This is a genomic window from Burkholderia sp. CCA53 (genome assembly GCF_001685525.1).
GTDB classification, from domain to species: domain Bacteria; phylum Pseudomonadota; class Gammaproteobacteria; order Burkholderiales; family Burkholderiaceae; genus Burkholderia; species Burkholderia multivorans.
This window is the reverse complement of the sequence record NZ_BDDJ01000003.1, coordinates 56,285-113,955: the sequence shown is the minus strand read 5'-3', so window position 1 is coordinate 113,955 and position 57,671 is coordinate 56,285. Positions and strand designations below refer to the sequence as shown.

The 57,671-nt window shown below is 64.9% G+C and carries 44 protein-coding genes, 2 tRNA genes and 3 rRNA genes (2 of these 49 running past the window's edge); 17 read left to right on the top strand and 32 right to left on the bottom strand.

Annotated features, from left to right (window positions below):
• On the bottom strand, positions 1–412 hold the 5' portion of the coding sequence (locus BCR55_RS27255) for a response regulator transcription factor (RefSeq protein ID WP_006402891.1). Its footprint begins 308 nt before the window's first position; 412 of the gene's 720 nt are visible here — the first part of the coding sequence; its start codon is at positions 410–412; its stop codon lies beyond the left edge, outside the window.
• 218 nt (positions 413–630) lie between these two features.
• Between BCR55_RS27255 and msrB the strand changes: the two genes are divergently transcribed.
• The 4 genes from msrB (at position 631) to BCR55_RS27235 (ending at position 5,167) form a co-directional block, all read left to right on the top strand.
• Entirely contained in the window at positions 631–1,146 is a 516-nt protein-coding gene (gene msrB, locus BCR55_RS27250; protein WP_065496877.1) for a peptide-methionine (R)-S-oxide reductase MsrB, read from the top strand.
• Positions 1,147–1,183: 37 nt separating this feature from the next.
• A complete protein-coding gene (locus tag BCR55_RS27245) occupies positions 1,184–3,064 on the top strand; it encodes a cytochrome c biogenesis protein DipZ (RefSeq protein WP_065496875.1) in 1,881 nt (626 codons plus the stop codon).
• Positions 3,065–3,128: 64 nt separating this feature from the next.
• Positions 3,129–3,872 carry a peptide-methionine (S)-S-oxide reductase MsrA gene (msrA, locus tag BCR55_RS27240; RefSeq protein ID WP_035489667.1) on the top strand — a complete coding sequence of 248 codons (744 nt, stop codon included), beginning with the start codon at positions 3,129–3,131 and terminating at the stop codon, positions 3,870–3,872.
• Between the two features lie 182 nt (positions 3,873–4,054).
• A complete protein-coding gene (locus BCR55_RS27235) occupies positions 4,055–5,167 on the top strand; it encodes an aromatic ring-hydroxylating dioxygenase subunit alpha (RefSeq protein ID WP_065496873.1) in 1,113 nt (370 codons plus the stop codon).
• A 31-nt stretch (positions 5,168–5,198) separates the two neighbouring features.
• On the opposite strand, the gene hydA is transcribed toward BCR55_RS27235, so the two are convergent.
• The 5 genes from hydA to BCR55_RS27210 form a co-directional block, all read right to left on the bottom strand.
• Complete coding sequence (hydA, locus tag BCR55_RS27230; RefSeq protein WP_065496867.1) at positions 5,199–6,656, bottom strand: dihydropyrimidinase; 1,458 nt, start codon at positions 6,654–6,656, stop codon at positions 5,199–5,201.
• Between the two features lie 52 nt (positions 6,657–6,708).
• Positions 6,709–8,217: an NCS1 family nucleobase:cation symporter-1 gene (locus tag BCR55_RS27225; RefSeq protein WP_053298920.1), complete on the bottom strand. Its 1,509-nt coding sequence runs from the start codon at positions 8,215–8,217 to the stop codon at positions 6,709–6,711.
• A 99-nt stretch (positions 8,218–8,316) separates the two neighbouring features.
• Positions 8,317–9,624 carry an NAD-dependent dihydropyrimidine dehydrogenase subunit PreA gene (preA, locus tag BCR55_RS27220; RefSeq protein ID WP_006407312.1) on the bottom strand — a complete coding sequence of 436 codons (1,308 nt, stop codon included), beginning with the start codon at positions 9,622–9,624 and terminating at the stop codon, positions 8,317–8,319.
• A 58-nt stretch (positions 9,625–9,682) separates the two neighbouring features.
• On the bottom strand, positions 9,683–11,020 hold the full coding sequence (locus BCR55_RS27215) for an NAD(P)-dependent oxidoreductase (protein WP_065496864.1): 1,338 nt from the start codon (positions 11,018–11,020) through the stop codon (positions 9,683–9,685).
• Positions 11,021–11,148: 128 nt separating this feature from the next.
• Complete coding sequence (locus BCR55_RS27210; protein ID WP_065497189.1) at positions 11,149–12,429, bottom strand: Zn-dependent hydrolase; 1,281 nt, start codon at positions 12,427–12,429, stop codon at positions 11,149–11,151.
• Positions 12,430–12,793: 364 nt separating this feature from the next.
• Between BCR55_RS27210 and BCR55_RS27205 the strand changes: the two genes are divergently transcribed.
• Positions 12,794–13,486, top strand: a complete 693-nt coding sequence (locus BCR55_RS27205; protein ID WP_006402878.1) for a TetR/AcrR family transcriptional regulator — start codon at positions 12,794–12,796, stop codon at positions 13,484–13,486.
• Positions 13,487–13,595: 109 nt separating this feature from the next.
• Here BCR55_RS27205 and BCR55_RS27200 read toward each other — a convergent pair whose 3' ends face one another.
• From BCR55_RS27200 to BCR55_RS27190, 3 genes are read right to left on the bottom strand one after another with little or no spacing between them, the layout of a single operon-like run.
• A complete protein-coding gene (locus BCR55_RS27200) occupies positions 13,596–14,786 on the bottom strand; it encodes an acetyl-CoA C-acetyltransferase (protein WP_006407308.1) in 1,191 nt (396 codons plus the stop codon).
• Positions 14,787–14,804: 18 nt separating this feature from the next.
• Positions 14,805–15,572: a 3-hydroxyacyl-CoA dehydrogenase gene (locus tag BCR55_RS27195; RefSeq protein WP_006402876.1), complete on the bottom strand. Its 768-nt coding sequence runs from the start codon at positions 15,570–15,572 to the stop codon at positions 14,805–14,807.
• 22 nt (positions 15,573–15,594) lie between these two features.
• Positions 15,595–17,265, bottom strand: a complete 1,671-nt coding sequence (locus BCR55_RS27190) for an acyl-CoA synthetase (protein WP_065496862.1) — start codon at positions 17,263–17,265, stop codon at positions 15,595–15,597.
• Positions 17,266–17,409: 144 nt separating this feature from the next.
• Here BCR55_RS27190 and BCR55_RS27185 point away from each other — a divergent pair, with 144 nt between their 5' ends.
• Both BCR55_RS27185 and BCR55_RS27180 read left to right on the top strand, forming a co-directional pair.
• On the top strand, positions 17,410–18,417 hold the full coding sequence (locus tag BCR55_RS27185; RefSeq protein ID WP_053298917.1) for an AraC family transcriptional regulator: 1,008 nt from the start codon (positions 17,410–17,412) through the stop codon (positions 18,415–18,417).
• Between the two features lie 175 nt (positions 18,418–18,592).
• Entirely contained in the window at positions 18,593–19,210 is a 618-nt protein-coding gene (locus tag BCR55_RS27180) for a hypothetical protein (RefSeq protein ID WP_065496860.1), read from the top strand.
• Positions 19,211–19,882: 672 nt separating this feature from the next.
• On the opposite strand, the gene rrf is transcribed toward BCR55_RS27180, so the two are convergent.
• The 5 genes from rrf to BCR55_RS27145 all read right to left on the bottom strand — a co-directional run bounded on the left by rrf (position 19,883) and on the right by BCR55_RS27145 (position 25,166).
• Positions 19,883–19,995 (bottom strand): 5S ribosomal RNA (gene rrf, locus BCR55_RS27165).
• A 152-nt stretch (positions 19,996–20,147) separates the two neighbouring features.
• Positions 20,148–23,028: ribosomal RNA gene (locus BCR55_RS27160) — 23S ribosomal RNA — on the bottom strand.
• Positions 23,029–23,381: 353 nt separating this feature from the next.
• Positions 23,382–23,457, bottom strand: a tRNA-Ala gene (locus BCR55_RS27155).
• Positions 23,458–23,495: 38 nt separating this feature from the next.
• Positions 23,496–23,572: transfer RNA gene (locus tag BCR55_RS27150), tRNA-Ile, on the bottom strand.
• Positions 23,573–23,633: 61 nt separating this feature from the next.
• A 16S ribosomal RNA gene (locus tag BCR55_RS27145) occupies positions 23,634–25,166 on the bottom strand.
• The 16S, 23S and 5S rRNA genes sit together here with 2 tRNA genes alongside, the layout of an rRNA operon.
• Before the next feature lie 616 nt (positions 25,167–25,782).
• Between BCR55_RS27145 and BCR55_RS27140 the strand changes: the two genes are divergently transcribed.
• Positions 25,783–26,220 carry an ATPase gene (locus tag BCR55_RS27140; protein ID WP_170933621.1) on the top strand — a complete coding sequence of 146 codons (438 nt, stop codon included), beginning with the start codon at positions 25,783–25,785 and terminating at the stop codon, positions 26,218–26,220.
• 171 nt (positions 26,221–26,391) lie between these two features.
• Here BCR55_RS27140 and BCR55_RS27135 read toward each other — a convergent pair whose 3' ends face one another.
• From BCR55_RS27135 to BCR55_RS27110, 6 genes are all read right to left on the bottom strand, one after another.
• Positions 26,392–27,096, bottom strand: coding sequence for a DUF429 domain-containing protein (locus BCR55_RS27135; protein WP_065496854.1), 705 nt, complete (start codon positions 27,094–27,096; stop codon positions 26,392–26,394).
• A gap of 9 nt (positions 27,097–27,105) precedes the next feature.
• Positions 27,106–27,630, bottom strand: a complete 525-nt coding sequence (locus tag BCR55_RS27130) for an HD domain-containing protein (protein WP_006405539.1) — start codon at positions 27,628–27,630, stop codon at positions 27,106–27,108.
• Positions 27,631–27,748: 118 nt separating this feature from the next.
• Positions 27,749–31,219, bottom strand: a complete 3,471-nt coding sequence (locus BCR55_RS27125) for a YhaN family protein (protein ID WP_065496852.1) — start codon at positions 31,217–31,219, stop codon at positions 27,749–27,751.
• Positions 31,220–31,222: 3 nt separating this feature from the next.
• Positions 31,223–32,473, bottom strand: a complete 1,251-nt coding sequence (locus BCR55_RS27120) for a DNA repair exonuclease (RefSeq protein ID WP_053299157.1) — start codon at positions 32,471–32,473, stop codon at positions 31,223–31,225.
• 293 nt (positions 32,474–32,766) lie between these two features.
• Positions 32,767–33,297, bottom strand: coding sequence for a hypothetical protein (locus BCR55_RS27115; RefSeq protein WP_053299156.1), 531 nt, complete (start codon positions 33,295–33,297; stop codon positions 32,767–32,769).
• Positions 33,298–33,663: 366 nt separating this feature from the next.
• On the bottom strand, positions 33,664–35,646 hold the full coding sequence (locus BCR55_RS27110) for a gamma-glutamyltransferase family protein (protein WP_053299155.1): 1,983 nt from the start codon (positions 35,644–35,646) through the stop codon (positions 33,664–33,666).
• 203 nt (positions 35,647–35,849) lie between these two features.
• On the opposite strand from BCR55_RS27110, the gene BCR55_RS27105 reads away from it, so the two are divergent.
• Positions 35,850–36,791 carry a tyrosine-type recombinase/integrase gene (locus BCR55_RS27105; RefSeq protein WP_065496850.1) on the top strand — a complete coding sequence of 314 codons (942 nt, stop codon included), beginning with the start codon at positions 35,850–35,852 and terminating at the stop codon, positions 36,789–36,791.
• 33 nt (positions 36,792–36,824) lie between these two features.
• On the opposite strand, the gene BCR55_RS27100 is transcribed toward BCR55_RS27105, so the two are convergent.
• The 3 genes from BCR55_RS27100 to BCR55_RS27090 form a co-directional block, all read right to left on the bottom strand.
• Complete coding sequence (locus tag BCR55_RS27100; RefSeq protein WP_053299153.1) at positions 36,825–37,301, bottom strand: RES family NAD+ phosphorylase; 477 nt, start codon at positions 37,299–37,301, stop codon at positions 36,825–36,827.
• Positions 37,298–37,753, bottom strand: coding sequence for an antitoxin Xre/MbcA/ParS toxin-binding domain-containing protein (locus BCR55_RS27095; protein WP_006399363.1), 456 nt, complete (start codon positions 37,751–37,753; stop codon positions 37,298–37,300). Before BCR55_RS27095 ends, BCR55_RS27100 begins: the two co-directional genes overlap by 4 nt.
• 492 nt (positions 37,754–38,245) lie before the next feature.
• Positions 38,246–38,887, bottom strand: a complete 642-nt coding sequence (locus BCR55_RS27090) for an HD domain-containing protein (RefSeq protein WP_053299152.1) — start codon at positions 38,885–38,887, stop codon at positions 38,246–38,248.
• A gap of 212 nt (positions 38,888–39,099) precedes the next feature.
• On the opposite strand from BCR55_RS27090, the gene BCR55_RS27085 reads away from it, so the two are divergent.
• The 3 genes from BCR55_RS27085 (at position 39,100) to BCR55_RS27075 (ending at position 41,872) form a co-directional block, all read left to right on the top strand.
• Positions 39,100–40,065 (top strand): GlxA family transcriptional regulator, encoded by a 966-nt coding sequence (locus tag BCR55_RS27085; protein ID WP_035488515.1) that lies wholly within the window; start codon positions 39,100–39,102, stop codon positions 40,063–40,065.
• A 439-nt stretch (positions 40,066–40,504) separates the two neighbouring features.
• Entirely contained in the window at positions 40,505–40,816 is a 312-nt protein-coding gene (locus BCR55_RS27080; protein ID WP_006405526.1) for a DUF4148 domain-containing protein, read from the top strand.
• A gap of 342 nt (positions 40,817–41,158) precedes the next feature.
• A complete protein-coding gene (locus BCR55_RS27075) occupies positions 41,159–41,872 on the top strand; it encodes a dienelactone hydrolase family protein (protein WP_053299151.1) in 714 nt (237 codons plus the stop codon).
• A gap of 198 nt (positions 41,873–42,070) precedes the next feature.
• On the opposite strand, the gene BCR55_RS27070 is transcribed toward BCR55_RS27075, so the two are convergent.
• Positions 42,071–43,024 carry a LysR family transcriptional regulator gene (locus BCR55_RS27070; protein ID WP_006408597.1) on the bottom strand — a complete coding sequence of 318 codons (954 nt, stop codon included), beginning with the start codon at positions 43,022–43,024 and terminating at the stop codon, positions 42,071–42,073.
• Positions 43,025–43,282: 258 nt separating this feature from the next.
• The gene (locus tag BCR55_RS27065; RefSeq protein WP_065496846.1) at positions 43,283–44,581 is read right to left on the bottom strand and encodes an adenylosuccinate synthase; all 1,299 of its coding nucleotides are present in this window, start codon (positions 44,579–44,581) and stop codon (positions 43,283–43,285) included.
• 143 nt (positions 44,582–44,724) lie between these two features.
• On the opposite strand from BCR55_RS27065, the gene gcvA reads away from it, so the two are divergent.
• Positions 44,725–45,630, top strand: coding sequence for a transcriptional regulator GcvA (gene gcvA / locus BCR55_RS27060; protein WP_006405521.1), 906 nt, complete (start codon positions 44,725–44,727; stop codon positions 45,628–45,630).
• 178 nt (positions 45,631–45,808) lie between these two features.
• Here the strand turns inward: gcvA and BCR55_RS27055 are convergent, their stop codons facing one another.
• A complete protein-coding gene (locus BCR55_RS27055) occupies positions 45,809–46,117 on the bottom strand; it encodes a hypothetical protein (RefSeq protein WP_006405520.1) in 309 nt (102 codons plus the stop codon).
• Between the two features lie 1,652 nt (positions 46,118–47,769).
• Between BCR55_RS27055 and BCR55_RS27050 the strand changes: the two genes are divergently transcribed.
• Positions 47,770–49,086 (top strand): replication initiation protein, encoded by a 1,317-nt coding sequence (locus BCR55_RS27050; protein ID WP_006405519.1) that lies wholly within the window; start codon positions 47,770–47,772, stop codon positions 49,084–49,086.
• Between the two features lie 86 nt (positions 49,087–49,172).
• Here the strand turns inward: BCR55_RS27050 and BCR55_RS27045 are convergent, their stop codons facing one another.
• The 3 genes from BCR55_RS27045 to BCR55_RS27035 form a co-directional block, all read right to left on the bottom strand.
• Complete coding sequence (locus BCR55_RS27045; protein WP_065496844.1) at positions 49,173–50,198, bottom strand: ParB/RepB/Spo0J family partition protein; 1,026 nt, start codon at positions 50,196–50,198, stop codon at positions 49,173–49,175.
• Positions 50,191–50,886 (bottom strand): ParA family protein, encoded by a 696-nt coding sequence (locus tag BCR55_RS27040; protein WP_006399349.1) that lies wholly within the window; start codon positions 50,884–50,886, stop codon positions 50,191–50,193. The genes BCR55_RS27045 and BCR55_RS27040 overlap by 8 nt, the downstream gene beginning before the upstream one ends.
• 1,246 nt (positions 50,887–52,132) lie before the next feature.
• A complete protein-coding gene (locus BCR55_RS27035; protein WP_065496840.1) occupies positions 52,133–53,257 on the bottom strand; it encodes an MBL fold metallo-hydrolase in 1,125 nt (374 codons plus the stop codon).
• Between the two features lie 81 nt (positions 53,258–53,338).
• Between BCR55_RS27035 and BCR55_RS27030 the strand changes: the two genes are divergently transcribed.
• Positions 53,339–53,986, top strand: coding sequence for a TetR/AcrR family transcriptional regulator (locus tag BCR55_RS27030; protein ID WP_065496838.1), 648 nt, complete (start codon positions 53,339–53,341; stop codon positions 53,984–53,986).
• 117 nt (positions 53,987–54,103) lie between these two features.
• On the top strand, positions 54,104–54,595 hold the full coding sequence (locus tag BCR55_RS27025) for an NAD(P)H-dependent oxidoreductase (protein WP_053299145.1): 492 nt from the start codon (positions 54,104–54,106) through the stop codon (positions 54,593–54,595).
• Positions 54,596–54,626: 31 nt separating this feature from the next.
• Here BCR55_RS27025 and BCR55_RS27020 read toward each other — a convergent pair whose 3' ends face one another.
• Positions 54,627–55,211, bottom strand: coding sequence for a DUF2889 domain-containing protein (locus BCR55_RS27020; RefSeq protein ID WP_006405514.1), 585 nt, complete (start codon positions 55,209–55,211; stop codon positions 54,627–54,629).
• Between the two features lie 685 nt (positions 55,212–55,896).
• Between BCR55_RS27020 and BCR55_RS27015 the strand changes: the two genes are divergently transcribed.
• The gene (locus BCR55_RS27015) at positions 55,897–56,553 is read left to right on the top strand and encodes a ProQ/FinO family protein (protein WP_035947865.1); all 657 of its coding nucleotides are present in this window, start codon (positions 55,897–55,899) and stop codon (positions 56,551–56,553) included.
• 552 nt (positions 56,554–57,105) lie between these two features.
• Here the strand turns inward: BCR55_RS27015 and BCR55_RS27010 are convergent.
• Together BCR55_RS27010 and BCR55_RS27005 are read right to left on the bottom strand one after the other, a co-directional pair.
• Positions 57,106–57,471, bottom strand: coding sequence for a bleomycin resistance protein (locus BCR55_RS27010; protein WP_006411385.1), 366 nt, complete (start codon positions 57,469–57,471; stop codon positions 57,106–57,108).
• Between the two features lie 66 nt (positions 57,472–57,537).
• Positions 57,538–57,671, bottom strand: the 3' portion of a protein-coding gene (locus tag BCR55_RS27005; RefSeq protein ID WP_065496837.1) for a nitrogen fixation protein NifQ. Its footprint extends 475 nt past the window's final position; the window shows 134 of its 609 coding nt (coding positions 476–609); the start codon falls outside the window, past its right edge; it ends in the stop codon at positions 57,538–57,540.

Sequence of the window (57,671 nt, the reverse complement as noted above, 5' to 3'; positions counted from 1 at the left end):
CGAGCGTGCCCGCATCGATCCGCGAATCGCGCGCGAGCGCGTCGACGCGCCGCAGCAGCGCCTTCACGCGTGCCACCAGTTCGAGCACCGAAAACGGCTTCGCGAGATAGTCGTCCGCGCCGATTTCGAGACCGAGGATCCGGTGCACCTCGCTCGAACGCGCGCTCGTGATGATGATCGGCGTGTAGCGCGCCATCGCGCGCGCGCGCCGGCAGATTTCGAGGCCGTCGACGCCGGGCAGCATCAGATCGAGGATCAGCGCGTCCCAGCCGCCCTGTTCCAGCAGCCGCAGCCCTTGCGCGCCGTCCGCGCTGTGCACGACCTCGTAGCGTTCGTCGCGCAGATGCAGGCTCAGCACGTCGGCGATGTCGGCGTCGTCCTCGACGATCAGGATGCGTTTCGGATGGTCCATGGCGATGGCGCGGCGCGCCGGAGCGCGGTCGGGTTGCGGGGCGGATGCCGGATCGGACGGCGCCCGGCTCGAATGGCGGCGCGCGGCCGCTGCCGCCATTGTGCAAAATTTTCCGGCGGCAAGGGATCACAATTCATTTAACTTTCCGTGAGGACTTCGACACCGGCCGCTGCCTACCCTGTGCGCATGTTTTCAGGACCTGCCCTCAGGAGCCGATCATGCCCACCCGCAGACACTTTCTGTTCGCCGGCACTGCCGGCCTCGCCGCGCTGGCCGCGCTGTCGTCGGCCGGCCGCCGCGCGCTCGTCGGCCGCGCGTTCGCCGCGCCGCCGGCCGGTCGCTTCGAAGTCGCGCTGAGCGACGCCGAATGGCACCGCCGGCTCACGCCTGCGCAGTACACGGTGCTGCGCGACGCGGGCACCGAGCCGCCCTACAGCAGCCCGCTCAACGACGAACATCGGCGCGGCACGTTCGCGTGCGCCGGCTGCGATCTCGCGCTGTTCTCGTCGAGCGCCAAATTCGACAGCCACACCGGCTGGCCGAGCTTCTGGCAGCCGCTCGATCACGCGGTCGGCACCGGTGCCGACACCTCGTTCGGGATGACGCGCACCGAAGTGCATTGCCGCCGCTGCGGCGGCCATCTCGGCCACGTATTCGACGACGGCCCGCCGCCGACCGGCTTGCGCTACTGCATGAACGGTCTCGCGCTCGTCTTCCACCCGGCGGCCGCCTGATCCGGCCCCGATCCGCTGACTCTTCGGAGACGCTCCCATGCTGCTCATCGTCCTCGCCTATCTCGGCGGCGTACTCACGATCCTGAGCCCGTGCATCCTGCCGGTGCTGCCGTTCGTGTTCGCGCGCGCCGACCAGCCATTCGTGCGCACCGGCCTGCCGCTGCTCGTCGGGATGGCGCTCACGTTCGCCGTCGTCGCGACGCTCGCCGCCGTCGGCGGCGGCTGGGTCGCACAGGCCAATCAGGCCGGCCGCTGGGCCGCGATCGTGCTGCTCGCGATCTTCGGCCTGAGCCTGCTGATGCCGCGCGTCGCGGAACATCTGACGCGCCCGCTCGTCGCGGCCGGCAACCGGCTCACCGGGCTCGCGCAGCGCGACGGCCGCCCGGCCGGACCCGTGTCGTCGCTGCTGCTCGGCGTCGCGACCGGCCTGCTGTGGGCGCCCTGCGCCGGCCCGATCCTCGGCCTCGTGCTGACGGGCGCGGCACTGCACGGCGCGAACGTCGGCACCACGCTGCTGCTGATCGCGTACGCGGCAGGCGCGGCGACGTCGCTCGGCGTCGCGCTCGTGATCGGCGGCAAGGTGTTCGCCGCGATGAAGCGCTCGCTCGGCGCCGGCGAATGGATCCGCCGCGGCATCGGCGCGGCGCTCTTGGCCGGCGTCGGCGCGATCGCGCTCGGTGTCGACACCGGTGCGCTCGCGCAGTTGTCGACGATCGCGACGGGCGGCCTCGAAACGCGCCTCGTCGACCGGCTCGGCGGCCGCCCGGCGGGCATGCCGATTGCGATGGCGGCCGTCGACGGCGCGCCCGGTCGCATGCAGCGCGATGCCGGCCCGGGCCCCGCGATGATGGCGGCGGCCGATACCGCGGCAGCGGAGCGCAGCGCAGCGCCCGCCGGCGCGATGATGCGCGCGGCCGCGCCGATGGCCGCACCGGCCGCGCTGCCCGTCGAGGGCACGCTGCCGCCGCTCGACGGCGCGGTGCAGTGGCTGAACTCGCCGCCGCTGACGGCGGCCGCCCTGCGCGGCAAGGTCGTGCTCGTCGATTTCTGGACCTATTCGTGCATCAACTGCCTGCGCACGCTGCCGTACACGAATGCGTGGGCGCGCAAGTACGCACGCTACGGGCTCGTCGTGATCGGCGTGCACGCGCCGGAGTTCGCGTTCGAGCGCGACATCGGCAACGTGAAAAAGGCGGTCCACGATCTCGGCATCGACTATCCGGTTGCGATCGACAACCGCTATGCGATCTGGCGCGCGTTCAACAACGAATACTGGCCCGCGCACTACTTCGTCGATGCGCACGGCCGCATTCGCCGCCATCACTTCGGCGAAGGCGAATACGCGGAATCGGAGCGCGCGATCCAGTCGCTGCTCGCCGAAGCCGGGCACCCGGACGCACTGAACGTGCCGGTCGGCCTGGCGGGCAGCCCCGCCCAAGGCGCACTCGCCGCCGCCGACAGCGCGGACGTGCGCTCGCCCGAGACCTACGTCGGCTATGCGCGTGCGGAAGACTTCGCGTCGCCCGGCGGCGTCGTGCGCGATGCCGCGCATCGCTACGACGCGCCCGCGCATCCCGCGCTCAACGACTGGGGGCTGGCCGGCACATGGCAGGTCGGCGCCGAGCACGCGACGCTCGCGGCGCCGGCCGGCCGCATCGTCTACCGGTTCCATGCGCGCGATCTGCATCTCGTGCTCGGCCCGGGCGCGAACGGCAAGCCGGTGCGCTTTCGCGTGACGGTCGACGGCGCCGCGCCCGGCGACGCGCACGGCAGCGACGTCGATGCGCAGGGCTACGGCACCGTGACCGGGCAACGGCTGTATCAGCTCGTGCGGCAGCCGGGCGCGATCGCCGACCGCACGTTCTCGATCGAGTTTCTCGACGCCGGCGTCGACGCGTACGCGTTCACGTTCGGCTGACCGCGCCGGCGCGCACGTCGCGCGCCGCTCGCCCGTTTCGAACCGACTGCGAAGGAGTACCACGATGAACACGACATCCTCCCCACAACCGGCGCGCCGGCGGCGCACGGCGATGCTGCGGCGCATCGGCGCGCTCGCCGTCGCGGCCGCCGCCGTGATCGGCTATCAGCGCGCCGGCCAGTCCGCCGAGCCGACGCGCACGGCCCCCGCCCCGACGCTCGACGAGACGCCCGGCGCGTCGCACGACGAAACGGCCGTGCTCGCCGGCGGCTGCTTCTGGGGCGTGCAGGGCGTCTTCGAACACGTGAAGGGCGTGAAGCAGGTCACGGCCGGCTACGCGGGCGGCGCATCCGAAACCGCGCATTACGCGCTCGTCGGCACGGGCCTGACCGGCCATGCCGAATCGGTGCGCATCGTCTACGATCCCGCGCGGATCACGTACGGCCGGCTGCTGCAGATCTTCTTCTCGGTCGCGCACGACCCGACCGAGCTGAACCGGCAGGGCCCGGACGAAGGCACCCAGTATCGTTCGGCGATCTTCCCGACCAGCGCGCAGCAGCGCGCGATCGCGACCGCGTACGTCGCGCAGCTCGGTCGCGCGCATACGTTCGCCACGCCGATCGTCACGCGCGTCGAGCCGTTCAACGGCTTCTATCCGGCCGAGTCGTATCATCAGAACTACCTCGAACTGCATCCGGACGCGCCCTACATCGCGTTCAACGATCTGCCGAAGGTCGCCGCACTGCAGCAGCGGTTTCCGGCGCTCTACCGCGCCGATGCGGTCCTGTGGCGCGACGCGAGCCGCTGACCGGCGCGGCGGCGGCGGCGGCCGCGCAGGCCGCCGCTGCTTCGTCATATGAAATGTCCGACCGCAACAGCGGGACAAATGGACATCGATCGGGCTTGGCACGGCAACTTCGCGTAGACTCCTCCAGATCGCCGTCGCGTCACGCGACGATCACCATCTGGTCAAGCAAGGAGGCGTCACGCATGCGCGCAGTGCCTTTGCCCGACAGCAACACCCTCGAACCCGCCAGCGGCGCGCTCGTGCGCGATCTGCGCCGCGTGCCGATTCACCCCGATTACTGGTATCCGCTCGCGTGGTCGCGCGAGCTCAAGCGCGGCAAGACGCTCGGCGTGCGCTTCGCCGGCGAGCCGATCGTGCTCGTGCGCACCGAATCGGGCGCCGTCTACGCGCTCGAAGACCGTTGCGCGCACCGCCAGGTGCCGCTGCATGCGGGCGTCGTCGCCGGCGAAACGCTGCGCTGCTGCTATCACGGCTGGACCTACGACTGCAGCAGCGGCCGCTGCGTCGACGTGCCGTATCTCGGCCGCGAGCGGCTGCCGAACGGCGTGCGCGCGTATCCGTGCCGCGAAGCGCACGGGCTGATCTTCGTGTTCCCCGGCGACGCGACGCGCGCCGACGAACGGCCGTTCCCGCTGCTCGCCTCCGCGGACGACCGCGGCTACAAGACGCGCCGCTTCGGCCGCGAGGTCAAGTGCCACTACTCGTTCATGCACGAGAACCTGATGGACATGAACCATCAGTTCCTGCACCGCAAGCAGATGGGCCAGATGCGCGCACGCTGCGTCGGCCGCCGTCGCGGCGACGACTGGGTCGAGGTCGACTACACGTTCGCGCGCATGGAAGGCAAGCAGCCGGTCGGCGAGGCGCTCGTGTTCGGTTCGAGCAAGAAGCCGGGCGACCAGGCGAACAAGAGCGTGATGACGGTGCGCACCGGCTACCCGTATCAGACGCTGCAGATTCGCTCGAGCGAGGGCACGCTCGTGATGGACCTGTGGATCGTCTACGTGCCGCTCGATGCCGCGCAGCGCACCAACCGCACGTTCGGGCTGCTGTCGATCCGCAAGCCGGGCGTGCCGTTCGCGCTCGATCTCGCGTGGCCGCTGCTCGTCTGGTTTACCGAGCGCATCTTCGGCGAGGATCGCTGGATCGTCGAGCGCGAGCAGGAAGCGCACGACCGGCAGGGCGCCGACTGGAACCACGAGGTGTTTCCCGTCATCAACGAACTGCGCGACCTGCTGCGCCAGTGCGGCGCGCGCACGGTGATCCCGATCCGCGAAGTGGACGACGTGCGCTGACGCGCGCCGCCGCCCGCCCCGCGCCGCAGGCTCAGTGCGCGCGCTCGACCGGTTGCGGCTCGCGCAGCCGGTTCGCGATGCGCGCCGCCTCGTAGTAGCCGGCCACGGGCGGCCGCTTCAGGTAGCGGCCCGCGCCGCGCACCGCGCGCAGCTCGCCGTCGGCCCAGGCGAGCGCACCGCGCGTGAGCGTGTGCGTCGCGACGCCCTGCACGGTCATCCCCCCGAACACGTTGAAGTCGACCTGCTGGTGATGCGTGTTCACCGAGATCGTCTTCGTCGCGGCCGGATCCCAGACGACGAGATCCGCATCGGCGCCGACCTGCACCGCGCCCTTGCGCGGATACAGGTTGAAGATCTGCGCGGCATTCGTCGACGTGATCCGCACGAACTCGTTCGGCGTGATGCGGCCGTGGTTCACGCCGTGATGCCACAGCACCGACATTCGATCCTCGACGCCGCCGCAGCCGTTCGGAATCTTCGTGAAATCGTCGCGGCCCATCGCCTTCTGCGAGGCGCAGAACACGCAGTGATCGGTCGCCGTCGTGTGCAGCTGCCCGGCCTGCAGCCCGCGCCACAGCGCTTCGCGATGCTCGGCCGAGCGGAACGGCGGGCTCATCACGTGCGCGGCCGCGCGCGTCCAGTCGGGATCGCGATACACGGCCTCGTCGATCACCAGGTGGCCGGGCAGCACTTCGCCGAACACGCGCAGCCCTTCGCTGCGCGCGCGCGTGATCGCATCGACCGCGTCCTTCGCCGAGACGTGGACGATATACACCGGCACGCCGAGCACCTGCGCGATGCGGATCGCGCGGTTCGCCGCCTCGCCTTCGACTTCGGGCGGCCGCGACAGCGGATGCGCTTCGGGGCCCGTCATCCCGCGCGCGAGCAGCGCCTGCTGCAGCCGGAACACGAGTTCGCCGTTCTCCGCATGGACGGTCGGCAGCGCACCGAGCTCGAGCGAACGCGTGAAGCTGTTCACGAGGATCTCGTCGTCGGCCATGATCGCGTTCTTGTACGCCATGAAATGCTTGAAGCTCGACACGCCGTGCTCGCGCACGAGCGTGCCCATGTCGCGATGCACCGACTCGTCCCACCAGGTGACGGCGACATGGAAGCCGTAATCGGCCGCCGCCTTCTCGGCCCAGCCGCGCCATTCGCGAAACGCGTCCATCAGCGGCTGCTTCGGGCTCGGGATCACGAAATCGATGATGCTCGTCGTGCCGCCCGCGAGCCCCGCGGCCGTGCCCGAGTAGAAATCGTCGCTCGCCGTCGTGCCCATGAACGGCAGTTCCATGTGCGTATGCGGATCGATGCCGCCCGGCATCACGTACTGGTCGTGCGCGTCGACGATCGTCGCGCCGGCCGGCGCGTCGATCTTCTCGGCGATCTGCAGGATCGTGCCGCCGTCCTGCGGCTCGGCGCACAGCACGTCCGCGCGATAGGAGCGGTCCGCATCGATCACGGTGCCGCCGCGAATCAGGATTGCCATCTCGTTGCCTCCTCGTTGACTGTCGGGTGCCGCATGGCGCGCATGCCGCGCGTCATGCACTCGCGATCTGCGCGCGCTGCGCCGCGCGCCATCTCATCCACGTGCCGTACACGCACGACGCCAGCACGAGGCCGACGAACCACGCGTAGGTGTACAGCGTATTGAAGAACGCCGGCACGTTCGGGAACGACGCCGGAAACGCGGTATGCAGAAAGCCGGGCAAGTTCGGCAGCACGCCGATCGCGAGCGCGGCGAGCGCGGCCGGATTCCAGCCGCGCGCATAGCTGAAGCCGCCGCTTTCGTCGAACAGCGCGCGCGTGTCGAGCTGCGTGCCGCGAATCAGGAAGTAGTCGACCATCAGGATCCCGGCCACCGGGCCGAGCAGCGCCGAATAGCCGACGAGCCAGGTGAAGATGTAGCCGTCGGTCGTCGCGAGGATCTTCCACGGCATCATCACGATCGCGATCGTCGCGGTGATCAGCCCGCCCGTGCGGTACGAGATCCGTTTCGGCCAGAGGCTCGAGAAGTCGTACGCGGGGCCGACCAGATTCGCGGCGAGGTTGCAGCACATCGTGTCGAGCGTCAGGATCACGAGCGCGATGCCGACACCGATGCCCGTCATCCGGCTCGTCAGATCGATCGGATCCCAGATCGCGTTGCCGTAGATCACGACCGTCGCGGACGTCACGACCACCGACACGACCGACAGCAGCGCCATCGGCACCGGCAGCCCGAGCGACTGCCCGATCATCTGGTCCCGCTGCGAATGCGCGAAGCGCGTAAAGTCGGGAATGTTCAGCGCGAGCGTCGCCCAGAAGCCGACCATCGCGGTGAGGCCCGGCCAGAAGGTCGCCCAGAACAGCCCGGCCTTCTTGCCGCCGGCCGCGAACTGCGACGGCGCGGACAGCATCGAGCCGACGCCGCCCGCCTTCGAGGTCGCCCACCAGACGAGCGCGATGCACATCACGACCTTGATCGGCGCCGACCAGCTTTCGAGCCAGCGGATCGAATCGGTGCCGTGCACGATGAAATACAGCTGCAGCGCCCAGAACACCAGAAAGCACGCGAGCTGCCCGAACGAGATGCCGACGAGCGGCAGCGCCGCGCCGTGCAGCGCGTTGCCGGTCAGGATGTTCAGCAGCGTGTAGATCGCGCTGCCGCCGAGCCAGGTCTGAATCCCGTACCAGCCGCACGCGACGATCGCGCGCAGCAGCGCCGGCAGTTTCGCGCCTTGCGTACCGAACGACGCGCGCACGAGCACCGCATACGGAATCCCGTGCTTCGCGCCTGCGTGGCCGATCAGCAGCATCGGCACGAGCACGATCAGATTGCCGAGCAGCACGGTCAGCACCGCCTGCCACGGCGACATGCCTTCCTGGATCAGGCCGGCCGCCAGCATGTACGACGCGATGTTCATCACCATCCCGACCCACAGCGCCGCGAAGTGATACCACTTCCAGGTGCGTTGCGCCGGCGTCGTCGGCGCCAGATCGTCGTTGTACAGGCTGCCGCCCGGCATCGCCATGCCGTCGGGTTCGGCACCGTTCGCTGTCGCTTTCATCGGATGCGCTCCACGGAAACGTCCGCGCCGGCATCGCTCGATGCCGGCCGACGGAATCGAAAACGGCGGCCCGGCTCGCACCGCGCCGCCGGCTACCGCTCAGGCCGCCTTCGCATGCTTCTCGGGCGGCGCGGCGCCCGCGCCTGCGTCCGCGCGTGCCGGGTTGTTCGGATGCGTGGTCCAGTTCGCGTAGCCGCCCGCATCGACGCGCTCCATCGTGATGCACTGTTCGACCGGACACACGTGCATGCAGAGGTTGCAGCCGACGCAGTCCGCATCGACGACTTCGAAGTGCCGCACGCCGTCCTTCTCGCGCGTGATCGCCTGATGCGAGGTGTCCTCGCAGGCGATGTGGCACAGCCCGCACTGGATGCAGCGGTCCTGGTCGATGCGCGCCTTGATGTCGTACTGCAGGTTCAGGTACTTCCAGTCGGTGACGTTCGGCACCGCGCGGCCGCGCACGTCGTCGAGCGTCGCATAGCCCTTGTCGTCCATCCAGTTCGACAGCCCGTCCACGAGGTCCGACACGATCCGGAATCCGTAATGCATCGCGGCCGTGCAGACCTGCACGCTGCCCGCGCCGAGCACGATGAATTCGGCGGCGTCGCGCCATGTCGAAATGCCGCCGATGCCGGAGATCGGCAGGTTCGGCGTTTCCGGATCGCGCGCGATCTCCGCGACCATGTTCAGCGCGATCGGCTTGACCGCCGGCCCGCAGTAGCCGCCGTGCGTGCCCTTGCCGTCGACGGTCGGGATCGGCGCCATCTGGTCGAGATCGACCGCGACGATCGAATTGATCGTGTTGATCAGCGACACGCCGTCCGCGCCGCCCTTGTAGGCGGCGCGCGAACCCATCCGGATGTCGCTGATATTCGGCGTGAGCTTCACGAGACACGGCAGCTTCGTGCCTTCCTTGACCCAGCGCGTGACCATCTCGACGTATTCGGGCACCTGCCCGACGGCCGCGCCCATGCCGCGCTCGCTCATGCCGTGCGGACAGCCGAAGTTCAGTTCGACCGCATCGGCGCCGGTGTCCTCGACGAGCGGCAGGATCCATTTCCAGTCGCGCTCGTTGCACGGCACCATCAGCGACACGATCAGCGCGCGGTCGGGCCAGTCGCGCTTCACCTGCGCGATTTCGCGCAGGTTCACGTCGAGCGGACGATCGGTGATCAGCTCGATGTTGTTCAGCCCCGCGATCCGCTGGCCGTTCCACTGCACGGCGCCGTAGCGCGAGCTGACGTTGACGACGTGCGGATCGAGTCCGAGCGTCTTCCAGACGACGCCGCCCCAGCCCGCCTCGAACGCGCGGTTGACGTTGTAGGCCTTGTCGGTCGGCGGCGCGGAGGCCAGCCAGAACGGATTCGGAGAAGTGATGCCCGCAATGGTGCAGCGAAGATCGGCCATGTTCGGCTCCGTGAAGGTGGGGTCGTTGTCGTCGATACGAGGACGCGCGATGCACCGCTCACGCGGCGCGCACACTGCGTTGCGCGAGCGCGGCGTCGATCGACGCGGCTGCGCGCTTGCCGTCCTGCACCGCCTGTACCGTCAGATCGATGCCGCCCGTCGCGGCGCAGTCGCCGCCCGCCCATACGTCGGGCCATGCGGTGCGGCCGTCCGCGTCGACGGCGATGCGCGCGCCGTCGGGCGTCAGCAGCGCGGGGGCGACGCCGTCCGGCACGAGCGTCTGGCCGATCGCCTTCAGCACCATGTCCGCGTCGATCGTCAGGCGCTCGCCGGACGCCGTGTCGAATTCGACGCCCGTCACCTGACCGCCTGCACCGATCATCCGCACCGGGCGCGCATGCGTGACGAGCGTCACGCCGTTCTTCTGCGCGAACTCGCGTTCGGCCCAGGTCGCACTCATCGCTTCGACGCCGCGTCGATACACCATCGTCACGCGCTCCGCGCCGAGCTTGCGGCTCTGCACGGCCGCATCGACCGCCGTGTTGCCGCCGCCGATCACGACCACGCGGCGCCCGACCGGCACGTTCTCGAGCGCATCGGCCTGCCGCACCTGTTCGATGAAATCGACCGCGTTCATCACGCCCGCGAGCTGCTCGCCCTCCACCGCAAGCGCGCGCACGCCGCCGAGGCCGATCGCGAGAAACACCGCATCGTGCCCTTCGCGCAGCGCGTCGAGCATCAGGTCGCGGCCGAGCGCGACGCCCGTCTTCAGTTCGATGCCGCCGACCGACAGCAGCCAGTCCACTTCGCGCTGCGCGAAATCGTCGACGGTCTTGTAGGCGGCGATTCCGTATTCGTTGAGCCCGCCCGCCTTCGCACGCGCATCGAACAGTGTCACGCGATGGCCGGCGAGCGCGAGCCGGTGCGCGCACGCGAGCCCGGCCGGCCCCGCGCCGACCACGGCGACGTGGTATCCCGTGTCGGGCACGCGCTGGAAGCGCACCGCGCCGCTCGCCATCGCCCAGTCGGTCGCATGCCGCTGCAGCGCGCCGATCGCGACGGGCTGCGCGTCCTGATGGTTGCGCACGCATGCGCCCTCGCACAGGATTTCGGTCGGACAGACGCGCGCGCACATTCCGCCGAGCGGATTCGCGGACAGAATGTCGATCGCCGCGCCCTTCAGGTTGCCGTTGCCGATCTTGCGGATGAAGCCCGGAATGTCGATCTGCGTCGGGCAGGCGTGCACGCACGGCGCGTCGTAGCAGTAGTGGCAGCGGCTCGCGGCCGCCGCGGCCGCGGTGGGGTCGAGCAGCGGCGCGATGTCCGCGAATTCGCAGGAGAGCTGCGTGGACGACTGGCGATGCGCGGCGATATCGCCGGTTGGCTGGGTGGTCATACGCGTTCCTTCGGCTGGGTGGAGACAAAGCCGTCCCCGCCGGCTGCGTTGCGGCGCCGGGACGATCGTGCTGCTGAATGCGGTACGGCGGCGGCGTGCGGGCCGCGCGCCGCGTTACGGCTGCTGCGTCATGACACCGGCTCGCACGCGCGCGATAGCATCGCGTGCAGCAATACGTTCGCGCCGGCCTCGATCCATTCGGGCGTCGCGTCTTCGACCTCGTTATGACTGATGCCGTCGACGCACGGCACGAACACCATCGACGTCGGCGCGACCTGCGCGAGATAGCACGCATCGTGGCCGGCACCCGACACGATGTCGCGATGCGAATAGCCGAAGCGCTCGGCGGCGTCGCGCACGGCCTGCACGCACGCCGGATCGAATGCCACCGGCTTGTAGTAGAAGATCTGCTCGAGCGCCGTCTCGAGGCCGATGTCGGCCGCGATGCGCGCGACGCCGTCGCGCAGCGCGGCATCCATCTGCGCGAGCACCGCATCGTCCGGATGACGGAAATCGACGGTGAAGAACACGCGGCCCGGAATCACGTTGCGCGAGTTCGGATGCACCTGCATCATCCCGACCGTCGCGCAGCCGAACGGCGCGTGATCGAGGCCGATCCGGTTGACGAGATCGACGACGCGCGCCGCGCCGAGCAGCGCATCGCGACGGCGCGGCATCGGCGTGGGGCCGGCATGCGCTTCCTGTCCGGTCAACGTGATCTCGTACCAGCGCTGCCCTTGCGCATCGGTGACGACACCGATCGTCTTGCGCTCGGCCTCGAGAATCGGCCCTTGTTCGATATGCAGCTCGAACGCCGCATGCAACGGCCGGCCGCCGCACGGCACGTCGCCCGCATAGCCGATGCGCCGGAGTTCCTCGCCGATCGTCTTGCCGTCGACGTCCTTGCGCGACAGCCCGTACTCGAGCGTAAACACGCCCGCGAACACGCCCGACGCGACCATGGCAGGCGCGAAGCGCGAGCCTTCCTCGTTGGTCCAGATCACGACCTCGACCGGATGCTCGGTCTCGATCCCGTGGTCGTTCAGACTCCGAATCACCTCGAGACCGCCGAGCACGCCATAGATGCCGTCGAAGCGGCCGCCGGTCGGCTGCGAATCCGCGTGCGAGCCCGTGACGACCGGCGCCGCATCGGCGACGCGCCCGGCGCGGCGCATGAACACGTTGCCCATCGTATCGACGGTCACCGTGCACCCCGCTTCCTTCGCCCAGCGAACGATCAGGTCGCGGCCCGCCTTGTCGAGATCGGTCAGCGCAAGGCGGCACACGCCGCCCTTCGGCGTCGCGCCGATCTTCGCCATTTCCATCAGGCTGTTCCACAAACGCTTGCCGTCTACCTTGACCGACGGATCGATGGCCGTCCGCTTCAATGCTTCCGATACCGCATTCATTCGCGTCGCTCCTGTGGGGTCGGTGAGGTCGTCGATCCGGTCTTCGCCGGTGCGCATGCGGTCCGTTTCGGCGCACACGTGCACGGCTGCGGTGCGTGTGCGCATCGTTGACGCGTTTCGTCCGACACATCGCCGGCGGGGTTAGCACGGCTGCTCGCCGCGCATCGAATCCTGTCCGATTGGACAGGTTTTAGACGATCAAAATTGCCAAAGCAATGTCTTTCTTTGCGCGATCGAACGAGCGAGAAACGTGCCACCGCATCGCAACATCGCGTGCACCGGCCGCACGGCCGTGCATGGGCGCGACGCGCACGAGCGGCTAGAATGAAGCCCAACGCGGCATGCGCGCCGCGCAAGGACAACGATGAGACATGACGACGCGAGCGCCGCAGTGACCGAAAGCGATCCAGCGCACACGCCTTTGCGGCGACGCAAGGCGCACATCCGCGAGAGCAACGAAGCGCATCTGCTCGCGTGCGCGGAAGCCGTGTTCGCCGAGCGCGGGCTCGACGGGGCGAGCACCGCGATGATCGCGGAGCGCGCCGGTTTGCCGAAGGCGAACCTGCACTACTACTTCCCGACGAAACTCGCGCTGTATCGCCGCGTGCTCGACGATCTATTCGAGGACTGGCACCGCGCGGCCGGTTCGTTCGAGGCCGGCGACGATCCGGTGGAGGCGATCGGCAACTACGTGCGCGCGAAGATGGCGCTGTCGCGGCGCCGGCCGCTCGGCTCGAAGGTGTGGGCGAACGAGATCATCCACGGCGCCGAGCATATGCAGGACATTCTGTCGGACCGCGTGAAGCCGTGGTTCGATACGCGCGTGAAAGTGATCGATGGCTGGATCGCGCGCGGGCTGCTCGCGCCGATCGATGCGCGCGCGCTGATGTATCTGATCTGGGCGACCACGCAGCACTATGCGGATTTCGACGCGCAGATCCGTGCGCTGAGCGGCAAGCGTGCGCTCACGCAGAAGGCGTTCGACGAGAAGACCGAGCAGGTCGTGCAGCTCGTGCTGCGCGCGTGCGGCGCCGTGTCGCCGAAAGCGCCGCGCTAGCGCGCGCAAAAAGGGCGACGCGAGCGCGCAGCGGCGTGGCCGCGTGCGTCACTCGTCGTCGCCCCTCGCACCGCGCGCGCCACCGTGCCGCGCGCCGATGCACTCGCCGTTACGCGACGCGTTCGATCGCGATCGCCGTCGCTTCGCCTCCGCCGATGCACAGCGACGCGACGCCGCGCTTCAGGCCGTACGTTTCAAGCGCGGCCAGCAGCGTCACCATCACGCGTGCGCCCGATGCGCCGATCGGATGACCGAGCGCGCACGCACCGCCGTGCACGTTGACCTTGTCGTGCGGCAGATCGAGATCGCGCATCGCCGCCATCGGGACGACTGCGAACGCCTCGTTGATCTCGAACAGATCGACGTCGCGCAGGTTCCAGCCGGTCTTTTCGGATAGCGTGCGAATCGCGCCGATCGGTGCGGTCGCGAACAGATTCGGCTTGTTCGCAAACGTCGCGTGCCCGACGATCACGGCCTTCGGCGTGAGACCGAGACGCTGCGCTTCGGAGCGGCGCATCATCACGAGCGCGGCCGCGCCGTCCGAGATCGACGACGCGTTCGCCGCCGTGACGGTGCCGCCTTCACGGAACGCGGGCTTCAGCGTCGGGATCTTGTCGAGCTTCGCCTTGCCCGGCTGCTCGTCGATCGACACGACGGTTTCCGTCTTGCCGGCCTTCACCGTGACCGGCGCGATTTCGGCCGCGAAGCGGCCTTCGGCGATCGCGCGCTGCGCACGCGTGAGCGACGCGATCGCGAACGCGTCCTGCGCTTCGCGCGTGAACTGATAGGCCTGCGCGCAGTCTTCCGCGAACGTGCCCATCAGGCGGCCTTTTTCATAGGCGTCCTCGAGCCCGTCGAGGAACATGTGATCGAGCACCTGGCCGTGCCCCATCCGCATGCCGGCGCGTGCCTTGGGCAGCAGATACGGCGCATTCGTCATGCTTTCCATCCCGCCCGCGACCGCGACCTTTGCCGAGCCGGCATACAGCAGATCGTGCGCGAACATCGCGGCCTTCATCCCCGAGCCGCACATCTTGTTGACGGTCGTCGCGCCGGCCGACAGCGGCAGGCCGGCCTTCAGCGCGGCCTGACGTGCCGGCGCCTGCCCCTGTCCGGCCGGCAGCACGCAGCCGAACACAATTTCGTCGATGCGCTCGGCCGGTACGTTCGCGCGCTCGAGCGCCGCGCGGATCGCCACCGCGCCGAGATCGCTCGCGCTCGCCGCGGCCAGGTCGCCCTGAAAGCCGCCCATCGGCGTACGCGCCGCACCGACGATTACGATCGGATCCTGTGTCGTCATGATTCGTTTCCTCCAGTGTCAGCGCGGTGCCATGCGCAACGCGCCATCGAGACGGATGACTTCGCCGTTCAGCATCGTGTTCTCGGCGATATGGCGCACCAGCGCCGCAAATTCTTCGGGACGTCCGAGCCGCGGCGGGAACGGCACGCTCTTGCCGAGCGCGTCCTGCACTTCCTGCGGCATCGCGGCCATCATCGGCGTGGCGAAAATGCCCGGCGCGATCGTCACGACCCGAATGCCGAAGCGCGCGAGCTCACGCGCGATGGGCAACGTCATGCCGACCACGCCGCCTTTCGACGCCGCATACGCGGCCTGTCCGATCTGGCCGTCGAACGCGGCCACCGATGCGGTGTTCACGATCACGCCGCGCTCGCCTTCCGCGTCGGCGTCCTGCTTCGACATCGCCTCGGCGGCAAGCCGGATCATGTTGAACGTGCCGACGAGGTTGATCGATACCGCACGCGTAAAGCGCTCGAGCGAATGCGGGCCGTCGCGGCCGACGACCTTCTCGCCCGGCGCGACGCCCGCGCAGTTCACGAGCCCGTCGATGCGGCCGAACGCGTCGCGTGCGGCCGCGATCGCGGCCTGCCCGTCGGCTTCGCTCGTGACGTCGGTCTTCAGCAGGCGTGCCGCCGCGCCGAGCTCGTGCGCGACGCTCGCCAGCGCGTCGCCATTGACGTCCAGCAGCATCGCCTTGCCGCCTTCGGCGACGACCATGCGCGCCACCGCGGCGCCGAGGCCGGAACCGGCGCCCGTGATCAGGAAAACGCGATCTTTGATCTTCATTCGGAGTCCGTTATAGAAGTATTCAGGATTGGGCAGCGGCCTTGTCGGCCTCCATCTTGCGCAGCACGAAGCGCTGGATCTTGCCGCTCGGCGTTTTCGGCAGCGCGTCGACGAACTCGGTCGCGCGCGGATAGGCGTGCGCGGACAGCCGCCGTTTCACGTGCAGACTCAACGCTTCGGCGAGTGCCGGCGTGCCTTCGTAGCCGTTCGACAGCACGACGAAGGCCTTGACGATCTCCGTGCGCTCGGGATCGGGCACGCCGATCACGGCCGCCTCGCTGACCGCCTCATGTTCGATCAGCGCGCTCTCGACGTCGAACGGGCCGATTCGGTAGCCGGACGACGTGATAACGTCGTCCGCGCGGCCGATGAAGCTGACGGTTCCGTCCGGCTCCAGTTCGACGTTGTCGCCCGTGCGGTAATAGCCGCCTGCGATCGCCGGCGTGTCCTGCCGCCAGTATCCGTCGAACCACAGCAGCGGCGAACGCGCGATGTCGATCGCGAGCGTGCCGGGCTCGCCCGGACCGAGCTCGCGACCCGCGTCGTCGAGCACCGCGACGCGGTAGCCCGGCATCGCGAAACCGGCGGAACCGGGATGGACGACGTGCGCGAGCCCGTGATGGTTGTTCACGACCATGCCGAGCTCGGTCTGGCCGTAATGATCGTAGATCGGCGCGCCGAGCGCCGCATCGAACCAGCGCACGACTTCCGGGTTCAGCGGCTCACCCGCGCTGCTGACCACGCGCAGCTTGCCCTTGATACGCCCGGCCGCATCGGAGCCGGCCGCCATCAGCATCCGGTACGCCGTCGGCGAACCGGCGAGGCTCGTAATGCCGAGCCGTTCGATCACGTCGTAGGTGCTGTCGACCGTAAAGCCGCCTTCGTACAGCGTCGTCGCGTGGCCAAGCAGCAGCGGTCCGGTGATCGCGTAATACAGTCCGTATGCCCAGCCGGGATCGGCAATGTTCCAGAACCGGTCTTCGGCGCGCAGGTCGACGGCATCGCACATGTACTGGCGAAACGCGAGCAGCGCGCGCAGCGGCACGGGCACGCCCTTCGGCAAGCCCGTCGTGCCCGACGTCGACATCATCATGAACAGGTCGGTGCCCTTGCGCAGTACGGGCTCGAACGTATCGGACTGCGCGTCCAGCGCCGCGCGGAAGTCGATGTCGCCGTCCGGCAGCGGCGCTTCGGGAGCGCGCACCGTCGCGACCGGCGGACAATCGGCAACCTCGTCGAGCTTCGCGCGGTTCGCGACGTTCGTCACGACGAGTCGCGCATCGCTCATGCGCAGCCGGTGCTCGATCGCCTTCGGACCGAACGCCGTGAACAGCGGCTGATAGACGGCGCCCGCGCGCCACGTGCCGAGGATCGTCGCGACTAGTTCGGGCGTGCGCGGCAACAGCCCGGCCACGACATCGCCCGGCTTCACGCCGCGCTCGACCAGCAGGTTCGCGACGCGCGCCGCAAGCGCTTTCATCTGAGCAAACGTGAAGCGACGATGCGCGCCGTCGATGTCGATCCAGTCGAGTGCGACCGCATCGCCGGACGCATGACGGTCGCAGCATTCGACGCAGGCGTTCAGGCCGTGCTCGAGGTCGCCGTGCAGGTGCGCCGCGACAGTGTCGATTCGGAACCGGGCCACGGCGTCGGCATACGCCGGCACCGCCCGGGCGGTTGCTCCATCAGGCATGCGTGTCTCCTGTTCGTTATGACCGCCGGCGGGCCGCAGGGCGTCGGGGGTACATCGATGGTAGACAGCCGTCACATTGCAATCAATGACAAACAGAAACTAGAATCGTGATCGGTTTTGCCATGTCGGGAGACAGCAGACGAAATGGGGCCGCAAATGATCTCGCCGGGCTTCGTCGAGGATGCGCTTGCATGCATGCGTCGGCAAGGGCTTCCGATCGCGCCCGTGCTGCACGCGGCCGGGCTGCCGCCGGTCGTGCGCGAGCCCGTGACGCCGCAGCAGTACGGCCGGCTGTGGCTCGAGATCGCCAGCGCGCTCGACGACGAATTCTTCGGGCTCGCCGCGCGCCCGATGCGGCGCGGCAGCTTCACGCTGCTGTGTCACGCCGTGCTGAACGCCGGCACGCTCGAAAAGGCGTTGCGGCGCGCGCTGCAGTTTCTGCGCGTGGTGCTCGACGAACCGCACGGCGAACTCGTCGTCGCGGACGGGCTGGCGCAGATCGTGCTCGCGCCGTCCGACACGCCGTATCCGGCGTTTGCATACCGGACGTTCTGGCTGATTCTGCTCGGCGTCGCGTGCTGGCTGATCGGCCGGCGTATCCCGCTGCAGCGCATCGATTTCGCGTGCGCGAGCCCCGCGCAGCGCAGCGACTATCACCGCTTCTTCGGCGTGCCCGTGCATTTCGATCGTCCGGACAGCCGGCTCACGTTCAATGCCGCGTATCTGTCGCTGCCGACAATCCGGTCGGCGCAGGCATTGAAGACGTTTCTGCGCGGCGCGCCCGGCAATCTGCTGGTGCGCTATCGGCACGATACGGGCTGGGTCGCGCGAACGCGCACGCATCTGAAAGCGTTGCCTGCAGCCGAATGGCCGGACTTCGACACGCTGGCTGCGCGGCTCGGCACGACGCCGCCGACGCTGCGGCGACGCTTGCGCAGCGAAGGACAGAGCTTCGCGTCGATCAAGGACGAACTGCGTGGTGCGCTCGCGCAGTCGCTGCTGCGAGAACAGACGTTGAGCGTCGCGGAGATCGCGGCCGCGCTCGGATTTACCGAACCGAGCGCGTTTCATCGTGCGTTTCGGAAATGGACAGGCACGAGTCCCGGCGCGTTTCGGCGCGACATCAACAACGCGACGCAGGCCGAGCAGTGAGGGGCCGGTTTGTGCAGAAGCTGGCGGTCGATGCGTTTGCTCCGTCGGCTCTCGCGCACCCGCTGCTCTCGGGCCGACGCGGGGCGGAGCCCGGCTGTGCGCAATGCTCGGACCAGGTTGCGCGTGACACCGCCTGCTCACATACCGAGCGGTCCTTGCCGGCGAGGTCGCTGCGATGATGATGGTCGATCTGGGTGTTGCTTCGGTGCTGGGTGTCGTCGGATCCGCCGTGTCGCTGGTGGCGCCCGTGCCGTACGCGCTCGCGATCTACCGTCGCACCGTTCGCCCGCATCTGTTCACGTGGCTCATCTGGTCGGTCGTCACGGTCATTGCCGCGGCCGGTCAATTCGTGGCGGGAGCGGGACCGTCGGCGTGGTGCACGGCAGCGATCGCCGTCACCTGCATGCTGACCTTCGTAGCGAGCATCTTTCGCGGCGAACGCAGCTGGACTCGCGCCGACTGGGTGTTCCTGTGTGCTGCGCTATCGGCCATTCCGCTCTGGATGCTGACCGATGATCCGACGCTGTCGATCTGCCTGGTGACGTTGATCGAGCTGGCCGGCCTCGGCCCGACCGTTCGCAAGACGATCCGCGATCCGTGGAGCGAAAGCCTGACCTATTTCGCGCTCTGCATCGTCAAATACGCGCTGGCAGTGCTGGCGCTGCAGAGCTGGAGCGTCGCAGTCGCGTTTTACCCGATCGTCAATGTCCTGGCGTCGATCGGCATCTGCGTGGTGATGATCGCGGGACGACGTCGATTGCGGTTGAAAGCGAAAGTCGAGCGCGGCTCGTGAACGATACGACGAACGGGAGACGAAATGCGGCACACCATTTACCGTACGTGCCGCCCGCGCTTCGGACACCAAGCCGTTGACGATGCTGGCTCGCCTGTCGAAGGCGCACTGAGGGTGTCCGTGAGAATGGCTCGACTTTGGGAAACGCATCTCACGATCACGCCGGAGACGATCGACGAGCCGATCGGCTATGTCGCCTAGTGCGAGCGTCGGATCGTCGGTTTCCGGGTCAGGGCAGCGATCGATTGCGAGCGACCGACACCTGAAGGCTGTTCGCCCATCCGGATCATATCGGTCGGGGTATTGGCCGCGCCCTGTGGACGGCGGTTCGGACAGAACTGCAGCGCGAGGCATCGCGAGTTTCGTGATCGAAGCCGACCCGAATGCAGCAGCGCTCTATCTGTCGCTCGGCGCGTAGAAGATCGGCGAAAAGGAATCGGCCGTCGTCCCGGGCAGGTTTTTGCCGATCTTGCGGATCATGGTTTGAGCGGGGAAACGGTTCGAGAATGAAACGCCAGAGAGCAGACGGTCGTGCCGAATCACTCGGTCGTTTTCGCGCATCTCCCGCGCATGCGATGCGCTGGAGACGGGAAGAGGATTAGAGCGACGCATTTCGGCCGTCACAAATGCAAAAACCCCCGCCTGCTCGGGCGGGGGTTCTTGGCTTAGGGAGCCTGACGATTACCTACTTTCACACGGGAATCCGCACTATCATCGGCGTAGAGTCGTTTCACGGTCCTGTTCGGGATGGGAAGGGGTGGGACCGACTCGCTATGGTCATCAGGCAAAGAGGGTTGTTGCGCTGCTTCGCAGCGCAACCAATCGGGAAGAAGCAGTAATTTTGGGTTGTGCGTATCGCACACGAGAATCCAACGTGTCGCTTTGGATCGCAGCCGGTGCTGTCGCACGGCGCCGATCTACAAGGCAGACTTGTTATAGGATCAAGCCTTACGGGCAATTAGTATCGGTTAGCTGAACGCATTACTGCGCTTACACACCCGACCTATCAACGTCCTGGTCTCGAACGACCCTTCAAGGAGGTCAAGCCTCCAGGGATATCTCATCTTAAGGCGAGTTTCCCGCTTAGATGCTTTCAGCGGTTATCTCTTCCGAACATAGCTACCCGGCGATGCGACTGGCGTCACAACCGGTACACCAGAGGTTCGTCCACTCCGGTCCTCTCGTACTAGGAGCAGCCCCCTTCAAATATCCAACGCCCACGGCAGATAGGGACCAAACTGTCTCACGACGTTTTAAACCCAGCTCACGTACCTCTTTAAATGGCGAACAGCCATACCCTTGGGACCGGCTACAGCCCCAGGATGAGATGAGCCGACATCGAGGTGCCAAACACCGCCGTCGATATGAACTCTTGGGCGGTATCAGCCTGTTATCCCCAGAGTACCTTTTATCCGTTGAGCGATGGCCCTTCCATACAGAACCACCGGATCACTATGACCTGCTTTCGCACCTGCTCGACTTGTCGGTCTCGCAGTTAAGCACGCTTATGCCATTGCACTATCAGCACGATTTCCGACCGTACCTAGCGTACCTTCGTACTCCTCCGTTACCCTTTGGGAGGAGACCGCCCCAGTCAAACTGCCTACCATGCACTGTCCCCGATCCGGATCACGGACCAAGGTTAGAACCTCAAACAAACCAGGGTGGTATTTCAAGGACGGCTCCACCGAAACTAGCGTTCCGGTTTCATAGCCTCCCACCTATCCTACACAGATCGGTTCAAAGTCCAATGCAAAGCTACAGTAAAGGTTCATGGGGTCTTTCCGTCTAGCCGCGGGTAGATTGCATCATCACAAACACTTCAACTTCGCTGAGTCTCGGGAGGAGACAGTGTGGCCATCGTTACGCCATTCGTGCAGGTCGGAACTTACCCGACAAGGAATTTCGCTACCTTAGGACCGTTATAGTTACGGCCGCCGTTTACCGGGACTTCAATCAAGAGCTTGCACCCCATCATTTAATCTTCCGGCACCGGGCAGGCGTCACACCCTATACGTCCACTTTCGTGTTTGCAGAGTGCTGTGTTTTTATTAAACAGTCGCAGCCACCAGTTTATTGCAACCCCTTCACCCTCCTGGCGCAGGCCAGTCAAGCTACAAGGGCGTACCTTATCCCGAAGTTACGGTACCAATTTGCCGAGTTCCTTCTCCCGAGTTCTCTCAAGCGCCTTAGAATACTCATCTCGCCCACCTGTGTCGGTTTGCGGTACGGTCATCGTTAGACTGAAGCTTAGAGGCTTTTCTTGGAACCACTTCCAATTGCTTCGCGACCGAAGTCGCTCGCGCCACACCCTTGAATCCTGCGCCCGGATTTGCCTAAGCGCCTTCTCCAATGCAGCGACCGGGACGTCCAACACCCGGACAACCTTCCGCGATCCGTCCCCCCATCGCATCTAACGACGGTGCAGGAATATTGACCTGCTTCCCATCAGCTACGCATTTCTGCCTCGCCTTAGGGGCCGACTCACCCTACGCCGATGAACGTTGCGTAGGAAACCTTGGGCTTACGGCGAGGGGGCCTTTCACCCCCTTTATCGCTACTCATGTCAGCATTCGCACTTCCGATACCTCCAGCACCCTTTACAAGGCACCTTCGCAGGCTTACGGAACGCTCTCCTACCATGCGTGCAAGCACGCATCCGCAGCTTCGGTATATGGCTTAGCCCCGTTACATCTTCCGCGCAGGACGACTCGATCAGTGAGCTATTACGCTTTCTTTAAAGGGTGGCTGCTTCTAAGCCAACCTCCTGACTGTTTTAGCCTTCCCACTTCGTTTCCCACTTAGCCATATTTGGGGACCTTAGCTGGCGGTCTGGGTTGTTTCCCTCTTGACACCGGACGTTAGCACCCGATGTCTGTCTCCCGTGATTGCACTCTTCGGTATTCGGAGTTTGCTATGGCGGGGTAATCTGCAATAGACCCCCCAACCATGACAGTGCTCTACCCCCGAAGGTGAGACACGAGGCACTACCTAAATAGTTTTCGGAGAGAACCAGCTATTTCCAGGTTTGTTTAGCCTTTCACCCCTATCCACAGCTCATCCCCTAACTTTTCAACGTTAGTGGGTTCGGACCTCCAGTACGTGTTACCGCACCTTCATCCTGGCCATGGATAGATCACCTGGTTTCGGGTCTACGCCCAGCAACTGAACGCCCTATTCGGACTCGCTTTCGCTACGCCTGCCCTATACGGTTAAGCTTGCTACTGAACGTAAGTCGCTGACCCATTATACAAAAGGTACGCCGTCACCCCTTACGAGGCTCCGACTGTTTGTATGCATGCGGTTTCAGGATCTATTTCACTCCCCTCCCGGGGTTCTTTTCGCCTTTCCCTCACGGTACTGGTTCACTATCGGTCGATCACGAGTATTTAGCCTTGGAGGATGGTCCCCCCATCTTCAGACAGGATTTCACGTGTCCCGCCCTACTTGTCGTACACCTAGTTCTTTCATACTGCTTTCGCCTACAGGGCTATCACCTGCTATGGCCGCACTTTCCAGAGCGTTCGGCTAACAATACAAATAAAGAGTACAAGGCTCATCCCATTTCGCTCGCCACTACTTTGGGAATCTCGGTTGATTTCTTTTCCTGCGGTTACTTAGATGTTTCAGTTCACCGCGTTCGCTTCGCATGGCCTATGTATTCAGCCATGGATACTCCATAAGGAGTGGGTTTCCCCATTCGGACATCCCCGGATCAAAGCTTGTTTGCCAGCTCCCCGGGGCTTTTCGCAGGCTACCGCGTCCTTCATCGCCTGTGATCGCCAAGGCATCCACCACATGCACTTGTTCGCTTGACCCTATAACGAGTCTGTCTCGTCGACAGTCGTTACAGGTTGAGTTCTCGCGTGTCGCTCAGCGTTAGTGCTTTAGCACTTACGCGGAGCCCACACTACGTGTGTGCCGTATTCCAATTAGAGCCGAACATGAAGTTCGAATCATCTTGAGATACATCGATACAATCACAACCCGGATAGTTTCCACGTCCATCTCATAAGACGCTTCCGCTATCCAAATTACTTACTTCTTCCTGATTGTTAAAGAACGACAGCCGATACAGTTTCCTGCATCACTCTGACTGGCTCAATCGCCAATGGCAAATGCTCGTCTCACATGTCACTTTCGTGTGAGTCAAACGCTTCCCATTGAAGATTGGTGGAGGCAGACGGGATCGAACCGACGACCCCCTGCTTGCAAAGCAGGTGCTCTCCCAGCTGAGCTATGCCCCCATACAGAGACTACCCAGGTTTCTTCTCGCCAGACAACTTGGTGGGTCTGGTTGGATTCGAACCAACGACCCCCGCCTTATCAAGACGGTGCTCTAACCGACTGAGCTACAGACCCCTGAGTCTGTCTTGATTACAGCCGATAAGCGTGAGCGCTCAACTTCGCGAGATAGCTCTGGAAAGGAGGTGATCCAGCCGCACCTTCCGATACGGCTACCTTGTTACGACTTCACCCCAGTCATGAATCCTACCGTGGTGACCGTCCTCCTTGCGGTTAGACTAGCCACTTCTGGTAAAACCCACTCCCATGGTGTGACGGGCGGTGTGTACAAGACCCGGGAACGTATTCACCGCGGCATGCTGATCCGCGATTACTAGCGATTCCAGCTTCATGCACTCGAGTTGCAGAGTGCAATCCGGACTACGATCGGTTTTCTGGGATTAGCTCCCCCTCGCGGGTTGGCAACCCTCTGTTCCGACCATTGTATGACGTGTGAAGCCCTACCCATAAGGGCCATGAGGACTTGACGTCATCCCCACCTTCCTCCGGTTTGTCACCGGCAGTCTCCTTAGAGTGCTCTTGCGTAGCAACTAAGGACAAGGGTTGCGCTCGTTGCGGGACTTAACCCAACATCTCACGACACGAGCTGACGACAGCCATGCAGCACCTGTGCGCCGGTTCTCTTTCGAGCACTCCCGAATCTCTTCAGGATTCCGACCATGTCAAGGGTAGGTAAGGTTTTTCGCGTTGCATCGAATTAATCCACATCATCCACCGCTTGTGCGGGTCCCCGTCAATTCCTTTGAGTTTTAATCTTGCGACCGTACTCCCCAGGCGGTCAACTTCACGCGTTAGCTACGTTACTAAGGAAATGAATCCCCAACAACTAGTTGACATCGTTTAGGGCGTGGACTACCAGGGTATCTAATCCTGTTTGCTCCCCACGCTTTCGTGCATGAGCGTCAGTATTGGCCCAGGGGGCTGCCTTCGCCATCGGTATTCCTCCACATCTCTACGCATTTCACTGCTACACGTGGAATTCTACCCCCCTCTGCCATACTCTAGCCTGCCAGTCACAAATGCAGTTCCCAGGTTGAGCCCGGGGATTTCACATCTGTCTTAACAGACCGCCTGCGCACGCTTTACGCCCAGTAATTCCGATTAACGCTCGCACCCTACGTATTACCGCGGCTGCTGGCACGTAGTTAGCCGGTGCTTATTCTTCCGGTACCGTCATCCCCCGACTGTATTAGAGCCAGGGATTTCTTTCCGGACAAAAGTGCTTTACAACCCGAAGGCCTTCTTCACACACGCGGCATTGCTGGATCAGGCTTTCGCCCATTGTCCAAAATTCCCCACTGCTGCCTCCCGTAGGAGTCTGGGCCGTGTCTCAGTCCCAGTGTGGCTGGTCGTCCTCTCAGACCAGCTACTGATCGTCGCCTTGGTAGGCCTTTACCCCACCAACTAGCTAATCAGCCATCGGCCAACCCTATAGCGCGAGGCCCGAAGGTCCCCCGCTTTCATCCGTGGATCGTATGCGGTATTAATCCGGCTTTCGCCGGGCTATCCCCCACTACAGGACATGTTCCGATGTATTACTCACCCGTTCGCCACTCGCCACCAGGTGCAAGCACCCGTGCTGCCGTTCGACTTGCATGTGTAAGGCATGCCGCCAGCGTTCAATCTGAGCCAGGATCAAACTCTTCAGTTCAAACCTGTTACTGTTTTCGGTTCTCTCGAACCGGTCGCTCACTCAAAGCTGACAGGTCATATGAATTGCTTCATAAACCTGACTTACTTTAGTGTGAGACTCTTGATACTTTTGCTATCCCGATCCGAAGATCAGGCCTCGCTCACATCAAGCGCCCACACTTATCGGCTGTTAGTTTTTAAAGAACATGTCTGCGAGCAGATCGTCTTGCTCAGCAGCGCTGCGTTGTCAGCAGCAGAGAAGCGAGATTATGAACACCGTTTCGCAGCTCGTCAACAACTTTTTTCACTACATCGTTGCGACTGCGCGGTTCTTCTTCCTTCGTCGGGCGGGTGCTCTATGCTGCAGCACACGTCCGGCTCCGCTTCCCCTCTCGCGCTGCGTTTCCGTTAGCGCGAAAGAGGCGTGATTCTATGCAGCCCACGCCCAACGCGCAAGCGGTTTGTGAAAATATTTTTAAAGAGACGCGACGCGCCACAGCACGTTCCTGCTTCTTCTATATATACGCGACGCTCACGCCACGGCCGTGTCTGCCGGTTGCCCGTAACGTGTGTCGAACAAGCTGCCGCGCGCGGTCGAGTATCATGCCGCGATCGCATACACACTTACGATGACGATGGACAGCTTCACACAATCGGGCGAGGCCGATCTCCGCGCCGAATTCGCTGCGCTGCGCGAACGCGCCGCCACCCTGGAAGAACGGGTCCCGCCGCTGCTGCAACGCATCTCCGATGTATTGCCGCGGATCAGCGGCGAAACGGAACTGGCGGACGAGCATCGCGAACGACTCGTCGGCGCACGCAACGCAGCGATGGTATCGATCGAAAACTATCAGCAAGCGATTCCGTTCGTGCAGACCGCCGATTCGATCATCGAGCAGCTCGACAAAACGCCCGCGCGCGACGAGGACGCGGAGTGGCGCGAAGCACTGCTGCAGCGACTCGACGAACTCATCGACGTCGCCATCGTCATGATCGACGACGCGGACAATTACTTCGAGCAGGCGCGCGCCTGCGATCTGGCGAGCGTGCCCTCGTCCATCCTCGAGGACTGACGACTCATCGCATCGCACATCGGAATCGGCATTGTGCCGACTTCACGCATGCCGACGCTCCGACGTTCGACATGTGCTGCGTCGGCCGCAACGGCCGGCCGCTTGCTCGGACCGAATGGCGCGCTCGGTCGCTCTCCAGCGCGGGAACGCAAAACAACGACGCAGCCGCCACTACGACGGATCGAGGACGATCGGCTCCGCCACGACCGGCACACGGATATGCCCGCCTTGCGCATCGCCATACGCGTGCGCGCTTCCTTCGATCACGAATCGTGCCGTCACCGCGCATAACGCCGCATCGCGCGCATCGACCGTCCGCAGCGTTGCGACGTCGATCCCGAGCCGTTCCAGCAACTGTCGACGCTGAATCCGCTTCTGCTTCGCCGACGCCGTAGCCTTGCCGAGCAACGCGCACGTGATCGCATACGGATACGTCTCGAAACTCACACGGCCGCCGCCATAGTGCGCGTCGACCAATAGCGGATACGCGCCGGCGAGCGCCCGATACACGCGCTCACCCACGAACATCCAGTCGAAGAAGCCCGACGCACTCGAGATCGCCTGCTCGCGCGTCGGCGTCGGAAAACACGAAATGCGCTCCCGCGCGAGCGCCTGCTCGACCGGCCGACGTCCGTTACCGGCCCACCATTGGCTCGGCGCGTCGACACCCACGGCAACGACGTCATGTTGGAGGCATAGCGGCAGCAGTGCTTCGGGCGCGATCCGCGCCTCATGGCAGACGACCGTCGAACCGCGCAGGATCACGAGATCGCACTGCTTCTTGTCGCCGCCGACGTCGACGCCGGCAACCGCGCGCGTCGACGACGCCTCACCGCGCCTGCCCCGCGCACGGCCGGTCGAACGATCGTCACGCATCGCGGCGCCTCACTCGCTCGGCCGCGTGGCGTACGCGGCATCGAAGATCGCTTCGAGCCCCGGATGCACGCCGCGCATCCGGTCGACGACCGACTTCGCCCAGTCGAAATACGCCTGCTTGCGCTCGAGCGGCCAGTCGGCCGGAGGATGCTGCGCAATGTCGCGCAGATTGCAGATCTTGTCGGCGAGCTTCACGAGCTTCGCGCGGCGGCTGATGTGGGCCGCGTGCTCGACCTGCAGCCGCTTGCGCGTTTCCTTCGGCAGCGACTTGTCGTCGGTGACTTCGAGCACGATGTCCGCGACGTCCTTGCCGAACAGACGCAGCAGTTCCAGCTCGGTCGTCTCCGTGTCCTCGATCGTGTCGTGCAGCACGGCGGCGACGATCACGCGTTCGTCCTCGATGCCGACTTCGTTCGCCAGCACGTCGGCGAGCGCGATCGGATGATTGATGTATGGCGACGCCTCCTCGTCCTTGCGACGCTGATTCCGATGCCGGTCCGCCGCGAACGCGATGGCCGCGATCAGCTTGTTCATGACACCTCCCGTCGTATGGACGCACGCGCGGCTGCGTCGACCGCCCGCGCACCGAATCCGTCATCGTACGCGCATGCGGCCGCCGGACGCGTGCGCTGCCATACCGGCCCGCTGCGTCTCATGCAGCCGCCGATTGCCGCTGCAGCTCGATCACGTTGACCTGGGCGCCGAACACATCCGCGATGAGCGGCAGCAGATGGTCGTGGTGCGTCAGGAACAGCACCTGCGTGCGCGTCGACAGATCGCGCAGCGCCTCGAACCCGGCCTTCGCACGCGTATCGTCGAAATTGATGAACAAATCGTCGGCGACGAACGGCAGCGACGTCCGGCTGCCGAGCTGCAACTCCAGCGCCGCGATCCGCAGCGCGAGAAACAACTGGTCGCGCGTGCCTTCGCTGAGCCCGGCCACTTCGACCGACGTGCCGCTCGTGCGCCTTGCATAAAGCGCAGGCGGCGTCCGCTCGGTATCGACGGTGAGCCGTGCAAACTCGCCGAGCGTCAGCCCCGCAAAAATCTCGCCGGCGCGCCGCAGCATCGGCCCTTGCTTCTGGTCGCGATAGCGATCGGTCGCCCACTTCAGCAAGCGGCTCGCCGTCGCGGCTTCCAGATACTGCTCGGCCGCATCGCCCATCGCGGCCAGCGCTTCCTGACGCTTCGCCTCCGCGAGCGCCGCATTGGCGTGTCCGTCGATCGCGCCGAATGCCTGCTCGGCGACGACCTGCTGCTGCGCGAGCGCATTGAGCCGCTTGCCGACATCCTCGATCGATTGCTTCACGGCTTCGAGGTGCGCGGGTACGGCCGCAATCTCGTATTCCGCGACTTCCGCTTCGAGCGCCGCGCGCGACAGCCCGTCTCCGTCGCGCGTCAGCTGCTGTTGCGCGGCATCGACCGCTCGCCGAAGCGCGCGACGACGGTCGGAACGTTCGGCAAGCCGCAGCGCTTCGTCGATCGTCGCGACGCCCGCCAGCTGAAGCAGCGGGTAGACGCGCGCATCGGCGCCGGCCACTGCTGCGGCAGCGTCGGCGACCTTGTCGTCGGCCTGCCGGATCGCTTCGTCCGCACGCTCGATCGCGCGAGCGGTTTCCACCGCGGCAGACAGGCGCGCGCTCAGCCGGCGCGCGACTTCGAGCCAGTCGCCGATCGTCAGCCATTCCGGCGCCAGCGCTTCGGCGAGCCGTCGCGCGCCTGCCTCGAGCGCGGCCAGCTCCGCGCGCATCGTCGCGATCCGGTTGCGCGGCGCATCGGCCGCAGCAAGCTCGGCCGTCACCGTATTCGCGAGTGCCAGTGCGCCCTCCGCTGCCGCGAGCGACGTCGCGCTCGCGGCAAGCCGTGCATCGGCGAGCGCGTCGCGCCACTGCTGCTGCCATGCGTCGTACGCGTACTGCGCCTGATCGACGCGCGATCGCGCCGTCGCGCAGCCGCGCTCGGCTTCCCGTGCGCGTTCGTCGAGGCTCTCCTTGCGCGCACTCGCCTTCTCCGCGGACTGCACGAACGTCTCGGCCGTCGCGACGAGCGTGTCCAGCCCTTGCGCGTCGTCGCCGCGCGATACGGCGCGCAACGCCGCGCGCAGTGCCGACTCTGCGCGCGTGCGCGTGTCGCGCAGCATGTCGCGTTCGTTGCGCAGCCGCTCGACGTCCGCCTGCGCGACGAATACCGCATCGCGTCGTGCCAGCCAGTCCGTCATTGCATCGAGCGGCATGCCGGGCACGCCGGCCGCCGCAGCGCATGCCGCCCACGCGTCGCGATGTGCGGCGAGGTCGCGTTCGCGGTCGTCGAGCACCGCTTGCCGGCGTGCGACGCGCGCACGCGCGGTTTCGACTTGCTGACGCAGCGATTGCAGCGTCGCGGCCGCTTGCGTCGCACCGAGCTGCGCATCGACGAGCTGGTCGGCGACGCGAATCGCGTCGTCGACGGCCGGTGCGCCCGCCGCGAGGTCGACCGCACCGCTGCGCACATCGCTCCATGCACGGTCGCGGCGCGCACGGGCGGCAAGCACTTCCGCGGTCGTGACGACGGGGTGGTTCTCGGCGAAATGCCGTTCCTGCAATGCCAGCCGTTCAAGCTCTTCCTGCGCAGCGTCGCGCGCATCGCGCGCCGCTGCGACCGCACTCATGCATTCGCTTTCCGCCTTGAGCAGCGCACCGACCCGTGCCGCGGACGGCACGTCGAGCGCATGCAACGCGTCGACGGGCCGGCGCCACGGACCGAGCGCATCGAGCGCGCCGGCCAGCACGCGCTCGGCGCTCGCGATTTCGGCTTCAAGCGCATGCTCGCGCTGTCCGATGTTGCGCAGGCCGCGCGCATCGACGAGCGCGGCACGAAGCGGCTCCGGTACGTCGACGGTCGACACGCTCGCCAATTGTTCGCGCACCTGATCGGCCTCGCGCATCCGCTCGTCGAGCGAATCGCGTGCGCCGACGAGCGCCTGATGAAGCGCGCCGTGTTCGCGCAGCAGGCTTTCGACCGTCTTCAACGCGAGCGCCGACGGCAACGCTGCGCGCAATGCCGATTCGTCGCTCGGCCAGCCGAGTTGCGCAGCCGCGTCGAACGCGGCCGACAGATGCCGGTCGACTTCCGCGCCGAGCAGCAGCAGATCCTGTGCGTGGTGCGCGCACGTGGCGCGCAGCCGTTCGAGCGCTTCGATGTCGGCCGCGCGCGCGAGCGCATCCGTATCGCCGTCGATCGCATCGCGCGCCTGCCGCTTGGCGATCAGATCCGCGCGGCGCGCCTCGAGCACCTTTTGCTCCGCGGCGAGATCGCCCTGCGCCTTCAGCAGCTCCGCACCCGCGGACGGCGGCAGGTCCACCACGTCGCCGAGCTCCGCCAAAGCGGCCTCGTTGAGCGCCAGTTCCTTCAGATACGGCGCAAGCCGTCGGACGCGCTCGAATTTCGAGCGCAGCGATTCGAGCCGCCGCAGCTCCGTGCGCGCCAGCGCGATCTCGTGCTCGACCGCTTCGCGCGCTTCCTTCCTGTCGACCCAGTCGCGCGTGCGCACCTGCACTGCCTTCAGTTCGGCCACCGCTTCGTTGAACGCCGTTTCGGCAACCGCAAATGCGCTGCCGCTGCGCCGCGGCGCCCACAGTTCCGCGGCCCGTGCGTCGAGTTCGTCGCGCACGGAGCCGAGCCGGCCGACGCCGGCCGCCGATTCGAACAGCACCTGGCCGAGCTTGTCCGATGCGTCCAGGATGCTGCGTCCGCCATCGACAAGCCGACCGTGGTCGAGCCCGAACATCTGCTCGAAGAATTCGCGCGTCGCGCCGTCAAGCACGGCCGCGAGATAGTCGTCGGGCAGTTTGTCGTCGTCGGGCGTACGCAGCGAGCTGCGGCCGCGCGCGCGATGAAACGCGAGCGTCGCGCCGCCGCTTTCGAGCACGCCGCCGATCCGCAGATCGGGCGTGCCATGCAGAAAGTCGAGGGGCGTCTGCAGCTTCATCCCGAACAGCAGTTCCGTCACCGCCGTCCGAATCGTCGACTTGCCGGCTTCGTTCGGCCCGACGATCACATGGAAATCCTGCGTCGCCGCCGGAAAAAGCAATGTCTCGTCGGTGAACTTGCCGTACCGAATCAGATCGAGTTGACCGATGCGCATCGCTTATTCTCCTCTCGCCAGTCGCGCGAGCAGCGCGGGACCGACCTGCCGAACCAGTGCCGTCAGATCGCCTTCGCGCGCGAGCGCGAGCAGCGGCACGTCCTCCTTCACGTCGCTGCGCACCTTGCCGAGGAACGGCTTCAGATCGCGTTCGAGCAGCGCGAGGAAATCGGGATCGTGCGCGGCGTCGGCGAGAATCTGCTTCAGATCGTCGAGCGCTTCCAGCGGTTCGCCGGCGCCGTACGGCTGCTCGGGCGGCGACGTCGCGAGCCGCACCTTCTCGAGCCACAGCCGCTCATTGCCGATGATGCCGATCTGATTCAGCACCTCCGCACGCAGCTGCGTCGCGCGCCCGAAGAACAATCCGTGCGCCGGCGTGCGTCCCGTCACCGTCACGCGTACCGCGCGCGGCACATGCGCATCGACGCTCAGCAGCGTCTCCAGCGAATGCCCGATCTTGCGCGACAGATCGGCAACGCTCACGCAGTCCGACGCGTCGACCGCCAGCGATTCCCAGCGCAACACGTCGAGGTACAGACGCTCGACCTGCGTGCGTCCCTGCTCGACCGTCACGAGCACCGCACCGCGCCGCCCGGTCTCGCGGATATGCCGTCCCTGCAGGTTGCCCGGAAATACGATCGTCGACGGTCCCGTCCATTGCTGAAACTCGTGCACGTGGCCGAGCGCCCAGTAGTCGTAGCCCTTCGCATGCAGTTCCGCGAGCGTGCACGGCGCGTAGTTCGCGTGCGCCGCATAGCCTTCGAGCGCCGTATGCAGCACGCCGATGTTGTAGTAGCCGGGCACCGGATCGGGGTAGCCGGTCGCGAGATTGTCGACGACCGCCTTGTCCTTGAAGCTCTGTCCGTGCAACGCCACTTCGAACTCGGGCAGCCGATGCGTTTCCGGCTTGCGATGATGGAATACGGTGACGTTGTCGGGCAGCGTCAGCTTCTTCGTCATTTCGCTTTCGGCGTCGTGGTTGCCCCACAGCACGAACGCGCGGATGCCGGCCTTGCGCAGACGTCCCATCTGCTGGCCGAAGAAGATGCCCGTGTTGTGATCCTTCCAGTCGCCGTCGTACAGGTCGCCGGCGATCACGAGAAACGCGACTTCCTCGTCGATCGCGCGATCCACCAGTTGCCGCAACGCATCGCGCGACGCACTGCGCAACTGCGCGGCCGGCGCGTCCGGATACGCACTCAGGCCGTGCAGCGGGCTGTCGAGATGAATGTCTGCCGCGTGGATGAACTTCACGAAATACCCCTGTTGGATGGCGCGCGTGGCGGTTGCCGTCGTATCGCGTGCGATCGACGTCGCGCTGCATCATGCTGGCGGTTGCCGACGGCTGGCGATGGTACCTGAAAGCGCTCGCCGCAATCGAGCCGCAGCAGCGAAGCATGATGCCATCCCGAACGGGTGCGGCGCCATTCGCATGCGTTCGTCCGTATCGGAGATGCGAGGCCGGGGAAGGACGTCGCATCGCGCGCGCGAAAAATAACGGCCCGGCCCGCATCGAAGCGGGCCGGGCCGTTACGGACCTGGATCGGTTACTGCGCCGCGCCTTGCGCCGACACCGAACCCTTCAGGCCGACCGACGCGCCGCCTTGTGCAGCGTTCGTCGTACCGGCCAGCGCTTCGCCGGCCTTCGCCTTCACGCCGCCCGCGACGTCGCCTGCGGTCGTCATCGCGCCTTGCGCGTGGGTCTTCGCCGACGCCGCGGCATGCTTCACGTGCGCCTTCGTCGAATGGACGGCCGACGCGGCAGCATCCTTCGCCGAACCTGCGGCCGTGCCGACTGCGTGCGTCGCGCCGCCGACCGCGTTACCAGCTGCCGAACCGACGCCGCCGACCGTCTTGCCGACGCCGCTCAGCGCGCCGCCGATCACGTTGCCCGAACCGGCCGCATTCGCGCCCGCGCCGCCCTGCGCGCCCACGCCGCCGCTCAGCAGCGGCGTCTGCACCTGTGCGCCGACGCCGACCGAGCCGTCTGCACCGGTCTGTGCCGTCTGCGCGAAAGCAGCCGAGGTCGCGACAGCCGACAGCGCGGCACCCAGCAGGATCGTGCGAATCTTGTTCATGGTCATTCTCCCCAAAGATGTTGTTGCTGCGGGCCGCGTTCATGCGGCTTGTCGCATGCCTCGCCGCGACATGCGGCAAGTGGGCGTAATGTAGCCGGCGTCGCGTACGAAACCGCTGTTTTGCGGGGACTGTTACTTCCGTTGCAAATGCTGACGATTGACTCACACAGTTTGACAATTGCCGGATTGCGGCGCGATCGACTCGAGTCGTCCGGCACTTCAGCAGGCCGGCATCGTGTGTTTCGACATGCGGTTCGCCAATGTTTGACGGCGCTCGGCGCGCGCGCTATCGCAACAACGAAACGCCCCGCCGCCGATCGCGATCGGAATGGCGGGGCGGTGGCTTGGCTCGCGCCGGCTTCGTGCTTACGGTCGGATCGTGTCGCCGAGCACGAGACCCTCGCGACGCGGATCGGTCCCGCCCTGCAGCGCAGGCGTCTGACCGAGCGTCACGCGCATCACCGTATTGACGCCGCTCGCCTGCGCCGACGTCGAGACCTTGTGGCCGAGCGCGAGCAGGCCGGCAATCAGCGGATCGTTCGCGCCATTGTTCGACGTGATGACGTTCGGATGTTCGCCGCCGATCGTCGTCGTCGGGCTATTGCTGGCGCCGAAATCGACGAGGCCGGCCGACTGCTGCGCGTCGAGGCCCCAGTCCAGCGCGCCGACGAGCGTCTTCACCACGTACTGCGGAATCGTGCCGCCGCCCGGCGAGCCGGTCGCCATCACGAAGTCGCCGCGCGATCCGTCGGCCGCCTTGGCGAACACGATCGTCGGCGCCATCGAGCTGCGCGGCCGCTTGCCGGGCTGCAGCCGGTTCGCCACCGGATTGCCCGCGCTGTCGAGCGGGTTCGCCGAGAAATCGGTCAGCTGGTTGTTCAGCAGAAAACCGTGCGTCATATGGAACGAGCCCATGCTCGATTCGACCGTCGTCGTCGCGCTCAGCACGTTGCCGTCGCCGTCGACGATCGTGAACTGGTTCGTGCCGTGCTCGATCAGCGTCGTGTCGACGCCGAGCGGCACCGCGCCGAGATCGCCCGGCTGCGCGGTGCCCATGCTCTTGCCCGGATCGATCAGCGCCGCGCGCGACTTCAGATACGGCTTGTTCAGCAGCGTGTCCCACGTGCCGCCCGGCAGCGGCACGAAATCGGTGTCCGCGACGTACTTGTCGCGATCCGCGTACGCGAGCCGCTCGGCTTCCGACACGAGATGCACGCCGGCGACGGTCGGCTTGCCGCCTTCGAGATCGATCGCGGTCGGCTTCAGCGACTTCAGATCGAAGTTCTCGAGAATGCCGAGCGCCGACGCGACCGCAATGCCGCCCGACGAAGGCGGCGGCATCCCGCACACCCAATAGCTGCGATAGGTCGTGCATACCGGTTCGCGACGTTTCGCTTCGTAGGCCGCGAGATCGGCGAGCGTCGTCTTGCCCGGCGTGATCGTCGAACCGTCCGCGCCCTTCGCCATCGCGATCTTCGCGACGATGTCCTCTGCAATCGGCCCTGTGTACAGCGCCTTCGCGCCCGACTGCGCAAGCGCCGTCAGCGTATCGGCGTATGCGGGGTTTTTCAGCACGGTGCCGAGCGTCTTCGGCGAGCCGTCGGCGTTCAGGAAATACGCAGCGGCGTCGGGATCGCGCTTCAGGTTCGCGGCATTCGCCGCGATCGCGTCGGCCAGCCGGCCGCCGATCGGAAAGCCGTTCGTCGCGAGCGCGATCGCGTCGCCGAACAGGTCTTTCCACGCAAGCCTGCCGTGATCCTGCTGCAACGCCTCGATCAGCCGCGGCACGCCGATCGTGCCGATCGAGCGGCCGCTCGCGCGAGCGTTCGGCTGCGGCGGCGACCGGTCGCTCTGGTCGTCGACATAGCGCAGATAGTTTTCCGTCGCGGCCGCAGGCGCGGTTTCGCGGCCGTCGTACGCCTGCAGCGTCTTGTTGCGCGCATCGTAGTACAGCAGCACGCCGCCCGAGCCGAGGCCGGTCGCCTCGGGCACCGTCAGCCCGAGTACGGCTTGCACGGCCACGGCCGCATCGGCTGCCGTACCGCCTTTCTTCAGCACCGCGCATCCCGCCGCGCTCGCGTAAGCGTTCGAGGTCGCGACCAGATAGCGCTTCGCATAGACGGGCTTCATGCCGGTGCGATAGCCGGACGACGCTTCCGGCAACGACGGGTCGCCCGGCTGGTTCGAGCCCACCACGACGGTCGCGCCGCCGTTGTCGAGCGCGAGACAACTGGTGTCGGCCGTCGTGGACGAGCGGGCCGCTTCGTTTTCCACGTCGCCGCCGCACGCCGTCATCAGGACGGCTGCGAGCAGCGCGGACGCATACGGGAAGATCGCTGTTCTATTCATTGTCGGTCGACGTTGTCGCGCATCGTTGTGAAGTACGTCTCGTCGCCCGCGCCCCCTCGGCATGCGGGCAATGGGTTCGATCGTCGCACGGATGATTTTTTTTCCGCAACTCGTCGATGAGCGCAAGCCGCGCGTGGGTAAGCTCGCGCACTGTGCGTTCGCCCGATTTGCAGACTTCGCTGCATTGCGGCTATAACGGCGTCATGGATACGAGTCGCTGGATCGACGATCCCGTCGGGGCATTTCGGGCGTGGCAGCAAACGAGCGCGACGGGCGCGCGGCGGCAGCCGTTCGCGCCGCGCTCGATCGTGCAGCACGTCGCGATGTTCGAACGATTTCTACGCCACCTGCATGCGCACCGCGCATCGCTCGCGACGTTCGGGCCCGACCACGTCGCGACGTTTCTGACGGAACTCGAGCGCAGTTGCGCGCCCGGCACGTCCACGCGCGTGCGCTATGCGAAGCTGATCGACCGGCTGTGCCGGCATCTCGTCGAAGCCGGCGTGCGCCGCGTGCATCCGGCCGCGCGTGCGGCGCACGCGCTCGCGTGGCCCGACACCGAGCCGGAGCCCTGCTATCTGCCTCCCGACGCGGACGCCGCGCTGCAACGTCACGTGCAACCGCGCGCCGACGATACGCCCACCGCATGCAGGAACCGCGCGATCGTCGCGCTGCTGCTCGCAACCGGCATCACGTCGGCGGAAATCCGCGCCACGACGCGCGACGCACTCACGCTCGACGAACCCCGACCGGTGCTGACCGTGCCGCGCGAGCGGACACGGCCGGCACGCCGGATCGAACTCGCTGCATTTGCCGTCGCGCCGCTCGCGGCGTGGCTGGCGGCTTGCGCGCCCCATTCGGATGCGTCCGCGCGGCTCTTTCCCGCGCCGCGCGACGGCGGGCCGATGAACGACATGTTTCTGCTACTCGTCGTACGCGACGCACTCGCCGCGATGGGGTTCGAGGCGTCGGACATGAGTCCGCGTGTGCTGCGCAATACCTTCGCGCGCCGTCAGTTGCTGGCCGGTCACACGCATGCCGACGTCAGCGCGATGCTCGGCCTCGTCAGCACGCGAACCGTCACGCGCATCCGGCAAACGCTGCCGCCGAATGCGGCCGCCGACCGCGCGGCGCACGAGCGGTGAGCGCCATCGCGCAAAGAGCGCGAGCGTTACGGGTCATTCGGGCTTCGATTGAATCAGCCGCAGAATGCGGCTGTCGTACGGCGATTGCATGATCTCGACGATCCGCACGTCGGCGGCGGCGGGATGCAATGGGTTCAACAGAAAATTGTGCGCATGCGGGACGACGACGCTCGGTACGCGCAACAACGCGGTGGGCTGCGTATGCAGCCATTCGGTGCCGGCGCTGCGCGTCCAGTCGACGTTCGTCTGCCAGTCGGCCGGCGCATCGGCCTCCACGATTTCGGCGACGTCGACCGATTCGGCCGCTTCGACGCGAAGCAACTGGTATCCGCTCGGCAGCTGCGCGACTGTCGCGATTTCGAAATGAACGAGCGTCTCGAGCAAGGCGAGCGCCGGATGTTCGGCGAGATAGACGACCGGTTGCCCGGCGAAGTGCCAGCGCCCGCCGGCACGCAATCCGCCGATCCCTCTCAGGTCGGCGTAATTGCTGATTCGCCACAGCGTCGTCAAGCGAAATACCCTTCGTCGATTTGCGTCAGCGCCTCTTCGACCAACCGCGCGCCGTGTTCGGTGCTCGCCATGTCGAGCGACGTGCGGCCGCCGAAGCGTTGCAGGCCGCGGCGCAGCCACGCCATCGCCTTGTCCTGATCGCCGAAGGTGGCCGTCGCCTGCGCGACGATCCGCGCGAGCCGGATGGCCTTGTCGGACTCCTCCGGCGACAGGCGCTCGTGCGCCTGCCGACGATGGCTCAGCGTGCGCCGCGGAATGATGAACGCTAGCTCGTCCGACTTCAGGCCGCGCTCGGACAGACGGTCGATCACCGAGACATCGACGCGCGCGCTCGCCAGTTCGGCGAGATCCGCGCCCGAGCGCACAGGAATCGCGAGCAGCTGCTCGAGAATCGTGAATTCGGCCTGGCGCGGATGTGCGACGCCCGAAGGATGAAAAGCGATGGTGCTCATGAGCTGAGTCTCCGGCAATTTGCCCGTTTATTATAGGCGTTTTGCCGGAGGTCGGCGGGTTGTCGTGGAGGCGCGGTTTTTGGCCGGCGAATGGGCAGCAGGCGCAGCAGGAGGTGCGAATCGGAGATTCGCCTTGGAGGGTGGCGCGCGTCTTTCAGTATATAAAGTGACGTCGTAGGCGGGTCGGGTTGTCACGTAACAACTTATTAAGGGCCAATCGGCGAGGGTCCAGCATGGATCAGCGCTCGAGCTACCGCGCGCTGCTGTCGCGGGTTCGTTCCGTTAGAGGACGAGTCGGTCCTTACCGGCCGGGCCGCGCTGTCTGCGCCCCATTTCTAAAGCAGGAAGTCGCCCATTACGGCGCACGGGGCGATGCAGGCAGGTCCGGCCCTTCGCACCGTCAGCGGGCATTCAGCCGAGACAGCCGCAACGAATTCGTTGCGGCGGGCGACGGCCATACCCGCCCGGCCCGCCTGCAAGCCACTCCCCGAATCAGGCCGCCCACGCCGACGACCGAATCACGCTGCAGAAATTCGTCGCATGAAAATGCGGATCCTTGTCGGCGAGCACGTCCGCCTTCACATTGCCGAACGTCGTGTGCGGCTTATGTTTGATCCCGTCGTAGAACGCCTGAATGATGTCCTCCTTGAAGTGCGGTGTGCGCGGATGCGCATGAACGACAGCTTCGCGCTCGACGTCCGTGAATTCGGAATACGCGAGGCCGAGCACATCCATTTCGACGCCGGCCGTCACGAGCGCGATCACCGGATGCATGTGCTGCGGAATGCCCGGCGTCGTATGCAGCGCGATCGACGTCCACACGAGGTCGATGTCTTGTTGAGCAATGCCCTTGCTCTTGAGAAAATCGCGCGCCGCATTGGCGCCGTCCACCTCGAAGCGCTCGCACGCACTGCTGTGCCGATGCGTCAGCCCCATGTCGTGAAACATGCACGCGCAGTAGAGCAGCTCCGGATCGTACTTCAGCGCCTGGCGGCGACCGGCAAGCGCCGCGAAGTAGTACACGCGACTCGAATGGTGGAACAGCAGCGGGGACTCGGTATCGCGGACGAGTTCGGTGATCTCGCGCGCCAATTGGCTATCGGGAATCGTGATGCCGGCAACGTTCACAGTCATGGTCGACCTCCATTGAAGATATGTCGATTTTGTGCATCGCGAACGCTGTCTTCAACAGACGTATTACGCCAAATCCTGCCATTTTGCGCGATCGGCTGACGCGGCCGGCAAAGCGTGTCCGATTCGGCCCGCAGCACCGCTTCAGTCCCGCCCCGTGCGGCTCGCGCACGTCTATACTGCAACGCGTCGCGTTGTCAGTCATGCCATCGTTCATGCCGAAAGTCGTGGGTGTTTTTGCCGTCCCGGGTGTTCAGTTGCTCGACGTTTCCGCGCCGCTCGACGTGTTCGCGCAGGCGAACGTCGAATACGGAAAAGCGTTCTACACGCTGCGCGTGATCGCGTGCGAATCGGGGCCGATCCGCAGTTCTTCCGGCGCGCAACTGTTGCCTGACTGGGTCGCGCCAGACGTCCCGGCGCGCATCGATACGCTGCTCGTCGCGGGCGCGCCGGGCGCGGGGCGCATCGCGCTACGCACCGACGTGCTTGCATGGCTACGCTCCGCGGCCGTACAGAGCCGGCGATACGGCTCGATCTGCACGGGTGCGTTCGTACTGGCGGAGACCGGCCTGCTGAAGGGCCGCCATCTGACGACGCACTGGGCCGTGGCCGAAGCGCTTGCCGAAGCACATCCGACGATCACCGTCGACGCCGACGCGCTATACGTGCGCGACGGCAAGCTCCGTACCGGCGCCGGCGTGACGGCCGGCCTCGATCTCGCGCTGGCACTCGTCGAGGAGGACCTCGGACGCGACATCGCCCGACGCGTCGCGTCGCAGCTCGTGATGTTCTTCAAGCGACCGGGCGGGCAGCTGCAGTTCAGCCGTAAAGGCGAAGCGCGGCCCGCCGGCCGCTCGGTGCTGCAGGAAGTGCAGCGCTGGATCGCGGCGCATCCGGAACTCGCGCACTCGGTCGCCGACCTGGCGAAGCACGCAGGCATGAGCCCGCGACACTTCGCGCGGCTGTTCCGCGCGGAAGTCGGCATGACGCCGGCCGCGTGGGTCGAAGCGACGCGCATCTCGGCCGCGCGTCAGTTGCTCGAGAACGGCCGCGATACGCCGAAGCAGGTCGCAGCGAAATGCGGCTTCGCCAACGTCGATACGCTGCGGCGCTCGTTCGCGAAACACGTCGGCATCACGCCTGCCGAGTATCGGAAACGGCAGGCCATCGTGACCGAATAGCAGCCGCGTGGCGCGCGTCTTCGTCGGCGTTGTCTTTGATCCGGTGCGTCGCGTTGTTTCGCATTGCTCGGTGCCGGCGGGGTCGACCCGATGATGCTTCAGGGCTCGCGTCCATACAGCCGATGACGGCACAACACGTTGTGTTGACAACCTTTTCTCGTTTCACTCGACAAGCGCTTTTCGATGCCCGGGCATGCGGACGCGCTGCTGCGCACGCGTCCGTTGCATCGCGCCGATTCGGCCGCCGCGGCGCGTGCTCCGCCTACATCGTCCAATCTCCAGACAAATGGCGCCTGCCCCGCAATCCGCGAATCGTTTACTCGGTTGCAATAATGATTCGCCCGCACGCGTATTTCCGGTCCGTTACGCGATCGCTACGATGCAATCGACCGCTGAACGCAAACAGCGAAGCGCGAAATCAACGAAACCGGAGGTCATCATGAAGTCGTTCATCTACGCTGCCGTCGCAGCCGCCGCACTGTCTGCATCGTATGGCGCGTTGGCGCAATCCAACCCATCGGGTCAACTGACGCGCGAGCAGGTGCGCGCCGAACTCGTCCAGCTCGAACAGGCCGGCTACAAGCCGGAAGTTTCCGACACGCAGTATCCGCGCGCGCTGCAGACCGCGCAGGAACGCGTGACGAACGCCGATGCAACCGGATACGGCGCGCAAGCTGCGCCGCGCATTCATGCCGGCCGCGTCGCCGCCGCCCGCCAAGACGGCCGCGATTCGATCTACTTCGGCCAGTAATGCCGCCTGCGTACTGCGGTACGCGCGCGCCGTGCCTCGCACCCCGCTGCCGATCATCGGGGCGGGGTGTTGTTTTGTCGGCGCGTGCACATCGATGCAGGCGTGCATGCCAACGCGCGCACCGTGACACGCAGCGACACGATGCGCCCCCTCCCCCGCCGCTCGGCCTGCCGTCCTGAACGCCGGCACCCCGCATTTGCGCATAGAATGGCCGCGTGGTCGGCGCCGGCCGCAGCGAACGCGAGCGTCATCTCGAACCGCCGGGCAAGCCCCGATCGTCATCGCGTTCGCCGGCCGACTCCGATGCCGCATCAATGGCATTTTTCGAAAAGGAGCGGTTTCATGTCTCAAACATCCGGTTCCATGATCACGTTTCGCCGCCCGGACGGCCAGGAGCTGCAAGGCTACCTCGCGACGCCGGAGAAGACCGACGGCGCGCCCGCGGTCGTCGTCATTCAGGAATGGTGGGGCTTGAACGACCAGATCCGCGGTGTCGCGGATCGCCTCGCGCGCTGCGGTTACTTCGCGCTCGTGCCCGATCTGTATCGCGGCAAATCGACCGTCGAGGAAGAAGAAGCGCACCATCTGATGACGGGGCTCGATTTCGGCGATGCCGCGTCGCAGGACATTCCCGGCGCCGTCCAGTATCTGAAGACGCGCGCCGAGCGCGTCGCCGTGACGGGCTTCTGCATGGGCGGTGCGCTCACGCTGCTGTCGCTGCAATTTGCGGACGCCGACGCCGGCGTCACCTGGTACGGCTTCCCTCCGCTCGACTATCTCGATGCGTCGAAGATCAAGGTGCCGGTGATGGGTCATTGGGGCACGCAGGACGCGTTCTTCACGATCGACCAGGTCGACGCACTCGAAAAGAAGCTGAGCGACGCCAAGGTCGACATCGAATTCCACCGGTATCTCGCTCATCACGCGTTCGCCAACGAAACGGCCGTCGGGCCCGGCCGCATCGCTGGCACGCAGTTCGATCCGGTGTGGTCGCAGTTCGCGTGGGACCGAACGCTGACGTTCTTCGGCCGCACGCTCTGGCAAAAGGCGGCCTGACGGCCGTTGAACGGGCGAGCGCAACGCTCGCCGCTCGATCGATGTATCGCTCTTGCCGGCACGGTCGCATGCAGCGGCGCGGCCGGCAACATGCGCACCGATTGCGAACCGGAGTACGTGGCGCGCCGCTTCCGCAAAAGCCGCGCATCCGATGCCAAGGATTCCGTATCAATGATGGCCGCACGTGCGGCCGATATGTCATGCGTTCGCGCGCGACTCCTGTGCCGCACAGAGCGCGGCCTCGTCGGCCGCGAGCATTTCAGGCACGCACTCGCGCAGAAAATCGACGAACGTCCTGATCTTCGCATCGAGATACTGACGAGACGCATACAGCGTATAGACGGTCAGCTTCTGCAGCCGGTACTCGGGCAACACGCGCACGAGCGCTCCGCTCGCGAATGCCGGCAAGGCCGTCGACATCGGCAATGCGCCGATGCCGAGACCGGCGCGCAGCCCTGCGCCGAGTGCGTCGGCGATGTTCACCTGAAAGTCCGGCAACGGCAGTTCGAACGTCTCGCGGCCGTTGGGTCCATCGAGATGCCAGCGATCGCGCGGAAAGATCGGCGTGACGATCTGCAGGCAGGCGTGCCCTTCCAGATCGCTCACGGTACGCGGCGTGCCGCGCTCTTTCAGATATGCAGGCGACGCGCACAGCACGCTATGCATTTCGCCGAGCCGCTGCGAAACGAGGCCGGAGTCGGGCAGTTCGGCCGTGCTGAGCTGCAGCGACACGTCGTAGCCTTCGTCGATGATGTCGGGCACATGCTGCGACAGCGTCAGTTCCACCGCGACCGACGGATAGCGCTGTCGATAGCGAACGACCGCAGGCACGACGTACGCCTGCCCGAAGCTCGTCGTCGCGTGCACGTGCAATCGCCCCGACGGCTTTGCCTGCGCGTCGGCCGCCTCGGCTTCGGCTTCGTCGATATACGCGAGAATCCGCTGGCAACGGTCGAGGTAGCGCTGGCCTGCGTCCGTGAGCGCAATGCGGCGGGTGCTGCGATTCAGCAGACGCGTGCGCAGATGCGTTTCCAGCTGCGCGACCGAGCGGGATGCGTAGGCTGTCGTAATGTCCAGCCGCTGGGCGGCGCTCGTAAAGCTGCCCTCCTCCGCGACCCGGACAAAAATGCGCATCATCTGTAACGTGTCCATCGCCATGTCCCCGGGATTGAAACCGCACCGTGCCGCGGCGTCGCCGCGTGTCTCCGTCGTCGAGAGCCGCTACGACTGCGGCCGGTCCGGCGCGAATTGTGCGGAACAGTACAGCAGCGTCGGTAGCGTGTCCAGTTCGCCGTGCGCGGTCTCGTGCGGTGCCCGCAGCGCGGCGGAAGAACGCGTTCCGCAAGGCGTGCGAACGGGCATATCGCGCCGTCCGACGTCATGCCGGGACGGCACGATACGCCCTGTCCATTAGACGCGCGGCGCCGGGTCGAACGGATCGCGCAACACGATCGTGTCGTCCCGTTCCGCGCTGGTCGTGATCATCGACACGGGGACGCCCGCGACCGCTTCGACGCGTGCGATGAACGCCTGCGCGGCATGCGGCAACGCTGCACGCTCGCGCACGCCCTTCACGCTGCGTTGCGAGCCGTCGAACCGCTCGTACACGGGCCGTGCACGCGCTTGGGCATCGAGACTCGCGGGCAGATGGTCGACGCGCGCGCCGTCCAGTTCATAGCCGACGCAGAGCTCGATCGAGTCGAAGCCGTCGAGCACGTCGAGTTTGGTCAGCGCCAGCGAATCGATACCGGACACCCTGACGGCCTGACGCAACTGCGCGGCATCGAGCCAGCCGCACCGCCGCGGCCGGCCGGTGTTCACGCCGAATTCCTGTCCGCGCGTGCGCAGCGCTTCACCGGTCGCGTCGGTCAGCTCGGTCAGGAACGGGCCGCCGCCCACGCGCGTCGCGTAGGCCTTCGTCACGCCGAGCACGTGCCCAAGCTTCGACGCGCCGAGCCCGGTCCCGGCCGCCGCCGCGGAGGCCACGGTTGCCGACGACGTCACGAACGGATACGTGCCCCAGTCGATGTCGAGCATCACGGCCTGCGAGCCTTCGAAGAGGATGTGCTCGCCGCGGTCGGTCGCGTCGTTCAGGTCGGCCCACGCCGGCCGCACGAACGGCAGGATCTTCGGCGCGACGTCCATCAGCCTGTCGAACATCGCATCGCGCGAGCAGACCTCGAGGCCAAGGCCACGGAACCATGCGTTGTGATAGTCGACCAGCGCCTCGAGCTTGTCGGCGAGGCGGGCAGGTTCGGCAAGATCGCCGACGCGCAGCCCGCGGCGGCCGACCTTGTCCTCGTACGCCGGCCCGATTCCGCGCAGCGTCGTGCCGATCGGCTCGCGGCGCAGCCGCTCCTGTGCCTCATCGAGTGCGCGGTGAATCGGCAGCACGAGCGTCGCGTTTTCGGCGATCGACAGGTTGTCCGGCGTCACCTGCAGCCCTAGCTCCGCCATTCGCGCGATTTCGGCGAGCAGCGCTTCCGGATCGAGCGCAACGCCGTTGCCGATCACGCCGCGCTTGCCGCGCACGATGCCGCTCGGCAGCAGCGCGAGCTTGTACGTCTTCCCGCCGACGACGAGCGTGTGACCGGCGTTGTGACCGCCGTTATAGCGCGCGACGACATCGGCCCGTGCCGCCAGCCAATCCACGATCCGCCCCTTGCCTTCGTCGCCCCATTGGGCGCCTACCACGACCACATTTGCCACGCTCGATTCTCCATGTGAGAAATTCAGACACTCGCGTCGGCCGATGCGGCCGCTCGTGTGGCATAGTCGCAAAGCGTCTCCCGGCAATCAAACGATTAAATCTGAGCGATCTCGTCAGAAAAACTCACACGGACTCGAAAAGCATGGCACGTCGACTTCCGCCGCTGAATTCGCTACGCGCATTCGAGGCCGCCGCGCGACTGGGTAGCTTCACGCTCGCCGCCGACGAACTGTGCGTCACGCACGGTGCGATCAGCCGGCATGTACAGCAGCTGGAGACCTGGCTCGGCAAGCCGCTGTTCGAACGTCTGAATCGACGCGTCGTGCTCACCGATGCAGGGCGTACGTATCTTGCGGAAGTCGGCGCATCGTTCGATCGCATCGCGCTCGCGACTGCGCAGCAGTTCGGGCAAGGCCAGCAGCGCGTGCTGCGCGTCAATGCGCCCGCAACGTTTTCGTTGCGCTGGCTGGTGCCGAAACTGTCGTCGTTTCAGGTCGCCCATCCAACGATCGAGGTGCGGCTGTCGACGTCGAACGAGCCGATCGACAAGCTGCGCGACAGCGCCGATCTGATCATCCGCGGCGGCCCGCAGACGATCGACGGTTACGTGGCCGACGAATTCCTGTCCGAAGTCCGCTTGCCGGTGTGTGCGCCGAAGCTGCTCGAGCGCACGCCGCTGCGCACGCCGGCCGATCTGGCGAACTTCACGTTGCTGCATGCGGCCACCTATCCCGGCATGTGGCCGGAATGGCTCGCAGCGGCCGGCTGCCCGAATCTCGCGCCTCGGCATGCGCTGACGCTCGAACATTTCTACCTGACGCTGCAGGGCGCGCTCGACGGACTCGGCGTGGCAATGGGGCCGATCGCGCTCGTCGCCGACGATATTGCCGACGGCCGGCTCGTGCAGCCGTTCAGCGGCCCGGCGTTGCCGGCGTGGCGGTATTTCACCTACGTGTCGGCCACGCGGATCGACGATGAAGCGGTACGCGCGTTCAGGGACTGGCTGAAGCTGGCGGGACGTGCGGAGCGTTCGGGCGGTCTGCGCTGATCGGCGTGTGAGGTGCCTGCCGGATGGGCCGGATGGGCATGCCGGGGAGCCCGGCGTAGAAGGGATTGTCGAGACGCGATGTGTCGATCGCCGATCGAAAGCGACTCGTGGAGCGCCGCAGTCATCGCTGCGGCGCGCAAGCCGCGAGGACATCCGCGGCTTGCGAACCGGTCGGCGCTTACTGGCCCGAACCGGCGGCCTTCTTCTCGGCGTTCTGGAGGTTCTGCGGATAATTCGGATCGTTGACGGCCGGCTTGTAGCCCGCATCCTCGAGCTTCTTCAGCTCAGCGGTATTCTTCGCGCGCGCCGCCTTGCGTTCGGCTTTGCGTTTGGCACGTGCCGCCTTGCGCGCTTCCTGCTTGGCAGCCTTGGCATCCTGCGCGGCCGGTGCGCTCGCATCCGACTGCGCAAACACGGGCGCCGTCGAGCCAAGCAGGAACGCAGCCGCAGTCGCGGCCAGCATCAGTTTTTTCGTCTGGATTCGCATCGCTGAACTCTCTTGTGTAATGGGTCACGGACAGACAGCACATCGAGATACCACCCCTGCTCCCCGAGCGGTAGAGAAACCGGACGGGGCCTGTGCATCATAACCGCGTTACGCGACGGCCGGGTTCACGTCGCGATGGTGGCTTGGGGATACGTTTATGGGAGATATCTGGCCGAGTTGGGCTAGCCCGGGTGAAGCTGCGGCCGATTTGCGGTTCGATCGGATTTGGGAACGAAGCTGTTATCGCGATGTGAAAGATCGTGTGAGGTGCCAAGCGCGACAGTGCTACTCGCAGTGGTTCAGCAAGGGTCCGGCGAGCGGGTTGTCCAAAGCGGCGCGGCTCGGTGAGGACAAGTCTGCTTGCCACAAGTCCGCTCGACAGCGATTCAACCGGGTGAATGGTCGTCTGCCCCACAGCTGTTTCCGTGCGGCGCCCGCGTCGATTGCGTCCGGAATGACACGACTGCGCTGCCTGGATGCTCCCATAGACGGGAACCTATACGGTCCGATCGCCGTTTTGCGGGCGGTTTTCTCCCATAGGTTTCTACGTTTGCAGTTTGTGAGTAGGTACTCACATGTGAGGCCACGTTGGACGTGTAAGTCCTTATTAGCAAAAGGAATTCTTGCGTTACTCAACTCCGGTGAGCACCACTGTGACAGTCACCTTGAACCACGTTGGCATCGTTGGGTAGCGGTTTATGGGGTAGGTCTTTCTGCAAAAGCACACGTGTGTTTACATCTTTAGAAAGCAACGTTTACTTCTTTAACTACTTTTAGCAGCCTCACAGCCTTGTCCAGTAAGGGTTTGAAGGGGGATCGGTACCCATTTATGGGAGCACAGGTAGAAGATCGTGGGGGGTGAGGTCTGTGGATTTGGGGGATTGGGTACCAGCCTGTGGGGAACCGGGGATGTGGATATGGGAAGAGCGTACCCGTCTATGGGATTTCAGACCGGAAATGGCTTGGGTAGCCATCTATGGGATCGCCTTCAGGTAGCCATTTATGGTGCGTTGCTGCGAAATGCCGAATGTCGAGAGGCATTGCGTTCCTGTTTGGGTAGCCGTTTATGGTATCGGCGAAAGGTAGCCGTTTATGGGCAGCGGTTCGGCGCTCGGGATGGCATCGAAGGTCATGCGCGCGGCGTGGTCTCCCATAAACAGGTGCCTCCGACGAGAAAGGTACCCTTTTATGGGAACGCAGTAAGGTAGCGGTTTATGGGATGCTTTGGCGCGGCCCCTGCGGCGATCGTGCGAAACCTCTCACTGTCGATGCGTTTGAAGGTATCCATTTATGGGATTTTGAAAAGGTAGCCGGCTATGGGAGAAAATCGCGACCGTGCTGCACGGCACCACGAAATGCCGGTTCCGTTCCGGTTCAGCCGGATAAGTTCCCATGGAAGGCTACCTTCGATTCGGCAAGCGCCATGCCGGGCGCGGGTGTTCGAGCGTCAAAGGTAGCTGTTTGTGGGACGCATTTTGGCCGAAAGGTATATGCCTATGGGACGACGCGCCGATCGACACATAAAAAATTTCCCTTTTGCGTCGACGGCTTAGCGTCCGTTGTGCAAGTGACGCTGGAACAGGGGCGTTGCTCGCCGCCGCGAAAAGGTATAAAGTCCGCCCTCAATACGGTCACCTTATCCGGACACCACGATGCCGCGCAAGCCCGCAAGCAAAGGCTCCGACAAACAGGTTTCGCTGTTTCAGACACCCGAGCCTCCCGACTTGCTGCGCAAGGCGGTCCAGGCGATTCACATCGCGCCCAAGTCGGGGAAGATCGGACTGCAGCAGCGCAAGATGTTCAGTTCGCTCATCAAGAACGCGCTTCGGCAGGAAGCGTTCGAGCCCGGCCGCACGAGCTTCTCGATTTCGATTGCCGCGCTTTCGCACGAGAGCGGGCTGAACAGCAACAACACGAAGTACGTGAAGGATACGGTCAATTCGCTGATCAGCACCGTCGTGAACTGGGACTACCTCGCCGCCGACCGGTCGACCGTGTGGAAGGCGTCGGGCTTGCTGGCGGGCGCGGAGCTCGAGCAATCGGTCCTGAAGTACAGCTTCTCCGACCAGATTCGCAGCGAACTGCTCAACCCCGAGATCTATGCGTTGATCGATATGCGCATCGCGCGCGAGTTTCGTCGATCGCATTCGCTTGCGCTGTGGGAAAACACCGTGCGCTACGAAGGGATCGGCATCACCGCCAAGATCCCGCTGCCGAAGTTCCGCGACCTCATTCTGGGTCAGGACAAGGCATCGCAGTCGTACAAGGAGTACAAGCTGTTCAAGAGCAAGGTCCTCGTGCCGTGCATTCAGGAGGTGAACGAAGTATCGGACCACACGCTTGAACTGATCGAACACAAGTCGGGCCGCAGTGTCGAGGCCGTGCAGTTCAAGGTCACGCGCAAGCCGAGCGCCGATACGGTCGAGGAAGGCGACGTCAAGAACGAAGCGCTCGTCGATGAGGTCGCGAAGTTCGGCATCCCGCGCTCCGAAGCGCGTCGGCTCATTACGCAATATGGCGTACAGCGGATCAAGGCGGCGATCGCCTATACGCTCAATCGGACTACGAAAAAGAACGCCGCGCCGATCGACAACGTGGCCGCGTATTTCCGCAAAGCGCTGACGCACGGCTACACGCTGTCCGACGGACAAGGCGCCGAGACCGGCGCAGCAGTCCAGGAATCCGCGCAAAGCAAGCAGGAGCAGATTCGCGACAAGTATCTGGCCGCGAAGGTCGAGGAAGCCGGCGCGTATTTCCGCGAGCTCGAGATCGACGATCAGACCAAGCTGATCGAACGCTACAACGAGACCGTTGCCGGGTCGAAGGACCTGACGCTGTCGCCGAAGAAGAAGGCAAGCAAGCTCGCACAAACGAGCTTCTTCCGCTGGCTCGCGCTCGACACCTGGGGCGAGCCGACGTCGGACGATCTGCTCGAGTTCCTGCTCAAGAGCAGCCTCGCCACCAACTGAACGAGACCGCGCGGATCCGCGTCCACGTACGTCGGATCGCTCCGACGTGGCGTGCGGCGTGGACGCGAGGTCTGCGTTGTTTCGTTTTACTGCTGTGCGGCGGTCAGTGCGGCGACGTATTCGTCGATGACGGCCTTGAGCTTGTCGGCGAGCGCTTCCTGATGGGTTGCGTCCACGCCCTTCAGCTGCAGGTCGAGACGCCCGTCGGGATATGTCTTCAACTGGCCGATCGCGCGTGACTCGAGCGCGAAATCGTGACGGACGCTGTAGCGCGTACGTCCCGCCTTCTTGGTGTCGTCGCTCTGCGCGCGCAGGAAGTTCTCGAGGTCGCGCACCGACTTCTTGCGATCGATGACGGCCGTCAGCAGACGGTCGGCGGTCGCCTCGCCCAGGCGCTCGAAGATCAGCTTAAGGAAATACGCTGCCTGCAGGCCGACGATGTCGCTCGCGGCCGCCATGCGCTCGAGCAGCGTATTCGGCAGGGCGTTCAGCGACAGCGTCTTGCTGATCGATGCCTTGTCCTTGCCGATCTTTTCCGCGAGCGTGTTCTGGTCGGGGAAGACCTTCTCGTCGAGCAGGCGCTTCCATGCCACTGCGTCGTCGAAGATCGTCTGGCGTTCGTGATCGTGGTTGGCGCGATACGCGATCGTATAGAGTTGCTCCGGCGTGTGATCGGTGCGGAACGTCGCGTTGATCGTTTCGTCGCCGTTGATGCTCGTGGCGCGCAAGCGGCGTTGACCGTCGATCACGACGAGCTTGCCCGGAAACTCCGGCAGCCGCGTGACCTTGATCGGCTCGATCTGCCCTTCTCGCTTCAACGTCAACGCGAGTTCGTGCAGGCTCGATTCGGAGTAGAACACGCGCGGATTGAACGGGTTCGGAATGCAGTCCTTGACGGCGACGCGTTGCGGCGCGCCGAGATCCAGCGCATCGGGTGGCGTGACGCCGGGGGCGGCCGCCACCGCGGCGCCGACGCCTGTTTTCGCCGCCGAGGGCGGCTCGGGTATGCGCGTTTCGAGCGCCGCGTTTTCTTGCGCGAGCCCGCGCAGCAGCCCTGCCGCGAGATGCAGATTGCCGGTCGGCTTTTTCTCTTTGGATGTGTCCTTAGCCATGAGCGGCTCCCGTTGCGCGCGTCGATGCGATGTATTGGGCCATTTCGGTCACGAGCTTTTCGATCTCGGCACGAGCCTCTTTCAGCCCCTTCAGATACCGGTTGTGATGGTGAATGGTCGTGCCGAGCGCGAACGTTTGGCGATAGACCTCGCGTTGTGCGATCTGGCTGTCGAGCAGATGCTCCCCTATTTCTTCTGCTCTTAGAATCTTTAAAATTTCTTCACGCATTTTAGTTTTTCCATTGACGCTATTCAGCATTAATGCGGAAGAGAGATTGGGATTGCGAACGGCGCGCATCGACTCGATCATGCGGATCATCGCGACGGTGCTGTACAGGTCGGCCGGCGACGGCGACAACGGCACCAGGCAGAAATCGGCCACTTCGAGCACGGAGGCAATGCGTGGGTCCTCAAGGTTGCCGGGACAGTCGACGACGATGACGTCGAAGTTTGCATCCTGTTTTTTTATTTCGGCGCCGATGCCGCGCCCGGCAGGTGCCAGCGACAGGACCGTCATCGGAAGCGTGTTCTCGCCGCTCGTTACCCAGCGGACGGAAGTGCCTTGAGGGTCGGCGTCGATCAGCGCGACTTTGTTCCCGCCGGCTTCGAATGCCGCGGCGATATTGACGGAGATGGTTGTCTTCCCCGTTCCACCTTTTTGATTGCTTACGGCGATTTTGAAGGCCATTAAATTCTCCACGGAGTTTTGCGTAATATATTCAGCGAAACGCTGATTGTCCAGACAAACGCTTTCACAAAGCTCGATTTTTTACGAAATGTGGTTGTCACGTGACAAGTAGGTCGAATGGCTGGGTGGCTCGGATCACGACGCTGGATAGAAAAATGATCGTGCGGCGATTCCGGAGCACGCGGGTTGATAGGTCTCGTTAAATTGCGCTTCGCGAACGCGGGACTATAGAAGTGCGACAGTAGGGCGGGCGGTTGTTACGTGACAACCGGGATGCCCGTAGCGACGTACCTCCACGGCGCTCGCGCAGGAGAACGACGCTGAGTTAGGCGCCTTTTTCGATAAATTGGGCTCCCGTTGCGCTTGTCGCGGCCCCTCTGGTTCGCGGTTGTTACGTGACAACTACCGCCGGCGACGCTCAGCGGGCTGCCGGGGTCTGCCGCCTTAAATCAACGCCCCTTTTGCTGCTTCATCTCCTCGACGATCGTGTCAGTAGGTCCCTGACGCCTACGACGTTCCGTAACTGCAGAAGTGCGTAGCACGGCTGCGGGAGTCGAGTTGTCACGTGACAACGACGTGGGCCGTTGGATATCGCTCCGGGCGGCTCGAAAGAAGAGAGGGCGCTACGTTCGCCGCGGAAAGACCGCCGTTGGAATCGGGCCGGGCGGCATCGGGCTCAACTGCACGCCGGCCGAGTTAGCAGCTGCCGCATCATGCAACGATGTGTCCCTAATAAAAGGGCACCGGAAACCCCGCCTTGCATCGCAACGCTCTTGATTACACGTCGGACGCTGGCGATCTCCGCCAATGTGCTCGAGTGGGCCGAGCGTAGTGACGTGAAAACCGCCCTCTGCAGGCTTTGAGCGCAACCGTGAAACAATCGCGAAAAATTGAAGCGCCGCGGGGATCCTTTTGGCACAAGGGTTTACGCTGGATTGCTCAAGCTGTTTCACGGAGAATACACCGCGTTAGGGCGGGAAACGGGGGCGGATGACGGCTCACGCCTCAGGACATTACCCGGTGAGCTTCTTTGAGAGTGACGCTGTATTGATTGATACGTGTTAGGTTGTGATCAATACGAATCGCCCGTGCACAAGATTCATTGCCGAGTCTGATGCCCGAAACGGCGGTCATGCCGCGCGCCGATCCCGGCCGGTTGTCACGTGACAACGCGTGTGCAAACCGACGCAACGCACGGTTTGGACGAGGGCCTGCCGATATTCGCAAGGGGATATCGCCCGTGAGCTTACCTCTCGGCTTCCGCCGGACACAACCGCCAGCGGCGCGCCTTCCTTCCGGACGCGCTTTTCGCCTCAGGCACGGCCCGCCACCATTGCTCGCCGCGATGCGGTGCATCGAGATCGAGACGTTCACCCATCCGCGGCGTCGACAGTGCAACGCCACGCGCCACAGCCAGTGCCGTCACTCTTTCGAACGGATCTTGCCAACGATGCATGGCAAGGTCGAATGTCCCGTTGTGTATCGGTACGAGTCGTCGTCCGCGCAGATCGATATGAGCCTGAACCGTTTCTTCTGGCTGCATATGCACGTACGGCCACTGCGCGTCGTACGCGCCAGTCTCGATCAATGTCACGTCGAACGGCCCCAAGCGCTCGCCGATTGCCTTGAAGCCATCGAAGTAACCGGTGTCCCCGCTGAAGAACACACGAAGATCGCCATCGACGATGACCCATGACGCCCACAGCGTGCTGTCGCCATCGAACAGGCTTCGGCCGGAGAAATGCTGCGCGGGGGTGGCCGTCAGCGCCAACCCATCGATCTTGACGCTTTGCCACCAATCGAGCTGCTGCACTTTCGCTGCATCGACGCCCCATTCGATCAAGCGGTCGCCGACGCCCAGCGGCGTGACGAATACGCGAGTCGTTGAAGCGAGCGCGAGCACCGTTTCACGATCGAGGTGATCGTAGTGATCGTGCGACAGGATGACTCCGCGCAACGGAGGCAAGTCGCCGAGCGCGATCGGCGTAGGGTGGAACCGCTTCGGACCGAGCGTGCGGAACGGCGATGCGCGCTCCGAAAACACGGGATCGCACAACCACCATTCGCCGCGCAACTTGATGAGCAGTGTCGAATGCCCAAGACGGTACAGGCTGCGGTCCGGCGCTTCGTCGAGTTCGGATACGGTCAGCCGATCGACGGGCAGTGCAGCGGCGGGCATCGTGCCTTGTGGTTTATTGACGAGCATGTTCCATGCGATCCGGAGCATCTTCCCGAATCCCTCGGCTGGCCGCGGCCTCACGTTGACGAAGCGCTCGCCGTTATGCTGCGTTGAACGACGACCATACGCGCGACTACGCTTCCCGGCCGTAAGGCCCAGCGCGCGCTGCACATAAGTAAAAGGTGAGTCCATGTTGGACTCGTCCGAAAAAGTACACTCAGCAGTGTAGTTTCTTATTCGAAAAAGTAAACTGCGCGGTGTAAAATTTTTCGAATGAACACCATCTCGTCTCCACAGCGCCTCACCGACCGCAAGCGTGCTGCCATTGTCGATGCGGCGATCGAGGCGTTTCTCGCTTCCGGTTACGACGCAACGAGCATGGATCGAATCGCTGCCCACGCCGGCGTATCGAAGCGCACGGTCTACAATCATTTTCCGAGCAAGGACGCGCTGTTCGTCGCGATCCTGCAGAAACTGTGGAACGCGACGCAGGACGACGGCACACCTGCATATCGCGACGATGTCCCGTTGCGCGAGCAACTCGTCGCGCTGTTGAATCGCAAACTAAAGTTATTGAACGACGAGTCGTTCCTGGCACTTGCGCGTGTCGCGATCGGCGCGGCGATGCATTCGCCGGAGCGCGCACGCGACATGGTCGCGCGCCTCGGCGAGCGCGAAGAAGATGTCACCGTATGGATCCGCGAAGCGTCCGCCGCTGGACGTTTGTCTGTATCGGACCCTATATTCTCCGCCCAACAACTGCATGGCATCGTGAAGGCGTTTGCGTTCTGGCCGCAATTGACGATGGGCCAGCCGCCGCTCGATTCGCAGGAGCGACTAAGGGTTGCCGAATCGGCGGCCGACATGTTTCTCGCGCGCTACTCGCGCGCCGACGGCAAGGACGCCCCGGTCAAATCGTGAGATTGAGCGCACTTCCTGCGCGGGGCGGCGAGGCCGGAATCGCTGAAGCCTGCTGCGCTTATCGACACCGATATGCATATCACCAGTACGGACGCATCGGAGCGTGAGGACCGATCGATGAAAACGCTGCTGATCGTCTATCACACGATGACCGGCGGGACGCGGCAGATGGCCGAGGCGGCGGCCGCGGCTGCACGCGACGAATCGAGTGTCGACGTCCGGCTGCAGCGCGCGGATGCGACTACGCCGGAGCACGTATTGACCGCCGACGCGTATCTCTTCGCGACGCCGGAAAATCTTGCGGCGATGTCCGGCGTCATGAAGGATTTCTTCGATCGCTGTTATTACCCCGTCCTCGATCGCGTGAACGGCCGACCGTACGCGGCGATGATCTGCGCGGGCAGCGACGGTCAGAACGCGCTACGCCAGATCGATCGGATCGCGACCGGCTGGCGACTCAACAACGTGGCGCCGGGCCTGATCGTATGCACGCATGCGCAAACACCGGAGCGCATTCTTGCGCCGAAGACCATCGGCGCCGCCGATCTGGCGCGCTGTGCGGAGCTCGGCGCAGCGCTCTCGGCAGGACTGGCGCTCGGCATCTTTTGATTCGTGATGCCGTCGCCGCATGCGCGCTCGACTAATCTCCCGTCTTCGCCGCTTCCGGTCGATGATGTTCCGGCCAGAGACGCTTTACGAGATCGCGCGAAGCGCCGTAGGCATAGCAGCTGTCGATTTTCACCGGCTTGCCGTTGCTGTCGTACTCGTTCAGCGACGACGGGCGAAATCCGACCATCGTCTGATACGCGGCCGTCGCGAGCGGCGTAAGGATCTCCTTCAAATGCGTGCAGGTGTCGCACGATGGCAGACGCTTGCGGACCTCGCTGTTCCACCCGGCACCGATGCGCAGGCCGACCAGCGCCTGCAGCGAATCGCCGCCGCCGGGACATTGCGCGTACGGATGCGATTTGATGAAGGTGGAAACCGCGCGAACGATCATGTCGCCATCGAAGACAAGCGTGACGCCCAGATCGTGAATCGGCGCATGTGCGGCGATCATCCGCGCATCGCCGGGCGGCGTAAAGTCGACAGGCTTTCGGTCCGTCAGACACGCCGTCACTTCGAACAAGCCGTCGCTGCGTCGATAACCGCGCATGTCGATCTGCCGATGATGAATTTCCTCGCGCGTGACGTCTTCCTGCGCGGTGTCGTGTGGGGAAACCATGGATCTGCTCCGTTGCGCAACCGGGTTTGCATAGGCAATGTGTATGCGGCCCGGCACGCGATAACGTGAACGCACAACAGCCGGACGCTGCACGACATACTACGCACTTTCGTGCTTTTCGGCAGCGATGCGACTCGGGACGAAAAGGATGCGTACGCAACGAAATAGACGGGCATCGACGCGCGTTTCGCGCCGTCCGTTCATCGCACCGCTGAGGCTGCGGGATATAGGTGGCAAGATTCGCGCGATCTTGCGCAACGCGATCTCGACTCCTCATGGCACCATGCCTCCGTCTCACGATTGGAGAATCGTTCCTTCCCGTCGCGCAGCACGCCGCCACACCGGAAATCATCGTGCCCAATTGCGCCTGACATCCCGTCCATTTTCGTTACCCAGCACCGCCGCTTTCCTGCGCTCACCGACCCGTCGGTCGCAGTCCGCGTCCGCGCATTCCGGCCGATCCGGACCAGTGAGTCAGCCGTCATCCGCGCGTACCGGTATACTTCGACTCCTGCCTTGTCCGGCATCTTGGCCGGTGCCTGAAACAGTGGCGTGCGCGATGCGGTTTCGTCGCGATCCGCGTCGGCGGCAGATGCTGCAGCCGATGCGGCGAAGCGCGTGGTCCGACGTCGATACGCGCGATGGCCGCGCGAATCACGCCTTACACTCCTGGTGGATTGAATTTATGGGTTTTGAACAACTTGCCGAATTGCGGGCGCAGCTCGCAGCGAAGGCCAAGCAGGAACGGAACGCGAAGCGGCCGGCAACGCGTCCGGACACCGGCGCGAAGCCGTCCGGCGATCGTCCGCCTCGCGGGGCCAAATCGGGTGCCGGCACCAAAGCAGCGACGAGCGCGAAGGCCGCGCCGGCAAAGCCGTCGGCGCCCGTCGATCCCGTGATCGTCGCGATCGGAAAACTGCAACGGCGTTTTCCGCGCGCTTTCCCGAAGAATCCGGCACCGAAGGTGCCGCTGAAGGTCGGCATCTGGGAAGACCTCGCGCGCGAAGCACAGACGCTCGGTCTGAGCGAAGCGGAGCTGCGCGATGCGATGTCGACGTGGTGTCGCGGCAACCGTTACTGGTCGTGCCTCGTTGAAGATGCGGTCCGCGTCGACCTGCAGGGCAACGAAGCAGGGCGCGTGACGCGCGACGATGCGGCGCGTGCGCGACACCTGAAGTCGCGGCGTCCCGGCAAGAGTGCTGCGAAGCCGGCGAAGGGCGCGCAGCAGCCGAAGGCCGACGCGCAGACGGACGCCGCCGTGCAGCAGCCGGCCGCCGCGGACACTCAACGGCCGGCAGAACCGGCGCCGCAGGTCGAACAGCAAGCGGCTGGTAACGAGTAAGGTCGGATACGTCGCCGCGCCATCGCGCGGCGACGTCTTCGGCGGCAGGCATGCAGCCGACCTGTCGCGTCGTTCTGAACTGCGGCGCGGTAAACGCGAAGTGACAAATGTCACCGCGCGAGCAGCGGCATGGATGCTTGCACGGTTCATCGACGCGTAGCATTTCGCGTTCCCAAGCGAAGTCGGCACACGATTCGTGCGAAGTGCAGCTCGGAAAATTCGTGATCCTGATCGAGCGACGACACATACCGTTCGCCATGAACGAACGGACTTGAGCCCATTGCGCTGCCGATGCTCCGTGTTCGAGACCACATCCTGCGCCGACATCGCCATCGTCCATGGTCCCTTTCGACGCGAGGCTCGCCGGAAATGATGCGATACCTTCGCCCATCTCTCGATGAGCAACGCGACGCCTGGTAAGCAAGGCGCACGCGTTCATCAATCGGGCGCAATCTTCAGTGACCGACGCACCAGGCGTAACCACCGTACCGACAGCATCCGCGCACGGCGCACCGCCCACCGTTCGCCCCACAAGCCCCCAACGGCCTACATTCACCCGCCGTTCTGAACCAGCCGAATCAACGTTCCATCGAGATCAACCAGCGCACCGACCTTACCACCCCACGCCTCGCGCTTTGGCCGATGCACGCGAGGCCATCCGGTCGTCGTCTCCGGTATGCCGGCCGCGATCACTTCATCGAAGAACGCGTCGACGTCGTCGAGGCGAAAACAGCAGCTGAACCAGCTTTCAGCCGGATCGAGATCGGCATGCCGAAAGAACTCGAGTAACAGATCGCGTCGCCGCAGAATCATCCAGTCTTCATCGCGCCAGGTTTCGATAAAACCGAACTTGGCGTAGAAGCGCGACGTCGCGTCGAAATCGCGCGAGGGCAGATTGGGGCTGGCAATATCCGTCATGGCGAGATGCTCCGAGTAGCGGCACAGCGAACCGAGGCGACGCAGTCACGCAACCGTCGCGACCGACTATCGCTGCGGAGGAAAGCAAACAGGAAAGTCCTCGCAGCCCGGACATCCGGGCGCGGGCCCCGGCGGCAAGCCGAGCGATGCAGCGGCTTCCTGCGCAAGGAATTTCTTCCAGCGCAGCTGGCGGACGTTGC

Coding starts and splice junctions, on each gene's coding strand:
- msrB (WP_065496877.1), top strand. CDS start 631: ATGCCCACCCGCAGACACTTTCTGTTCGCCGGCACTGCCGGCCTCGCC.
- BCR55_RS27245 (WP_065496875.1), top strand. CDS start 1,184: ATGCTGCTCATCGTCCTCGCCTATCTCGGCGGCGTACTCACGATCCTG.
- msrA (WP_035489667.1), top strand. CDS start 3,129: ATGAACACGACATCCTCCCCACAACCGGCGCGCCGGCGGCGCACGGCG.
- BCR55_RS27235 (WP_065496873.1), top strand. CDS start 4,055: ATGCGCGCAGTGCCTTTGCCCGACAGCAACACCCTCGAACCCGCCAGC.
- hydA (WP_065496867.1), bottom strand. CDS start 6,656: ATGGCAATCCTGATTCGCGGCGGCACCGTGATCGATGCGGACCGCTCC.
- BCR55_RS27225 (WP_053298920.1), bottom strand. CDS start 8,217: ATGAAAGCGACAGCGAACGGTGCCGAACCCGACGGCATGGCGATGCCG.
- preA (WP_006407312.1), bottom strand. CDS start 9,624: ATGGCCGATCTTCGCTGCACCATTGCGGGCATCACTTCTCCGAATCCG.
- BCR55_RS27215 (WP_065496864.1), bottom strand. CDS start 11,020: ATGACCACCCAGCCAACCGGCGATATCGCCGCGCATCGCCAGTCGTCC.
- BCR55_RS27210 (WP_065497189.1), bottom strand. CDS start 12,429: ATGAATGCGGTATCGGAAGCATTGAAGCGGACGGCCATCGATCCGTCG.
- BCR55_RS27205 (WP_006402878.1), top strand. CDS start 12,794: ATGAGACATGACGACGCGAGCGCCGCAGTGACCGAAAGCGATCCAGCG.
- BCR55_RS27200 (WP_006407308.1), bottom strand. CDS start 14,786: ATGACGACACAGGATCCGATCGTAATCGTCGGTGCGGCGCGTACGCCG.
- BCR55_RS27195 (WP_006402876.1), bottom strand. CDS start 15,572: ATGAAGATCAAAGATCGCGTTTTCCTGATCACGGGCGCCGGTTCCGGC.
- BCR55_RS27190 (WP_065496862.1), bottom strand. CDS start 17,265: ATGCCTGATGGAGCAACCGCCCGGGCGGTGCCGGCGTATGCCGACGCC.
- BCR55_RS27185 (WP_053298917.1), top strand. CDS start 17,410: ATGGGGCCGCAAATGATCTCGCCGGGCTTCGTCGAGGATGCGCTTGCA.
- BCR55_RS27180 (WP_065496860.1), top strand. CDS start 18,593: ATGATGATGGTCGATCTGGGTGTTGCTTCGGTGCTGGGTGTCGTCGGA.
- BCR55_RS27140 (WP_170933621.1), top strand. CDS start 25,783: ATGGACAGCTTCACACAATCGGGCGAGGCCGATCTCCGCGCCGAATTC.
- BCR55_RS27135 (WP_065496854.1), bottom strand. CDS start 27,096: ATGCGTGACGATCGTTCGACCGGCCGTGCGCGGGGCAGGCGCGGTGAG.
- BCR55_RS27130 (WP_006405539.1), bottom strand. CDS start 27,630: ATGAACAAGCTGATCGCGGCCATCGCGTTCGCGGCGGACCGGCATCGG.
- BCR55_RS27125 (WP_065496852.1), bottom strand. CDS start 31,219: ATGCGCATCGGTCAACTCGATCTGATTCGGTACGGCAAGTTCACCGAC.
- BCR55_RS27115 (WP_053299156.1), bottom strand. CDS start 33,297: ATGAACAAGATTCGCACGATCCTGCTGGGTGCCGCGCTGTCGGCTGTC.
- BCR55_RS27110 (WP_053299155.1), bottom strand. CDS start 35,646: ATGAATAGAACAGCGATCTTCCCGTATGCGTCCGCGCTGCTCGCAGCC.
- BCR55_RS27105 (WP_065496850.1), top strand. CDS start 35,850: ATGGATACGAGTCGCTGGATCGACGATCCCGTCGGGGCATTTCGGGCG.
- BCR55_RS27095 (WP_006399363.1), bottom strand. CDS start 37,753: ATGAGCACCATCGCTTTTCATCCTTCGGGCGTCGCACATCCGCGCCAG.
- BCR55_RS27090 (WP_053299152.1), bottom strand. CDS start 38,887: ATGACTGTGAACGTTGCCGGCATCACGATTCCCGATAGCCAATTGGCG.
- BCR55_RS27085 (WP_035488515.1), top strand. CDS start 39,100: ATGCCGAAAGTCGTGGGTGTTTTTGCCGTCCCGGGTGTTCAGTTGCTC.
- BCR55_RS27080 (WP_006405526.1), top strand. CDS start 40,505: ATGAAGTCGTTCATCTACGCTGCCGTCGCAGCCGCCGCACTGTCTGCA.
- BCR55_RS27075 (WP_053299151.1), top strand. CDS start 41,159: ATGTCTCAAACATCCGGTTCCATGATCACGTTTCGCCGCCCGGACGGC.
- BCR55_RS27070 (WP_006408597.1), bottom strand. CDS start 43,024: ATGGACACGTTACAGATGATGCGCATTTTTGTCCGGGTCGCGGAGGAG.
- gcvA (WP_006405521.1), top strand. CDS start 44,725: ATGGCACGTCGACTTCCGCCGCTGAATTCGCTACGCGCATTCGAGGCC.
- BCR55_RS27055 (WP_006405520.1), bottom strand. CDS start 46,117: ATGCGAATCCAGACGAAAAAACTGATGCTGGCCGCGACTGCGGCTGCG.
- BCR55_RS27050 (WP_006405519.1), top strand. CDS start 47,770: ATGCCGCGCAAGCCCGCAAGCAAAGGCTCCGACAAACAGGTTTCGCTG.
- BCR55_RS27045 (WP_065496844.1), bottom strand. CDS start 50,198: ATGGCTAAGGACACATCCAAAGAGAAAAAGCCGACCGGCAATCTGCAT.
- BCR55_RS27040 (WP_006399349.1), bottom strand. CDS start 50,886: ATGGCCTTCAAAATCGCCGTAAGCAATCAAAAAGGTGGAACGGGGAAG.
- BCR55_RS27035 (WP_065496840.1), bottom strand. CDS start 53,257: ATGGACTCACCTTTTACTTATGTGCAGCGCGCGCTGGGCCTTACGGCC.
- BCR55_RS27030 (WP_065496838.1), top strand. CDS start 53,339: ATGAACACCATCTCGTCTCCACAGCGCCTCACCGACCGCAAGCGTGCT.
- BCR55_RS27025 (WP_053299145.1), top strand. CDS start 54,104: ATGAAAACGCTGCTGATCGTCTATCACACGATGACCGGCGGGACGCGG.
- BCR55_RS27020 (WP_006405514.1), bottom strand. CDS start 55,211: ATGGTTTCCCCACACGACACCGCGCAGGAAGACGTCACGCGCGAGGAA.
- BCR55_RS27015 (WP_035947865.1), top strand. CDS start 55,897: ATGGGTTTTGAACAACTTGCCGAATTGCGGGCGCAGCTCGCAGCGAAG.
- BCR55_RS27010 (WP_006411385.1), bottom strand. CDS start 57,471: ATGACGGATATTGCCAGCCCCAATCTGCCCTCGCGCGATTTCGACGCG.